A 57,482-nucleotide genomic window follows, 5' to 3' on the forward strand; every position below is an offset into this window, starting at 1 on the left:
GCTGCGTTCACTCTGGCGGTGCGCTTTCCGCCTAACTCGATTAATTGACCAATGCGTATGGTCGTGACCTGCTGTACAACCTCTTGCACTATCGAATCGGGTGCATTAATGTCACCGCGGATCTTCTGGATATTTCCAACATTCTCAACATTTACTGACAATTCCGGATTTCTTAGCAACCCAGCTTGTAGAGTCGCGCCTTCTAATGCGCGCATTTCTTTGGAAAAAGCCGCCAGCTCTGGATTACGAAGTAATGCAAGATTGACCGCATCGTGTAACGTAAGATTACTCGCCTCATTGATTGAAGATTCAGCTGAATGATCATTTATCCGATGTGCTGCGTCACTAAAGGTATCAGCACTGGCTTTTATCTGAGGTGAAAAAAACAGTAATAGAATACAACCCAGTAGCATGATCCATAATTCTGTTGCCACCCAACTGCAAGGCCTAGACAGACTGATTGGTTTCATAGTTCTCCCGGCATCTGCTCACGCATGTATAAAACTGATCATCATGAAATTTGAATTGATCTGCGCCACGGCTGTAGATTAATAAATGTAATCCACAAATACTAAATTTTTTTGATCTAGCTTAAAAAGTGCTTCGAGGAGGGCGCAGGGGTAAATCCGGAATTGTTTCAGGAATAAATGAGGAAATGAATACAGTTATAGTTTCTGTAACGATCAGATCGGGAAGGTGTGGAAAAGAATTATAGAAAAATGGTTGGTACTGTCCCACGGAGTGCAAACATAAATGAGTGGCTGCATCAAGATCAACACCATCCCAGGCTACATTATTTCGATGCAATTCCAGATGTGTTGCAGGATCCGCAGATAATGATTGACGAATATGATCCAGTTCATGGGCAAAAACTTCTCCTCGAAAAGACAAGCTCAATCCATTCGTCAGTATGCTGATAATCAGCACAAGAATAACTGGATAAACATGATATTTCCGCATCGGCGTGTCAATTTATAAATAATTTAAGTCCCGAACCGTCGCAGTCATTTTACATTATCCTGCTATTTTCGATTAGAAAATTTTATCAATAAATTCAAGTTCTGAGTACTTTAAATTATCTTGACTCCTTCAAGAGTCAGCATGTCGATTAAAGTGATGAGAGGCAATCCGATCAATCCGCTAGGATCATCTCCCGTCATTCGTTCAATAAGCGCAATGCCGAGTCCTTCAGATTTCGCGCTGCCGGCGCATTGATAAGGTAGCTCTTTTAACAAGTAATTCTCGATTTGTTGATCGCTCAACTGGCGGAATTTCACATGGTATGGAATAACACGTATTTGTAGTTTATCCGTGAAACTATTCAGGACGCATACGGCAGTATGAAAAACAATTTCCTTTCCTCGTGTCTGTCGTAATTGCTCCACGGCATTAGCATGATTCATCGGCTTGCCAAGACGAATATCCCCTAATGCTGCCACTTGATCTGAGCCAATGATAAGCGCTTGTGGATAAGTTTTGGCTACCGCGCGGGCTTTTGCCTCAGCTAAACGTGCAGCCGTTTGCTCGGGTAATTCATTGATTAGCGGCGCTTCGTTAATTTGGGGATTGCTCGTTTCAAAAGAAATTTGCAATCGTTGAAGCAATTCTTTGCGATAGACTGAACCGGATCCCAGTATAATTTGCTGCGTAAAGTCGTTTTGTGTTTTCAAAATTTCCTTCTTTATTTTTTGACACTTATGAGTAAAAAATATAACATGCGCGCCTTATGTTTGTTAGGTTAATGATAGACCCTCTAGATTTTGTTCAAAATGCGGGTATACGTCATGGTAGAATCCCGATGGCTGATCTTGTGCGTCTGCATGATTTGCTGTTTGACAAAACAGGAGAGCTAATCTATCAAATTAGTGGTCAGCTCGACAAGAATGCAAAGCCTGGCCTGCAGCTGGAAGTAAAAGGCAGAATTCATCTGAATTGTCAGCGCTGTCTTGAGAAACTGGCTTGCGAAATTGATCTAAAGACATTTTTGTTGCTGGCAAAAAATGAAACAGAGCTGCAACAGGTTGACGAAGACGATACTATTGATGCTATTTTAGCAACACCTGACTTGGATGTGGTCAATTTAATTGAAGATGAAGTAATTCTTAGTTTGTCGATTTCATCGCGACATGCAGAGGGTGAGTGTAGCCCGCTAACACTAAAGTCAATTGAAGATAATCTGATCGACAAAAAAAAACCAGCACATCCCTTTGCAGTATTGGCGGCATTAAAAAAGACAAATTAAGCTTAAGGAGTTATCGCAATGGCAGTTCAACAAAACAAAAAGTCACCATCGAAGCGCGGCATGCATCGCTCGCATGATTTCCTGACTAGCCCACCATTAGCCGTGGAACCAAGTACTGGAGAAATTCACTTGCGTCACCATATTAGTCCAAACGGATATTATCGTGGCAAAAAAGTCGTCAAAACAAAAAACGATTAATAATTTTTTTCTATTGCTACGACACACCTGAATATAAGTTTTTCGCAGCCACAAGAGCACTGAAAATTGGATATTACGGTAGCAATTGATTGTATGGGCGGTGATCATGGCCCACATGTCACAGTTCCGTCCGCGCTCGATTATTTACGCAGCGATCCTGATGCTAATATTATCCTTGTTGGCATTCCCGATGCTATTGAGGCTGAACTACGTGCCGCAAATTCTGAACTCGGAACTAGAATACGTTTACATCCAGCAAGTGAAGTGATCGGCATGGATGAGTCTCCGGCAGCAGCACTACGTGGCAAGAAGGACTCTTCCATGCGAGTTTCCATCAATCTGGTTAAAACAGGCGAAGCACAGGCTTGTATCAGTGCCGGAAACACAGGTGCGCTATTGGCAACTTCCCGTTTCGTGTTAAAAACCATTCCCGGTGTTGATCGTCCAGCACTGGCTGTAATCTTGCCCACTAGCATTGGTCATACTTATGTTTTAGACCTAGGTGCAAACGTCGACTGTACCGCAGTGCACTTATTTCAATTTGGAATCATGGGCGCATCCTTGGTGTCTTCGGTGGAAGACAAGGCATATCCAAGCGTTGGGTTACTCAACATTGGTGAAGAAGAAATTAAAGGAAACGAGATAGTCAAACAGGCAGCTGAATTATTGCGCGCTAGCGGGCTTAATTTTTATGGTAATGTCGAGGGCACCGATATTTATAAGGGAACGACTGATGTTGTGGTTTGCGATGGATTCGTTGGCAATATCACCTTAAAAGCATCGGAGGGTCTGGCACAAATGCTAGCAACTTATTTGCGCGAAGAATTTAAACGCAATTTGCTGACAAAACTGGCGGGCGTCATTGCGATGCCTGTCATTAATTCGTTCAAACGCCGCGTTGATCACCGTTGCTATAATGGCGCTAGTTTTTTGGGTTTGCGCGGGATAGTAATTAAAAGTCATGGTTCCGCAGATAAATATGCTTTTGGCTTTGCTATAAAGCGAGCTGCTGATGAAGTTCGTGGCGGAATGTTGCGGCGGATTAGCGAGCGGGTGGCTGAGTTTTCTCAGCATCCAAAAATATCTTCTAAAGATGTTACAAGATAATGTATTCAAGAATTACTGGAACAGGTAGCTATTTACCGGAAAAAATACTTACTAATCTCGATCTGGAGCGTATCGTCGATACCAGCGATGAATGGATACGAACACGAACCGGCATTACCCAGCGGCATATTGCCGCTGAGGATCAGGTTGCCAGCGATCTAGCATTGTATGCGTGCCAGAATGCCATGCTGGCTGCCGGCGTCACCGGAAAAGACATTGATCTCATCATTGTTGCTACTACCACACCCGACATGATTTTTCCAAGCACTGCCTGTATTCTGCAAAATAAATTGGGTATCGAAAATTGTCCGGCATTTGATGTACAAGCGGTTTGCAGTGGCTTCGTTTATGCGCTGGCAACAGCCGATATGTTTGTCAGTTCAGGAAAATACCGCAATGCCTTAGTCGTTGGTACTGAAATTTACTCAAAAATACTCGATTGGAGCGATCGTAATACCTGTGTTTTGTTTGGCGATGGTGCAGGGGCGGTGGTATTGTCGCGCAGTGATCGCCCCGGAATTTTATCAACACATCTGCATGCCAGCGGCAGCTATAGTAATATTCTGTCTGCCCCTGGATGCATCAGTGGCGGTAAAGTGCAAGGTACGCCTTACATCAGCATGGAAGGCAATGCCGTTTTTAAATTCGCGGTCAAAGTTCTGGAAGAGGTTGTGCACGAAGCAGTCGCAGAAAATAATCTGCAGTCTACCGATATTGATTGGTTGATTCCTCATCAGGCTAATATCCGGATTATTCAATCAACGGCAAAGAAGTTGGGGTTGCCCATGAAAAAAGTGGTGGTGGCAGTGGATAAACACGGCAATACTTCAGCAGCTTCCATTCCACTCGCGCTTGATATTGCCGTACGTGACGGACGCATTCAGCCTGATCAATTGATCCTGATGGAAGGTGTTGGCGGTGGTTTTACATGGGGAGCAGTTTTGCTGCGTTGGTGATCATGAAATTTGCATTTGTATTTCCAGGCCAAGGGTCGCAATCGGTTGGAATGATGCATGGGTACACAGATTTACCCATTATTCAAGAGACCTTTCAAGAAGCTTCCGATATCCTCAAACAGGATTTCTGGTCGATGGTGAATTCCGGGCCTGCGGAAGACCTCAATCTCACACTAAATACCCAACCACTCATGCTTGCCGCAGGAGTGGCTGTATATCGTGCTTGGATTAGTCTGGGTGGAAAAGAACCAGTATTTCTGGCTGGACATAGTCTGGGCGAGTATACCGCGCTGGTTGCGTCGGAAGCGCTGAGTTTTGCCGATGCACTATCATTAGTGCATTTTCGTGCACAAGTTATGCAGCAAGCTGTGCCGGAGGGTATTGGTGGAATGGCTGCGATTCTTGGGCTGGATGATGAAGCCATGAAAGCGATTTGTCGCGACATCACAAATCAGGGGAATGGAGAATCTCTTGAGCCAGCCAATTTCAACTCACCAGGTCAGATTGTTATCGCGGGACACAAAAATGCAATTTTGCAAGGAATAGAATTAGCCAAATCCAAAGGAGCAAAGCGTGCAATTATGCTGCCCATGAGCATTCCTTCACATTGTTCTCTAATGAAACCGGCAGCTGAAAGATTACAGTTGCAATTGCAACACGTTACGCTGCAAGCGCCCAACATCCCAATTCTACATAATACTGATGTGAAATCACATTCAGATCCAGCGACAATCAAAGAAATTCTTGCTCAACAGCTCATAAGACCGGTACATTGGGTAGACACTGTCCGGGCTTTTGCGGCCGCTGAAATCACGCATGTTATCGAATGTGGCCCTGGTAAGGTATTGGCTGGATTGAATAAACGAATCGATCAAAGTTTACAACAATTGCCACTGACTGATAGTGAAGCAATCAAGCGAGCGATTAACGATGTAAGGATTCTATGAACAATGTTTATTTGCAGCAAATCATCATGACTCTAAGTAAGGAGTATGATCTTGGAAAATAAGATTGCTTTAGTAACTGGCGCTAGCCGGGGAATCGGGCAAGCTATTGCATTAAAACTAGGACAGCTTGGTGCGGTAGTTATCGGTACAGCAACTAGCGAAAGTGGCATGACTGCCATTAATCAATATTTGGATAAGGCGGGCATTAAAGGCTCCAGTGTCGTTTTAAACGTGAATGATGCGGAGCAAATCAACCATGCTATTCAAACTATACGTGAAAAATTTGGTGAAGTGGATATATTAGTGAATAACGCCGGGATTACACGTGATAATTTGCTGGTTCGTATGAAAGATGAAGAATGGGATGAAATTATGGAAACTGATTTAAAATCAGTTTTTCGGTTAAGCCGCGCGGTTCTTCGCGCAATGATGAAGGCTCGATATGGTCGTATCATTAATATTTCTTCTGTTGTCGGTGCAATGGGGAATACGGGGCAAACGAACTATGCAGCTGCTAAAGCAGGAATATTTGGGTTTAGTAAATCATTGGCGCGTGAAGTAGGTAGTCGCAATATTACCGTCAACTGTGTTGCCCCAGGCTTCATCGATACGGATATGACGCGTTCCCTGCCGGATGAGTTTCAACAAAACTTGATTCAGCATGTTCCCTTGGGGCGATTGGGGCGGCCTGAAGAAGTTGCTTCAGCCGTTGCATTCCTCGCCTCGTTTGCAGCAGGCTATATTACGGGCACAACGCTACATGTTAATGGTGGAATGTATATGGATTAGCACATAGATAAATAGAAATTAATTCAATTAATTGTGGAAGTAAATTAATCTCAAAAAAATTTTATAATGTAACACCGAATAAAACTAAGCAATAGTTACATCCTGTACCATGTTTCGATTTTGTTGACATGTAAAATTTGTTAGAATAAATAAGTTTTTCTTACCTGAGAAGGAAATACCTAGATGGAAAATATTGAGCAGCGGATTAAAAAAATTGTAGCTGAGCAACTTGGCGTTAATGAAGCAGAAGTCAAGAATGAATCATCTTTTGTCAATGATTTGGGCGCAGATTCGCTTGACACAGTGGAATTGGTTATGGCATTAGAAGAAGAGTTCGAGTGCGAGATTCCGGATGAACAAGCTGAAAAAATAAATACCGTGCAGGAAGCGATTGACTACGTTACCGCCAACACGAGTGCTGGTTAAGTTCCTGGTTTTTTATATGTACATGGAAGTGGAGTAATTTTGTCCAAACGTAAGATAGTGGTGACCGGATTGGGTATCGTGTCGCCTGTTGGAAACACAATTTCAAGTGCATGGGAGAGCATTATTGCGGGAAAATCTGGTATTACCAGGATTTCCCGCTTTGATGCGTCTGGTTTTACTTCACAGATTGCTGGCGAAGTAAAAGATTTTGATATTCACCAATATCTCTCAGCAAAAGAAGCACGCCGCATGGATATTTTTATTCATTATGGTATGGCTGCAGCTATACAAGCAGTTAAAGATGCGGGTATCGATGAGATTTCTCAGTTAGATGCGGAAAGGATCGGTGTAAATATCGGTTCGGGTATTGGCGGATTGTCGATGATTGAGAGTACCGACATCGCATATCATGCGGGTGGGCCACGTAAAATATCCCCCTTTTTTATACCCAGCACTATCATTAACATGATTGCGGGAAATTTATCCATCATGTATGGCTATAAAGGCCCCAACCTAGCCATCGTGACAGCATGTACTACTGCTACGCACAGTATAGGTCACTCAGCGCGCATGATTGAATATGGTGATGCCGATATCATGGTGTGTGGTGGTGCCGAATCTTGTGTAACGCCCCTTGCTATTGGCGGGTTTGCCGCCGCTAAAGCTTTGTCAGTTCACAATGATGAACCAGAAATTGCAAGCCGCCCTTGGGACATCGATCGTGATGGTTTTGTCCTGGGTGAAGGTGCCGGAGTTTTAGTATTGGAAGAAATAGAACATGCCAAGCGCCGCGGCGCTAAAATTTATGCTGAATTAGCTGGTTTTGGCATGAGCGCAGATGCATTTCATATGACAGCACCTTGCGACGATGGTGAAGGTGCTGCACGTTGTATGTCTAACGCATTGAAAAATGCCGAAATCAATACCGCAGAAGTGGATTACGTTAATGCACACGGCACATCTACACCATTAGGTGACATTGCCGAGACCATTGCGGTCAAACGCTGTTTTGGTAACCATGCAAGTAAACTTGCTGTTAATTCTACAAAATCAATGACAGGGCATTTATTGGGTGCCGCTGGTGGTGTAGAAGCTATTTTTTCAGTACTGGCGACGTACCATCAAATTGCCCCGCCGACCATTAATCTTGTCAATCAAGATCCGCAATGTGATCTTGATTATATCCCTAACACTGCTAGAAATATGAGTATTAAAGTTGCATTGTCAAACTCCTTCGGGTTTGGAGGAACCAACGGAACGCTCGTTTTCCGCCGTATATAAATTTTATCCATTGGCGCATGCAAAAGCTAAAACGCCTACTTTTTTCTGGGATATTGATAGCCATTTTGCTTGTTTCATGGCTCTATCTTCATGTTCATTCAAGTGTTAGCCTACCTGCAATTCCTTATGATATGTCTATTCCGGCTGGTGCCAATCTGAAGCAAGTTTCTCAGCAACTAGAAGATGCCGGGGTTATCCTGAACAAATGGACATTTATACTATTGGCACGCTATCAGAATCAGGAATCTGCAATCAAAGCGGGTGATTATAGATTTAAGGAAAATCTTACTCAGGTTGCATTATTAAGGGCTCTGATCAAAGGTGATGTGATACAAAATGAAATAAGATTCATTGAAGGGTGGACATTTGCTCAAATCAGGCAAGTATTGAATGAGCATCCAACAATTAGGAATTTTACGACTGGATTGAGTGATCAGGAAATTCTACGCGTAATAGGTGCAGTTGAAACCTCCGCTGAAGGTTTGTTTTTCCCTGATACTTATTATTTTGTTAGAGATAGTAGTGATATAGAAATTTTGCAACGCGCCTACCAGAATATGCAAAATCACTTGGAGAGTAGTTGGATAGCTCGTGCAGAATCATTACCATTAACCACGCCTTATGAGGCGCTGATACTGGCTTCCATTATAGAAAAAGAAACCGGCTTGGAAAGTGATCGCGCTGAAATAGCTGGTGTGTTTATCAACCGGTTACGCAAAGGCATGCGTTTACAAACTGACCCAACCATTATTTATGGTTTGGGTGAACAGTTTGACGGTAATTTGCGCAAAAAGGACTTGTTAATCGACCAGGAATATAATACTTATACGCGTTCTGGCCTGCCGCCGACTCCCATTGCCATGCCAGGTCTTGCCTCGATCCGCGCAGCCCTTAATCCAAGCGAAACGGATGCGCTCTATTTCGTTGCAAAAGGTAATGGAGAATCTCAGTTTTCAACCAATTTGACAGATCATAATAAAGCAGTAAATAAATACCAGAAGCAACAAAAATAACATTATGCTGCCATTAATCAAGCGTCACTTTTGACCTGTGAGCTACATGATACAATTTTCCATCGTAGTGCCCACGCTGAATGAATCCGAGAATATTGATTTACTTTTAACCCGCATCTTTGCATTGGATTTTGTTCCAGATTCTTTTGAAGTAATTATTGTTGACGACGGCTCAACCGATGGTACTCCGAATAAAGTACTTAACTGGGCAAATCGATCAAATGTTCGATTGATCGAACGGCGAGAAACACCGGACTTAACTGCTTCGATACTATCAGGCGTTGCTGCGGCTAATAGTGATGTCATCGTTGTTATGGATGCCGATCTCAGTCATCCGCCTGAGCAATTACCAGCTATCGTTGCCCCGATATTAAATGATTCTCATGATGTGGTCGTTGGAAGTCGGTATATTGCGGGAGGCAGTACCGAAAATTGGCCATTGTATCGACAGTTCTTATCTCGCGTGGGTGGATGGATAGCGCGACCCATCTGTGATGTGAATGATGCCACATCCGGTTTTTTTTCATTTCGCAGGGATCTGGCCAAAAACATTTCAAGTCATGCACATGGTTACAAGATTTTGCTCGAACTACTCATGGCTAACCAAGGGAAAATTCGTGTAACAGAGATACCAATTTGTTTTCGCGATCGTACCTACGGCACTTCAAAGCTATCATTATTTCACCAGCAAGCTTATATACAACGTTTGATCACGTTAGCCGGAGGAACGGCCACGATCAATACGGCAGGACGTTTTGCAGCAGTTGGACTGTTAGGTGTATTAATAGATGCTTTTGTTTTTCATTGGATGATCAGCCGTGAAGCTGGGCTTGCTCTGTCCCACTTCATCAGTTTTTTTGTTGCAGCAACCTTCAACTATGCCCTTAACTCAAAGTGGTCATTTCGTGAACATCATGAAGGCTGTTTACGCTGGCACCAATTTGGTCGATTTTTAACCGTTGGCGCACTCGCGTTATTATTACGCGGAGGCGTGCTGGCTTTTCTGGTTTATGTTTGGCATGTCCCGCCTCTATTAGCCATTTTCCCGGCTATAGTTACTACAGCAGCGGTAAACTTCTTGGGTTCGGCTTTTTATGTGTTCCCCAATAAAAAAAACCTTCCCTCACTGGAAATACGCTGGCGTACAGCGGCAATTGGCATTGTATTGTTCGCCATATTGTTGCGGCTGGTTTATTTCGGTTTGGCGCAACTCATCCCAGATGAAGCTTATTATTGGCAATATGCGCAACACATGGATCTCAGTTTTTATGATCATCCCCCCGCAGTTGCTTGGTTAATCTGGCTTGGTACATCAATTCTAGGACACAATGAATTCGGTGTCCGCATTGGTGCACTTCTCTGTGGTTTTATCACAATGGGGTATCTGTATGCATTGGCCCAGAATTTGTACGATAAATCCACTGCAATGTGCACTTTGTTACTGCTAGTTATCTTGCCACTCGGATTTTCCACTGGCTTGTTAATGACACCCGATGCGCCACTTTTTGCAGCGTGGGCAGCAACCCTCTATTACATGGAACGCGCGCTAGTCGCTCACCAAAATACGGCTTGGCTAGGAATGGGAGTTGCGTTCGGTCTTGGGCTGCTATCGAAATACTCGCTGGGGTTACTGGGGTTAGCCGCATTGGTGTTTGTAATTATAGATCCGGCAGCACGCCGTTGGATGAAACGTCCACATCCTTATTTAGCAGCACTACTGGCATTGCTTCTCTTTTCGCCGGTAATTATCTGGAACTATCAAAATGATTGGGCGTCTTTTGCATTCCAGTCGAATCGGGTATTGGCAGATGACTATAAATTTGCAGTCCATTTATTCATTCTCCACATTATCATTTTATTAACCCCTATTGGTTTTCTTGCAGCAATATTCGCCTTATTTTTTATCAAGCGACCAGAATCTCAGCTTCTCGAACGCAGGCGCCATTTGTTTGTACAAGTTTTCGCCGGTATTCCAGTATTCGTTTGTTTCATGCTCAGTACTTTTGATGCACCCCGATTTCATTGGACCGCACCGATCTGGCTTGCCCTATTACCAACCATTGCATGGATGATTGTTCATGCCGACCATCTGAGCACTCTGTTCAAGCGCATTCAAATAACATGGCGACCGACCATTATTGCTTGCATCTTTGGTTACGCCTTTGTGCTGCATTTTGTGGTGCTGGGAATACCAGGTATACCCTATCATTTATTCACAGAACATTATTTCTGGCGTGAAACCGCCGCTGAGATCGAGAAAATTGCAGCTGAAGTCAGAAATCAAACGAACCAGGAACCCATCATTGTGGGCATGAGCAAATGGTCTGTTGCCAGTGCGCTATATTTTTATACGCACGGTAATGCCAAGTTGGATATCCGTTCACGTAATATGTTCGGCGATAGTGGGGCCATGTATGAATTCTGGTTTCCTCTCCAAAACCCCACTGATCGACCGATCATTCAGGTTGGCATGAAACGTCGCCATTTAGAAAAAATACGACCAGACATTGATGTTAAAGGAATGCTTAATCACCCCGGCGCGGTTGAATATCGTGTAATCGAACGCCATGGTGAGCCTGTGCGTCGGGTATATTACCGCATTTCCCAGGGATTTAAAGGAGTTAATTAGGGTTTCCTGGGATACAGGAAACTATTCAAAAAAAGTTGATAGTTCATTTTGTCTTCTTTAACTCGAATTGTAATGCTAAAGGTCTTATGCGCGAGCATGCAGGTGTGCTAATCAAAAATACAAGTAGCGAAAATAAGAATGTAGAAAGTGTGCGACTATTGATCTCATTTCCGGTTGGATTATCGAATGGCAAGAACAGCGAGATTTCACTATTTTAATAGAGAAGATCAAGTCACCGGAGCTTGTTTGCATTCACTTCATGTTTTTATGACGATTGACAAAAATTGACTACTTAACTTCCAAATAACCGAATGACATTTTGAGATTAGCGTGCTGGAAATGCAATTTAAGGCTTGCGGCCCGTTACAATGCTATAGTATCCGAAAGCTTGATGGACTTGAACTTCCTCAAATCCTATTTCCGTTAACATTGAATACAACTCTTGACCAGAATACTGTTTTCCTTCGGTCCAGCCCATCATCATCATACTAAATGCTGCAGGGGCAAAAGGGCCTGTTTTTTTATCATCATAGAGCATTTCATGGATCACGATCCGTCCGCCAACTTCAAGGCTGTTGAAACTCTTTGCCGTTAGAAAGTGGCATTTTTCTGGGGGCCAATCGTGATAAATATTTGAGAAAAAATGTAAATCTGCGGAAGGCCAATGATCGCTCCAAATGTTGGTTTCTTGTGTCTTAATTCGTTCCTGTAAACCATACTGATTGATATATTCTTGAGCTACTTCGCATACCTGAGCAAAATCCATAAAGATTACTTTCAAGTTGGGTAGCTTTGATGCTGCACCAATCGAGTGAGCCGCAGAACCTCCTGCAACGTCAAGCATCAGACGATTTTGAGAAAAATCCAAAACTTCGGGCCAAACGAACGCTGACGAAATACTAGTACTATGCATGCCGCGAGTAAAGCGACGCAGCAATTCGATTTGTTCTTCGTGAGTCTTGAAAATATCACCGCCTCCGTAAGCTTGTGGAGAATCTGTAAAAACTGCTTTTTCCAGACTTTCAAAGGAGGATACCTGGTAATTGTCAATCATCAGATCCCAGAAAAAACCGAAATAATTAGGACTATTCTCTAGCAGGTATTCCTCTGACACCGCAGTCAGAAAATAATGTCCTTCTTGCAAAGACAGGAAACCCAAGGCAGTAGCTGCCGTTAAAATTGCTTCTGCCGGGCGTTGCTTGATATTTAGTGCGTTGCAAATATCAGTTAAGGTACGCGGGCTCTCTGCCAGTAACGGAAATATTTTTAACCGATGCGCTAGTAATAATGCAGGATAACCATAAACTGCAAAGACTACATCCCATAGCGGACGATCATCAACTCTCGGTACTGGGTTGTTGGGAAAGGTATTTTGTACCATCAATCCTCCTTTTATTTGTTAGACGCTTGGAACTGCTATGCAGCGTGACTCAAGATATTTTTAGTTAAGAAGCTTGCTTGGATTTCTCCGCTTCGAGCAAGCGCTTAATATTCTGCACCGTGCGTTCGGCACCATCCTTGATCGCAACGCGAACCAGTCCTTCAAAAGGTCGCATAATCGGTAGAATTTCAAGCAGTTCAAAAGAAAACGTCAGTTTGGTCGAGCGCTCAGGATTGATCGCTTGTAATTCATACGTGCAGCGAAATGGATCAGATATTCCGAGAAGTGTTAGGCGTGCACCGGGTTCGTAAGCGGATATCTTGAATTTGGATTCTGTGCGGCGTCCTTGATCAATACGTACTTGTCGTCCTTCAGTTCCTAACTGCACCGGGCCGAGAGTGATTTTTTCTAGCTCTTTAACTTCGGGAGACCATTGGGGATAATTCTCAAATAGACCGTCTGCGAGATACTGGAATACTGCGGAGGCTGAATGCTCTACTATAGTATGCGCCTTACCTACGACCGGTTCAGTAGAGCCTAAGTTGAGCATGGAACCTAAATTAAACATATCGCTTAACCCTTACTGACTAATAAACATCCAATTACGTTATTGATCACGATGAATTCAAACGTTAAACGAATAAGGCATCAATTACAAGTGCTATATCGGTATAGTGGCTGATAAAGAAGAATTCTGATTTTAAGAAACTGATGGGGTGTTTGCAGAAGTGTGAGTTATATGACTTGTTGCTTAGTAAAATCTTTGATGCGGAATCCCAGCAACCACAAAGCGGCAAAATAGCTCGAAGCGCCCATGATTATTATCCAGCTTAATCGGCCGATGCGAGTCATGGTGGAATCGGTCAACCAGGAGGTGTCACTCCCTGTCGTGAACCATAAAACAATTCCCATGCTTGCCAAAGCGATCAGTATTTTGACAAAGAAATTAAGCCATCCAGGTTGCGGTTGATAGATTTTGTGGCTGCATAATTTATAGTACAACAGCCCCGCATTCAAGCAGGCGCCTAGCCCAATGGCTAACGCGAGCCCGGCGTGTTTGAATGGAATGATAAAGGCAAGATTCATAAGTTGTGTAGCGATCAGCGTGATCACGGCGATTTTGACGGGAGTTTTGATGTTCTGTCGTGCATAAAATCCCGGTGCAAGTACCTTAACCAGAATTAATCCGAGCAGTCCAATGCTGTATGCAATCAATGCTTCACGCGTCATCCATACATCGTGCTCAGTAAAGGCGCCATGGTAAAAAAGTGTTGTGATCAAAGGTGTTGCCAATAGTGCCAGTGCGAGTGCTGCGGGTAAGGTCAGCAACATCGTCATTCTTAGACCCCAATCCAGCAGGCGGGAATATTCTTCAGTGCTGTTATTATTGTAATGCCGCGCCAAGGACGGTAGTAGTATGGTACCTAATGCGACGCCTAGCAGGCCAGCAGGGAATTCCATTAAGCGATCGGCATAGTAGAGCCAGGATACACTGCCCGTAACCAGTAAAGAAGCGAATATGGTATTGATCAACAGACTGATTTGGCTGACCGATACACCGAAAACCGCTGGGCCCATTAGTTTGATTACTCGCCAGGCGCCCGTATCTCGATTGCGGAAACGAATGCGTGGCAATAATTTGAGGCGTAGTAGGAATGGTATCTGGAATACAAGTTGTAGTATGCCACCGATAAAAACTGCCCAAGCTAGTGCAAGAACCGGGGGGTCGATAAGTGGCGTGAGCCACAATGCACAACCGATAAATGACAAATTTAATAATGCAGGTGTGATTGCAGGCACATTAAACCTGCCATAGGTATTGAGTATGCCACCTGCTAATGCGACCAAGGAAATGAATAAAATGTAAGGAAATGTAATCTGCAGTAGTTCAACTGTCAGATTGAATTTTTCCGGGTCAGCAGAGAACCCCGGTGCGCTGGCATAGATGATGAATGGGGCTGTCACGATTCCCACCAGCGTGACAACAAACAGCGTGATGCCCAAAAGCATGGTGATATGATCAATCAACTCGCGCGTTTCTTCGGGTGTTCGGGTATTCTTGTATTCTGCGAGGATCGGAACGAATGCCTGGGAAAATGCGCCTTCGGCAAATAATCGCCGCAGTAGATTGGGAATCCGGAAGGCGACAAAAAAAGCATCTGTTGCCATTCCTGCCCCAAAAATACGAGCAATCATAATATCCCGCACAAAACCGAGAATGCGCGATACGAAAGTCATGCTGCTGATCGCAGCGAGCGCTTTAAGTAAATTCAATGGTATTTATCTTTTCCTGGCGGCGGGCAGAAGATTGAACAGCGCTGTTAAATTTATATTATCTAGACTCTATTAGTGAGTGTGTTTGCTAACGAAAAAATAATTATTTAAAAAGACCACCTAATTTTCCTAACAAGCCTGACTCGGACCAATTCCATTGCAGGCAGTATTCCGCACCCAATTTCGGGTTTTTGATATCAGCTGCAATGGTTGTTTGCCCAGTTACTATCGGCGGCAGTAAATCTTGTTCTTTACCACCATGCCTGCAGAAAAAACGAGCAGTAGAAACGGCGCGGCCTTCAGGCAATTGTACTGTCATATGCAGATGTTGTGTGTCATCATCGATCACGTGAGAAAGCGTGCCTTGGCTTTGTGTAAAAGCGCCTTGATATTCGTAGGTTAATGTCAGATCGGCGCCATCGATTAATTTTAATTCGGGCGGAATTCTCATGCAAACGTGATAGTTCCCATTTTCTTTTTGTTGATCATCTGGTTGTCCATGGTTGATTCTGAAATTGCTGATACTGCCAATCGCGCGAATATTTTTAAACCAGTATTCTGAATTATCGACATGGCATGCGGTTGTCATCTGCGTTTGTGTCAATGTTGCTTTATTGCCGCCATTATCATGAACGGTTAATAATTTTTTTAAATCTGAAATGGTGTAAGCAGATTTGTTTTGTCTGAATTGATCAAGAATCAGCAGCGCTGCACAAATCGTAAAAATTAATCCAACAACGAAAAATGGGGTAAGCAGTGCAACCAATGCACCAAAGACAATGATCAAGACATTGATGTAAAAAATCAGCTGGTTGGGTTTGTTAAACATTCAAAGCTCCTTAGATTATCAAGCATATTCTTATAGTATTTTTTGCAGCGCTGAGTTTAACAGAGAGCCGCAAGCAAAAAAAGCAACAAAGAAATCAACAATTGTTTAACAATTTGGGGTTATTATTATGATCCGATCTTATTCATCTTTTTTATGGAGAGAAAATCATGTCGAAAAAAATCATTAAACCTATTTCGATTGCTTTAGGCACAGCATTAGTTACCAGTTTAGCAGCAACCAACTTGAGTGCTGAGACACAGAGTAATCCGTTTGCAATGAGTGAGCTTTCCAGTGGTTACATGCTGGCGTATGGAGACAGTGCAAAAAAAGCCGGGCAAGAAGGGCAGGCTGACGGCAAGAGTGAAATGAAAAAGGATATGGAAGGCAAGTGTGGTGAAGGTAAATGTGGCAGCAAGAATAAAATGAAGCAAAATATGGAAGGCAAAGACGACGGTAAGAATGCTGAAGGTGAAGGTAAATCCGGTGAAGGTAAGTGAGATTCTAAAAAGTAATCTTTTTAATCTATGAGCAGAAATCATTATCCTGTTCATGGTGTGGGTCTTGGTCTGCGGCGATCGATGATAGGTTCGCTGGCAGATCAAATTCCGCAGCAGGTGAATTTCTGGGAAGTTGCGCCAGAAAACTGGCTAGGTGTCGGTGGACGCTACGGAAAGAGGTTGCGTGAACTGACCGAGCAATTTCCTTTTATTTGTCATGGATTATCACTTTCAATCGGTGGGCCGTCGCCATTGGATGAAGCTTTTCTGCACCGTTTGAAAAGATTTTTTAAAGAGCACCGCATCTGCTATTACAGCGAACATCTCAGCTATTGCAGTGACGATGGGCATCTGTATGATTTAATGCCGATACCTTTCGCTGAGGAAGCGGTGCATTATGTAGCGAACCGTATTCGTTATGTGCAAGACATTCTGGAGCGGCGTATCGCAGTGGAGAATGTATCCTACTATGCAACTCCCGGTCAGCAGATGGAAGAAATTGATTTTTTGAATGCTGTGTTGCAGGAAGCGGATTGCGATCTATTGCTTGATGTCAATAATATTTATGTCAATAGCATCAATCATCGCTACGATGCCGAAGCATTTTTGCGCGAATTGCCGGCTGAACGCATTCGTTACATTCATGTTGCCGGGCATTATCAGGAAGCGGAAGACCTCATTGTTGACACGCATGGCGCGGATGTCATAGATCCCGTTTGGCGGTTACTCGAGAAAGCCTATCAGCATTTTGGCGTCATTCCGACTTTGCTGGAGCGTGATTTCAATCTGCCGCCACTGATAGAAATGCTGCAAGAAGTGGATATTATTCATGCACTACAGTCAAAATGGTTGACGCAACCTGGTGATTACCTACAACACGGCTGATCGTCCCGAATTTGTACGGCAGCAATATTTTTTTGCGGCGCATATCCGCGATCCGGAAAACAATCCCTGCCCTGAAGCACTCGAAGAACGGCGCTTGAAAATATACCGCGAGCTGTTCTATAACAACGTGGAAGGTTATATCGCCAATAGCTTTCCGGTATTACGTCAAATTATGTTGGATAAACCCTGGCATGCAATGATTCGGGATTATTTTGCTAGGCACTTGTCACGTACGCCATTATTTCCGGAAATGCCGCGCGAGTTTCTGAAATATTTGGAACTTGAGCGCACAGCGCAACCAGATGATCCGCCATTTATTCTGGAACTGGCTCATTATGAGTGGGTTGAACTAGCGCTTTCAATATTGGATGAAAAAGTAGAAGAAGCGAGAATAAATCCAGAAGGTGGCTTGCTTGATGGGATCCCGGTGATTTCCCCGTTAGCCTGGCCATTGAGCTATCGTTTTCCGGTACACAAAATCAGCCCGGATTTTCAGCCAAGAGTACCCGGAGCGACGCAAACACATTTAATTGTTTATCGAGATGCCGATTTTGACGTGCATTTTATTGAGATTAATGCAGTAACCGCTCGGTTGCTGCAGTTGATTAGTCGCAATGATCACAAATCTGCACGGACATTATTGCAACAAATAGCTGTTGAGTTGAAACATGCGCAACCCGATATTGTCATCCGCGGCGGACTGGGAATATTGAATGATTTGCGGAAACGTCAGGTGATTTTAGGGATTTACATTTAATACACAAAAAGTGCAATATGAGTGATGGGGATAACTCCTCTGTAGCGGAGAAGTTATCCTGGGAGCTACTTTTAATTGTTTACTTTGATAAAATTGCCGTTCTGCTTGATCCAGACATCTCCGGTGTAAGCATCATTAATCGTCATGGCGTCCGTTGCAAAACAATCCGTTACACCCTCTGTTCTATAAGTTCCCTTGGTGAAATATTTAACCGGAGGAGTGAGCACAATGCCATCGACAGGCAGACCAGCCAATGTATTCGTGAGAGGAGTTGTAATATCGAGACAAAGATCAGAGTTTACGACCAAATTAGCTATTTCGGCAGGTGCATTGATAGTGCAATGCTTCACGTTCGCTGCAGCATCGACAATAGCTTGGAATGGGTTAGGTAATCCGGGAATGCTGGTTGACAAACCCTCAATACTTGATGAAGTAATGGTGTTGCTGCCCAGCAAAGAAATGCCACTGGCAGTTGTTTGTTGCGGCACTTTGCAAAGATTGGTATTCGTCAGATCTGGAGCTTGAACACACGCACCATTAGTGGTCATTGTGACTACATTGCCACTTTGACTATAACTGACGCCAGCCAGCGCATTGGTGATGTCGCAGGCGGCGATGCCACTATTACCGCCCGAATTGTTAATTTGAGTAATCAGGCTGGATAAAGTGTTGATCAATGTAGGACTATTCCCCCAAGGACCTCCCATCACATAAACGTTGTTGTCATTTTTGTTAACACCCGCGTAGACATTAGATTCCGGATAATAGCGGAATAACCAGGGCTCAATGTTTTGTGTTGCTTGGTGACTGGGAAAGGTTTCCCGATGTGTATTTTCAGCCCAGTTAAGCAGTTTCTCGGTGTCACTGGCAGTCGTAGCAAAAACGGAATAAATGTTCCCAAGTAAAGCGAAGGTGCAAGTAAATAAAATAATCTGTTTCATGTTAATAATCTCCGGTTGCTTTGATAATAAGATAACTATTCGGATGAATGGGTTAATTGATTAAAATGCAAGAAATGATGAAAGGCGATTTTATATGTAATGTTTCCCAGTCGAAGGCGAGATATAGCTATAAAAGAGGGGGTAATTCTTGCCAATAAAGTGTTTTTATTAATACACCTTGGTAGCTAGTTGGAGTAGTTTGGAACTGAAATCGAGTCCGGATTTCCGTGCAATCGCTAAATTAATTTCGAACACAATTTTTTCATTGACTAGGTTCATGTTGATGATGACGCCGTGGGATATGGCATTAGAACTATCAGCTAAGGTAAGAATAGGGTTATTCTGTAACGTGCTTAAAATACTGGATAGATTGTAGCTGCCCGAGTTAGAAAAAAATATGGCCTGACAATCTTCTAATCGCTCTGGATTGCTTATTCGCAACACCTTGATTGTACGTTTATCAACCGATCTATTTTGTAACTTATCGATTTCATTGCCGAAATAGTCTTCGCCATAAATACAGAGATGAATAATATTATTCGTGCTTTTGGGCCAATCTGTGAATGCAATAAAGTTATAAATAAAAGCTGCTTTGACTTGATATTCCAGGATGTTGTCAGCTTTGGCGACGGAGTGGGAAATAGGCAGGCCATAGCCTAACCATAAAGCTAAAATAATGTAGCAGACACATCGACTGATCAATGTGCATGGAAGCCTGAAGAGTCGGTAAAGAAATTGCATGTCGACGTTTTCTGTTAGAAGCGCCATTGCGCCCCTGCGTATACTCCACGTGGAATAACCACGGGCACTAAAGGAATGAAGTCAGATACATACTCCCTATGATTTTGACTAAATAGATTTTGGCCGACGACGAAAAGCTCCGTATTTTTTGTTGGCCGGTATACCAGTTTTGCATCCATGGTAGCGTAGCCAGGGATATTGTAAATCGAGACACCACTGGTATAACGTAACCAAAGATTGAATTGCAATTTTTCAGACAGATCGTAATTGGAACGCACCGACAATAGATGTTGGGGGTTTGCTTTTTTTAAACCGCCTGCGGTTGGGTTAGTACTACTTAGAAGGCTATTCGAAGAAAAATCTATATTGATGAAACTGTAGTTACCTTGCAGGCGCCAATTATCTCTTGGTTTCCAGTCAATAGATGTTTCATAACCATAAGTCAGTGCAGATCCCTGATTATTAATCATAAGAGGCTGTAACAGTTGTATTGGCAATCCTGTGCTGAGCGATAATGCACCAAAGCTTAGATCACGCAATTGACTGTAGTCGTTGATGAACCCCGTCATATCGATAGAAGCTTGTGGAGAGAACTGATACCGGTATCCTAGTTCATACGCGATCAGTTTTTCTGAATTGAGTTTATTATTGCCGAATAATGTCGCTGTGATCGGAAAAGGCAAGTTAGGTAAGTCCAATCCGGCAGCTGATAGAGAGGATGTTACATCAATCTTGCCATCGATTTCGCCACGAGAAGGCGTTCGTACGGCACGAGATACTGCCATCCAAATTGAATTCTCAGTATTAGGCATCCACATTAGCCGCGCATTGGGTTGTATTTCCATGCCGGTAAAATCGTTATGTTCGAATCGACTGCCTATTGTGAATAACAAGCGATCCGGTATCAGCGTGATATCATCGCGGATGAAAGTGCTGGGCAAATGATTCGTGCGCATACGAGGGGAAAATGTCACTAAATTGGTAGCGTCAAGTGTGTTGTGATACAGCCGGTAATTGGCTCCCCATGTTAGTTGATGCCGATCGAATAGCTGAAAACGATACTGAGTGTCGATGTCAAAGCTCTCGGCATCAAATTTTCCTATGGGCTGTAAATTTGCAGAAGTACGATCATAATAAACCTGCAGCATGAACGATGATTGTTCAGAAATGGCTCGGTCCCAGCGAAAGCGTACATTTCCACCTTCGCTACGTCCACGCACCTGACCTGTTGGGTTGGTCGAGAGGTAAGTAGCCTCTTTATCTAAAGTACTTCCGCTGAAATTGGAGAAATAATCACCCTGTAAGGTAAATTGATCCATGCCACGGTTATGGTCAAAGCGGAATCCACCTCTGGCCGAATGCCATTGATCGTTAGCATTTTCTCCGGATAACGTTTGGGTTTGGTCTCTGGTGAATCCTTTGGCATAGACACGGAAAGGCGTTTCTTCATTCACCATGCCGCCGTAGCGTGCACCTATAAAACCGTGTTCAAAACTTCCTCCGCCGGCAGTGATGAGCGTACCTTGTGTATCGGCGGCTCTTTTGGTGATAATGTTAATAACGCCATTGATTGCATTGGATCCCCAGGAAGTTGCCGCAGGGCCACGGATCACTTCGATACGTTCAATGTCTTCTATCAGCGTATCTTGCTGTTCCCAAATCACACCGGAAAATATCGGAGAATAAACGCTACGCCCGTCCATCAGAACTTGTAATTTGTTAGCATAAACACCATTAAAACCACGGATACTGACTGCCCATTTATCGGTGCCGACACGTTCCACTTGCACCCCAGGTGCCATCCGCAATGCGTCGGGAATACTCGTGGCGCCAGACCGGCGTATATCATCCTGTGTAATTACAAAAATAGCCGATGCTACCTGGGAAAGCTTCTGTGGGGTCCTGGAGACCGTGGTGACCTTGACATTCATCAGCTCGTCGATACTCAGGTTCAGGAATTGATTATCAGCAGATGGATTTCCCGCAATGGTAAGTTTTGCAAAACAACCCAGAAGGATGAAGGTTGATAAATTCAGAATCAGGGTTTTGGACATATTTTGATTCATCTAACGAGTTGATTACAGTAAATTGATTTGAGGGTGTTCTCATGGACGCTGTCAGCCAAGCCTGCTATTCAGAGCTATGAGATTTTTACATAATATATAGGCGGCCTAAAACGAGATCTGACTAATAAAAAGCATATATTTCTAGAAACTGTATGAATCTATACAGTGGTGGGAGGTGTCAGCTTAGGGCGCTGATATTTGACAAGAACACAGTCAGTTACTGATAGACCTTGGTGGCTAGCTGGACTAGCTTGGAACTGAAATCCAATCCGGATTTTCATGCGATCGCTAAATTAATTTCGAACACAATTTTCTCTGCTCAGCAGATTCATGTTAATTGCGACACCCTTGGTTGTGGCATTTGGAGTATCTGCCAGTGTCAGTATCGGTTCGTTGGGAAGGTTATCCAAAATGCTTGCTAAGTTGTGACCGGCAGATTTTTCTCGGTAGATGCAGGCGCAGCCAGAAGTTTATCTTTTAGCGATAGATAGATTCGATTTCGTCCTGCATTTTTGGCTGCATATAGTGCTTTGTCGGCCGCATTGACGAGATGATCTTCGTTTTTTATACCGGCTTCCTTGAAAGCAACGCCAATACTTATCGTGATTTGAATATGAACTTCGCCGATGTTGATTTGTTGCTGACTTATTTGATGACGAAGTCTTTCTGCAAAAAGGATAGATGATTTTACATCCGTATTTCCTAGCTGACATACAACTAGAAATTCTTCTCCTCCCATGCGACAAAAGGTATCACCTTTACGTGCGGTTTTTCGAATAATGGCAGATACTTCTTTAAGTACTTTATCGCCTATTGAGTGACCATAGTTGTCATTGATTTTTTTAAAATGATCAATGTCGATGAGCATGACCGCCATCAATTGACCGGTTCGGTTGGCGACACTCCATGTCTCAGACAGTGTTTCCATACCAGAGCGCCGGTTGGGTAATTCTGTCAGCATATCGGTCAGGGCATAGTATTCTAATTTACGATTGGTAACCGCTAATTCAGCGGCAAAGCGCTTGAGTTGCTCGCGGTCCTGTTCCCACGCTTCCTGTAATTGCCGGTAGTGCCAGGCTGCTCGCAATCTGGCCCGGAAAGCCCTAATATTGATGGGTTTGGTCACATAGTCGTCAACGCCCGCATTAAATGCTTTAATAACTTCTTCTTCATCTTCGATACTAGTGAGCATAATGACGTATAAGTTTTGTCCCCATTCAGTTGCTCGTAATGATTTGGTTAATTCAAGACCATTCATGATGGGCATCATCCAATCGGTGATGACTATGTGCGGCAATACCTCCATCGCAAGTGCTAATGCCTGTTGACCATCATTGGCGGTATACACAGTGTGACCCAGAACGTTGGAGAGTAATTCCTTGGAAAGAATAAGATTGGTTGGGTCATCTTCAACCAGGAGTATTCGTAGTGAAGCGGCGTTGGTTGCGTCTTCCGGCCGTGGCGCGGCTGCGCTCATCATTTTATGAAAGGATGGAAGTTGTTCCTGGGCTGTTATTTTAAGTATCTTCCCCCATGTATGCCATTCCCCTATGATTTGGTCGATAAAGTTGCCAAATGTTTCGGTATCCAGACCGATTTTACCACCCAGTAGTAACAGTCCTGAAATGCGCTGATTACGCTCCGATTCCTTGGTTAATGCAAAGTCAGCAATCTGTTTCGCCAAGTAAAGCTGATGCAGAATTTGGTAAGGTCGAGAACCTTCAGAAAAACCAGATTCGTCAGGCGCTTCATGATAGTAAATCGGTTCCACAAAAATCTTTGGGAAGCCAAAATTAATTAACATCGCAGCAGTCAACTCATTATGATCAGTCTTTAAGTACTGTTGCTCCAATTGGTTCAAAGGGATGTCTGGTGATTGTTTCTGTATGAGCTCGGAATATTGGTCGGGATAAATTGAAGCGAGTGCCAGGCAGCCGATGCGCATCATTAAGCCGCAGGAAAATAGATCCTCAGATGAAGAAACTTGAGTTGACTTACTCAATTCTTGCATTGCAATGGCCATCAATAGCGAATGAGACCAGAATTCCTGATAATTAAATCCTTTGCTTGAGCCTTTCGAATATTGATCGATGAGCGAGAAACTCATGGCCAATTGCTTGACGGTGTTTAGCCCGACACGAGAAACGGCTTCTGCTATGGATGAGATCGCGCGCGTGGTTTGTTTAGTCGCATTGGCGCGCTGAATCAAGCGACCTGCGAGTGCAGGATCAGTTTGAATGAGCTTAGTGATTTCGTTGATGGATACATCTTCTTGACGGCAAGCTTCCAGAAGTGCCAGCGCCACGCCTTTAGGGCTGGGCAATAATGTGCTAATTTTTAGTTGGTTAAGGTCAGCTATTTTCATGATCGATTGTGCTGGGATTGGATGCCTGAATTACCCACTTCTGCTCAATGATAGAACAAATTTTTTCTGCGGGGATTGGTTTGCTAAAGTAGTAGCCTTGCAGAGTATCACAACCGAAATATTTAAGAGTTTGAGCTTGTTCTAAGGTTTCTATACCTTCGGCAGTCACTGAAAAACCGAGATTCGCTGATAATGAAATCATTGCCAGGACGATTGCAAGATTGTTTTTATTCTCCAACATGTCACGAACGAAGCTTTGGTCTACCTTTATATAATTTATGGGTAAGCGCCTTAAATAATTCATAGAAGAATAGCCTGTGCCGAAATCATCCAGGGCAATCTGAATCTGATGGTTTCGTAGCTCGTGCAGCGTAGTCAACGTATTTTCATCATGCTCCATCAAAGCGCCTTCTGTAATTTCCAGGATCAGTTTGCTGGGAGGAAAGCCTGTTTCGGTAAGAATGCCGAGTACTTTATTCACCAGCTCAGGATCCTTGATCTGCAGAGGAGAGAGATTGACAGCAACTTGCAAACATTTTCCGTTCTTATGCCATTGAGCAGCCTCAGTGCATGCTGTGCGCAGTACCCACTCTCCGATTGGAAGGATTAAGCCATTTTCTTCTGCTAACGGGATGAAATCAATTGGAGAAATAAGTCCTTGTTTTGGATGCTGCCAACGTATCAGTGCTTCTACTGATTGGAAGTTGCCTTCTGCAATATCCAACTGTGGTTGGTAAACAAGATAAAATTCATTGAGCTGCAATGCATTGCGTAGATCGTTTTCCAAGTGCATGCGCTTTTCTGCCTGAAGTGTCAGCTCAGCATTGTAGAATTGGCAATTATCCCTACCTTCATTTTTGGCATGGTACATTGCTGTGTCTGCATGTTTCAGCAGGGTTTCGGCATCATTGCCATCACCCGGATAGAGAGCAATACCAATACTTGTAGTGAGTACAACATCACGGCTTTCGAGGTGAAAAGGCTGGCGCATAGTTTCACGAATTCGATGCGCTAAAATTAGCGCATCTTCCGTGCGCAATAGATTAGGAATGATAACGGTAAATTCATCGCCTCCGAGGCGAGCTAATTTGACTTCTAAATGATTCTTATCAGTACGTGACACAAAGTCAGAAAGACGTGTGCTATTTTGTAAGCGTTCTGCTGCGCACTTAAGAATGGTGTCTCCGGCATTATGTCCCATAGTGTCGTTGATACTTTTGAATCCATCCAGGTCCAGAAAAAGGATTGCTAATTTGTTATCAGTATAACGGGAGCGTTTAATTTCACCCTTTAAACGCTCCATAAAAGATTGACGGTTCGGCAGTCCAGTTAGAGTGTCATAATAGGCAAGGTGGAAAATTTTACTTTCAGAGTCCTTACGATCAGTAATATCGCGGACGAGGCAAAGTGTTTCCTCAGAATCAATCACAACAATACGATTTTCATAGTATCTAGTTTCATCGTTATCCAGCTTGAGCGGGTAATCGAAAAGCTCAACCGTGCCGTTGTGGCGAGCTTGTCCTGCGGCATCTAAATATAAGTTGGCGATATCTTGAGGCAAGCTTTGATGCAATGGATCTGCTGAATTTCGAATCAACCAGGGTGTAGTATCTGCATCACTGCAGATATTCAAAATTTTTCCTTGGTCATTTATAATGAACATTGTATCGGGAATGGCACTGAAAATTGCTGCATTGCGCGCGTTAGCGGCTTTGAGTGCGAGTAGATTCAAGTAAGCACGTTTTAAATACAATACGCGATAGCTAAGAAGATTCCAATTGATCGGTTTGGGGATAAAATCTGTCGCGCCAACCTCAAAGGCGCGAGTAATGGATTGCACATCATCCATTCCTGTGACCATGATAATAGGAAGTTCATTGCCAACTTTTTTTCGCACGTATGAACAGACCGTATAACCATCTATATCGGGCATTTCAACATCGAGCATAATCATATCGATGGGTGTTACTTCAAACAAACGGATGGCTTCGGTTCCATTGCAAGCCAGCACAACCTCGAAGCCGGCGTTCTCTAGTGCGGCTTGCATCAGGAGTCTGACCGTTGCATCATCATCGGCCAGTAAGATTTTAAAAGGTTTTGCTATCACGATGGTGTAAGTATTTTTCTTATCTCAGTGGTAACACATTGATAATGTAAGCGCATATTTTCTTGAAGCGCTTTTGCACGTGTCAATTCGCCGGCATGCCCATCAATTTCGAGTTGTTTGAAGATGGCGGATAGGCTTTCAGCACCTATATTTCCAGAGCTGGATTTCAAAGCATGCGCCGATTGGCGCAGGCCTTCAGCGTCATTATTCAGAATTGCCTGTTCAAGCTGCCGTAGACCGTTATCAGCAGACTCGAGAAAGGCCTGTAGAATTTTTTGTAGCAGGCTGCTTCCTCCCGTAGGGTCAAGTTCTCGAATCTCCTCAAGCCTAATCGGATTGAGTACTGAGGCAGTGTTATTTTCCGACTCTATTGCAACGGGTTCTGAATTTTCAGTATTCATAGGATTGCCTTTTTTTGTGGGTAACCATTGAAGGATTTTCTGTTGTAATTGATCAAGCGAATAAGGTTTAGATAGGAAGTCATCCATTCCCGCTTTTAAACACTGGATCCGATCGTTTTCAGTAGCATTGGCTGTCAGGGCAATGATTGGGATTTTGTTAAACTGTTGCCGAATCCGAGCAGTGGCTTCAAAACCATCCATCACCGGCATTTGACAATCCATTAAAATAATATCGTAGTGATTGTTGCGGATCAGGTCGACAGCTTGTTTGCCATCTTGTGCGATTACAGTATCCAGACCCAGTCGACTTAACATCGCCTTTGCTACTTCTTGATTGACCGGATTATCTTCAGCCAGTAAAACTGATCCCTGCAGGAGGAGGGGGATAGCAGGAGAGGGACTTTGTGCGGATGCAATTGCCTTGTCGAGATTACGTCCCATAACGTCCATGATAATATCAATTAATTCTTTCTGGCGGATTGGTTTATTAACGTAGCGAAGAATCCCGACATTTTCCCTTGCCAGTTGTGTGATATCACTATGGGTCGAAGTTAACATCATCATGCGGGTTTTGCTCCATTCAGGATCGGCATGAATTTTTTCTGCCAACTGCAACCCATTCATTTTCGGCATATGCATGTCTAGAATGGCTAGATGGTATGGTTCGTTGCGATCATGAGCATCCTTCATGGCAGCGAGAGCTTGTTCCGGGCCATCGGTACACACCGCTTGAATTTGCCAGTTTTGCAGTTGGAGTTTAAGAATCTCCCGGTTTGTCTGATTGTCATCCACAACCAGTACTTTGATGCCGGCTAAATTAGCTATATTAGGTTGGTATGCATGCTTCAGTGCGGATTTCTCCAACTGAAGATTAATCCAGAACTTGGAACCTTGATCGAGCTTACTTTCTACATGAATGTCTCCTCCCATCAATTCCAGTAATCTTTTACAGATCGTAAGTCCTAGCCCAGTCCCTCCGTATTGCCGTGTCGTCGAACCATCTGCCTGGGAGAAATGATGGAAAATCTTTTCATGATGTTTCAGAGGAATTCCAATGCCGGTATCTTCAACACAAATTTTGATGTTGACCAAGGATTCGGTTATATCGCTCAATTGAGTGCGAATCACAACCTCTCCATGTGAGGTGAATTTAATGGCATTATTAATCAGATTTGCAATGATTTGTCGTAGTCGGAACGAATCTCCCCGCACCATAAAAGCTATATTGGGAGGTGAAAATTGTGCCGCTAACTCCAACCCTTTTTTGTCAGCAGGATGAGCAAACATTGTCAGCGTATCTTCAACCAGCTGTACCAAGTCAAAATCAATGATCTCCAGTTCCATATGATCTGATTCAATTTTAGAGAAATCAAGGATGTCATTGATAATCCCTAACAGATGCTGCCCTGAACTTTGGACTGTTTCAGCAAATCTCTGCTGCTCCTGATTCAGTTGGCTGCCTATAAGTAATTCAGTCATTCCTAGAATTCCATTCATCGGGGTACGGATTTCGTGACTCATGGTCGCTATAAATTCGCTTTTAGCTTTGCTGGCAGCTTCCGCCGATTCTTTCGCAAGTACTAATTCCGCTGTTCTTTTTGTGACTTCTTCTTCAAGATGATCCAGGTGATTTGCAAGCTTTGCATCACGTTCTTGAATCATTTCCAGCATATTATTGAATCCTTTGGATAGTGTATTCAATTCAACGATAGCACCGGGTTCGGTTCGACTTGAGTAGTCTGCCTGATTAGTAACATGATCCATGGTGGTTGAGAGCTCGTTGAGCGGGTCCAGTACGGATCGGTTCAATCGGCGTAGCATCAGGTTGGCGATCAGTAAGGCAAGTGAAGCTGCTGCGATGGTAATGACAATGTGCCAAAGAATTTGCCAGTAAAGTGGTGCCAAAGAAATTTCCAGGTAAAGACCCCCCAAAAGCTGGTCATTGAAGCGGATAGGCTGGGTAATTGTTAAAGAATGAAGACTTGTCTTAAAATTTTCGTCTAATGACGATAAAGTTAGGGGAAGCGATTTACTGGTGACAGAGTATTCTACAAATTGTATTTTTGCCTCGTTGTAAATAGCTGCAGCTTGAATTTCATTGGTATTTTTTAGAGAATGTAATAGCGTTTGAGCTGTGTTTTTATCCTGAAACATTAAAGTGGCCACTGCATTCTCAGCCAATAACTTAGCTGTTGACTGGCTGGTTTGTGATAATGAATAAAAACTGATGAAAAAGCTGCTACAAATAACAAGGATTGCGAGCAGTAGCATGGCGGTGCCCTGTGTGGCCAGGCTGATTTGTTGCAATTTTGAGCGTAACGTGATAACTGTCGGTGATGAGTTTTTCATTATTGATATATCTCACTGGCAAAACGTAGTAATTGAGAGCTGAGTTTTAAACCACTTTTCTTTGCTTTGGCGATATTGGCCTCAAATGTAACTTTTCCCTCTTTTACCGTCATGTTAAGCACAATACCTCTCGAAGCGGTACCTGGGGTATCGGCAACGGTAAGAATTGGCTTTTCATTCAGTAGATTAATAACGTGATCGAGATCGCCAATGGCTGATCGGGTGATGAAAATCATTTGACAATTGGTGAGGTCACCGATATTTTTTACATGCCGGATCACTATTTCGTCATTGTTGATTTTCTTCTGTTGTATGTGTTGTAAATGTTCTCCAAACGGATCTTCATCATAAATACATAAATTCAAGTTTTGAATATGCTGATCAGGCCATTCAGTATAGGCAGCAAAATTGTATAAAAAGGCTACTTTCATCCGGTACTCCGTTGGTTGCTCTGCGTAGGTCAGTGGTGAATAACCTAATATTAAGAAGCAGGATAACGGCATTAGTATGAGATAAATTGAGCTTGGTTGTTTCTTGATCAGGTGGTTATTGCATAGAATTGCATATTCCCATTTTAGTAATACCCAAATCTTTTTGAACGAGCATCGGATGAACAGTAATTTCAGCTTTATGTAAAATAATGCCATAGTGAATTATCCTAGAATCGATAATCCAATCTGAGGCGCACCGTGCGGCCCGGCTGTAAGAGAGTGTTTTGCCAGTTGGTATCGGCGGCCGGATGCAGATAGTTTTCATTAAACAGGTTATAGAAACTGAGCGATGCTTCCAGTCCTTTTATCCGAGGGACATCGGTCACTAGATTGAGATTGGAGAGTACATAATTGTCAGTATTAGATCCGTCAAGCGTTTTGCGTTTGCCGTAATATTGCAATTCATATCCAGCCCGCAAGCCGGTTATCAGTGGTATCGGGATAGAAATGTTTATCTTGCCCAGATGATAGGGGGAATTAGGCAGATGCGAATTCTGTTGTTCTGCGTTTTGAAGGCCATAACTACTGCGCAGCCGCACTCCGGAATCCCAAGCTTTATCCAATGATATTTCCGCCCCTTTAGCTCGTATCTTGCTCGCTGTTTGTTGATACTGAGTGAGTTCGCTGACCGGATCTATCCCTAATGTAATGATGTTGTGCATATCCCACACATAAGCGGTAGCGCGCAGATTAAAATTGGGTTGTGCCATATAATCTGCCACGAATTCGGCGGCATCAATTGCTTCGCTGCGGAGCCCTGGATTGGCGACCTGTGATGAGATATCGTTGTAATCACGTTCGAATGCATTGGGAGAGCGGTGCGCGCGCCCATAGAGCGCTTTGAAGGTTGTTTTAGGTGTGGCCTGCCATATGAGTGCGCCGCGCGGACTTAGCCGGCTGTTAATCCAGGTGTTGTAGTCGTAGCGCAGGCCGACGGTTGCTGACAATGTTTCGGTAATGCGCCATTCATCCTGGATATACACACCGGCGCGAACCATAGAACTTCTGATAAATACATTATTATCTGGGTTATCGAAACTCTGATAGGTTTGATGGATGCGCGTATTATTTTGGTATTCGACGCCAAACATCAGTTTATGATTGTTGATTGCTGTTGAAAGCAGGCGCAATTCAGATCCGTGCCAGTCACTAGGCCCAGTGGAGTGCACATTCTGTCCCTCATACACGTTATAACCATCCCAGTTATATTTTCCGAGAAACATCCGACCCAGCACATTGAGCGTGTTGTTGGCAAAATTATCGCTATATTGGATTTGTGTGTGCAGGCGGCGGTCTCGTATAAATTGACCAGCTACTAGGGGATCGGAGAAATATCCACCGGTAGGATCTTCCTTCTTGCGATTACCATAAATGAAATCAAAAGAAAATGGACCATACGCTGCATTCGCAAATAATTGCTTGACGTTTTCTCCATCTAGACGGTGTGCTACTCCGGAAATGCCGGATTCACCAAAATCAAAGAAGCGGTCTACACCTCGAGCTTGAAGACCAGAAAAGGAAATTAATGCATCTAAACCATTATCAAATTTCTTACCCATGGTGACACGTTCTTGTGGCATGACTTCCGCAGTCTGATAAGAAGTTGAAAGCTCGACACCTTTTACGTCAGAGCCTTTGCGTGTAATGATATTGACAACACCGAGCATGGCGTTCGGGCCATAGACGGCGCTACCTGGACCTGGAATAAATTCAATCCGATCAATCAAATCAATATCGAGTGGAAAATCCCGCCCCGTCGGTCCTTGATCGTAGGTTGCATCATTGATGCGGTTGCCATTGATTGTAACCAATACGCGGGTATTGAAATCTCCGGGCAGACCAAGACCGCGTGTTCCCAGATATTCATATTGATAGTCATATGTAGTATGAATTCCCGGAAGGCTGGCCAGTGCTTCACCCAGTGTGCGCCAGCCGTAGGTTCTAATGTCCTTACGGGTAATGACGCTGACAGCGGCGGCGACTTGCTGTTGTTTTTGCTCATATTTTGACGCACCGACGACACTGATATTCATCAATTGTTCCAGACTCAATTGCTCTAAGTTTGCTGTAGCAAAGACCAGAGGTGTTTGTGTGAAAAGCAAAACGGATAGCAATCCTGCTCTGGTAGAAAAACGCAGAATAAGCGAGTGGGGTTTTTGTGGAATGAGCACGATGGGCTGCTTGAGTTCTAAATATTAATATTTAAACATGCCAAGCGACTTCTCAATATCTGAGAAATAAAAGCTTTATTACCTTAAATCATTAAATGATAAGGATAGAATTTGATTTGCTGCAAAATTGCAGAGTTGCAATTCTCTATAATGCGTTATGCAGATTGTATTTTTATATCGATTTAGCTAAGACAGATCATTTTCTAGCAACCCGAGGAATCCACCTGACTGATGATTCCATAATTGCGCATAAAGCTGATTGTTGGCAATGAGTTTGGCGTGGCTGCCCTGCTCAACGATGCGGCCTTTGTCAAATACAATAAGCCGGTCCATTGCAGCGATCGTTGAGAGCCGGTGCGCGATCGCGATCACCGTTTTTCCTTCCATCAGCCGGTAGAGGCTTTGCTGAATGCTGGCTTCGACTTCGGAATCCAATGCTGAAGTGGCTTCGTCGAGGACTAAAATGGGTGCATTTTTTAACAGCACACGGGCAATTGCAACGCGTTGCCGCTGACCGCCCGATAGAGTGACCCCACGCTCACCGACATGAGCGCCATAGCCTGTTCGACCTTTAATATCCCTCAATGATTGAATGAATTCATGCGCCTGAGCTTGTTTGGCAGCTGCAATCATTTGATCTTCGGTGGCATCCGGTCTGCCAAAAAGGATATTATCTCGCACCGATCGATGCAGCAGGGAAGTGTCCTGCGTTACCATGGCAATATTGGCGCGCAGGCTATCCTGAGTCACTGTGCGAATATCCTGTGTGTCGATGGTGATGCTGCCCTGCTGTATATCGTAGAAACGCAATAGCAGGCTGACGAAAGTTGATTTGCCAGAACCTGATCGACCCACTATGCCCACTTTCTCGCCGGCGGCAATGTGCAAATTGAGATCATCGAAAATGTTGAGGGACTCTCGATGCTCAGAGTGATAGGAAAAGTAAACATGGCTGAAGTGGATGGTACCTTGATGTACCTGTAATTCTTCGGCGCCGGGCAGGTCAGTGACAAGCTGCGGTTTAGAAATTGTGTTGATGCCATCTTGGACTGTACCCATGTTCTCGAATAGCGTGTTAACTTCCCACATGATCCAATGTGACATGCCGGTCAGCCGGATAGCGAGGCTCATGACAATTGCTATGGCACCTGGCCCGATATCACCTTGTTGCCAGATCGTCAGACTCAATGCGCCGGTTGCGAATACCATCATCATATTGATGACCCAAACACAAAAATTCAGACCGGTTGATAAGCGCATTTGTGGATGCACCGTTGCCATGAATTCTTCCATGCCCGCCTGAGCGTACGCCGACTCACGCTGACTGCGTGAAAACAGTTTCAATGTCAGGATGTTGGTGTAACTATCAACAATACGGCCGGTCATGAGCGCGCGTGCATCGGCTTGTAAGGTGGATATACGTTTTAAACGCGGGACAAAATATGACAGGATGGCAATATATAAAGCAAGCCAAACCAGCAAGGGCACACATAAAACCGGATCTGCATTGACGACCAGGAATAAGGTGGTGGTCAAGTAAACCGATACAAATAGCATAACATCGATCAGTTTGAGTACAGTTTCCCGGACCGATATTGCAGTTTGCATGACTTTGGTGGCGATGCGTCCGCTGAATTCGTGCTGAAAGAATGCATAGCTTTGGTTAAGCAGATAGCGGTGTGACATCCAGCGGACACGCATGGGAAAATTGCCCATCAGTGTTTGGTGAATTACTAATGAGTGCATTAATACTAATAGCGGTATTATTATCAGAATGAAAACTGACATGCCCAGTAAGGTTGGCCACTCCTCTTCTAGAAAGTGCTCGGTTTTCCTTTCTGCCAGCCAATCGACCATTTGTCCCAGAACGCTGTAGAGCATGGCTTCACTGACTGCAAGGCAAGTGGTCAGAATCGCTAACAACACAAGATAAGGTTCGATTCCCTGAGTGTAGTGGCGGCAAAACTGGTACAGCCCCTGCGGTGGTTCAATGGGGTGTTCCGGAGGGTAAGGGTTGATCAGGCGTTCGAAGAAGCCGAGCATAACCGTCTAACTTGAGCTAAGTTGCTCGAAAATTCTGAATCCAGCGACATAAGTGCCAATCGCGGAACCCAGTGTAGATAAAATGAAAATCAGCAAGATGCGAGTTACCCGATTGCTCCACCAGCCTTTCAATGTGGTCGTGTCAGTTCTGAGTCGGTTAAAATCTCCAACTTTCGGCTTGCGCAAGTAAGTTTCTACGGCGGCCACTACCATACCTGCGCCAATGGTTGGGTTGAGTGATGTTAACGGGGCTGCCAGAAAAGCGGTCAGAATCGAGAGCGGATGCGCAAAAGCTATCGCTGCACCCAGCGCCGAAAGTCCGCCATTGATCACGATCCAGCTAACGACCATGGCTGTTCCCAGTTCCGGGCTGCGCATAAAGCCAATAACAAATCCTGTGAGGATGAGTGCAACGATCAGCCACGGAATATATTTGAGCCATTGCGAGGAAGGGGGAATAGTGTCCAATTGTGCAATTCGTTCATCCGGATGGGTGATGCTTTGTGTCTCAAGTTGCTGTGCCATGCCATTCAGGTGGCCGGCGCCAATCACCGCGAGGATATGCTGGTAGTTGTTTTCTTTGCTTTCTTTGAGTAGGCGGGCGGACATGTATTCGTCACGCTCGCTGATGAGGGGATGAAATAAATCTTTTTCATTTTCGGCGAATTGTGAAAAAGAACTTTCCAGAACATCACCTTCTTTGAGTTTCTCAATTTCATCAGCACTGAATTTTTCTTTGCTGATGACACTGCCTATCAAACCAGCAAAAAGATTCATGCGTTTCCACCAGGGAACATTATGATAAATCCGTTTCATCGTTGTGCCGATTTCTCGATCTATCAATAAAACCGGTAATTTGGCATCCTGCGCATCTTTAATGGCGACACGCATTTCAGCACCCGGCTCAATACCGAACTGTTCCGCCATACGTTGTTGGAAGGCGCCTAATGCGAGGCTCGCAGCGACCATGCTGGCTTGGCCCTTTTTGATTACTTGGAATAGATCCATTTTAGCCATAGCGTCGGGGTTGACGATAGCTTTGTGTCGGCTTGGGCACAATTCAACCGCCACCGCATCATAATTTCCTGTCGCAATTAACTCCTGCACCTTATCTGCGCTTGCTTTTGAGACATGTGCAGTTCCCAGTAATGTGATGCTGCAGTTGTTGACTTTAACAGTTTTGATGGGCTCAGTATGAATGCTGGATATGCCAGGTTCTTCAGTAGGTTGTTCTTCAATATTGACCATGGGTTATTAGATGAAAATAAATCATAAAGGAATGGCGGATGATACCAGTATTGCATAACAGTACAGTAGTTATCACGATGATAGCTAGGGTGGATGAAATTTGGGTAAGGGTGAGTGATGGAGCAAAAACATTGGTAGATGTAAAGAGTTGTTGTATCGGTGTACAATTCATCATAATAGATAGTAGTGTAATAGTTATTTACACGCATAAATAAATACAAGGGAAAAGTAATTGTCATGAAGAAATTTTTTACTGCTGTTCTTTTTGCCGCAACTATTTTGTTGTCTGGTTGTGCGTCTTCATCAGAGAAACTTAATTCGCCTTATATATCACCCGCACAATTTCAGACTTATAGCTGCGCTGAATTATTGGCTGAGATTGAGCGAATTCAAGCTAGAGTCAGTCAGTTAACAGGTAAATCAAATGGCAATGCGTCGACCAGTGATAAGTTGGCGCTAGATGCAGATTTGTCACTTTCATGGACAGCGTTATTTGCGTTGGCGGCAACTAAAGAGCAAGAAGCTGAGTATGCGCAACTTAAAAGCGAGTATGATGCGATACAACAATGGGCGGCTATAAAACAGTGTTCGGGTGTGATTCCTCCTGCTGAAAAACCTCCTGAATTTGATCCCGATCTGGTGGAAACATTTATATCAAATCCGGTCACGAGTCAAAGGTAGTTGTGATGGAGCCGTGTGTTATTGATTGTGGTTTGTAAAAAATCGGCGATGCTGGGCAAGGTAGCGGGGCGTCCAGGCATGGGGACTTTTGTGCACAAAATGATAACGTGCAACGTGATAACTGGGGTCAAAGCCATAGAAATTAAGTTGCATATGCTTAAGTTCATGGTCACGGTAGCTCTGTAATGGCTTTTGCTGCTCGTCCGATTGGCGCTGATGTATTTTTTGTTGTAGGAGCGAAGGGAAATCTGGACGAGCTGCGAGTGTTTCCGCAATGCTCCTTATTTTTTTTCTGAAATCTTCCGGATTTAAATTGAAGTAGTCATCAATCAATCCAATATTTCTGGCTTCCATGGTACCGACAGGGAGGCGATTCTGTATCAATAATTTCGCATTCGATGAACTGACTCTTCGAGGTAATAAATAGGTCCAGTACTCCGAACCGTAAAGGTTGCCCATGCTTTTATAATGCGGGTTCAGGATGATACTTGCACGTGTATAAATATAATCAGCAGCCAGTGATAAGAAGACTCCTCCAGCACCAGCATTGCCTTGTAGAGCTGCAATCGTGAGCTGTCGATTGCTAGTGATGATGGTTTGTACCAGATTGTTCATGGCATTGATATTACGCCAGGATTCATCGGCAGGGCTGGTGGCATTTTCGATATGATTGAGATGAATGCCGTTGCACCAGAAATCAGATCCACCCATTAGCACGATAACGCGAACTTTGCGTTCAGTCGCCGCGAGATATGCATCTCGCAGGCGTTCACATTGCGTGGTATCCATAGCGCCATTATAAAATACAAAGTGCAGGTAACCGACATCATTCTTCTGCTCAAACCAAATATCACGATAGGTTTCACCCAACTTTACTGCAAAGGGGTCTGAGGGTATTTCGGGTACATCATCTAAGTGATTCTTTAAAACCATAGTAGCAGCCAGTTTAAAAGTCTGTTCAGTATCATTTTTATGTTTTAAATGACCGATCCATACCGCGCCATCGATGGTGGCGCGGCAAATCGCATTATTGCGCTTGGCTATGATGGTTCCTGGTTCACCAGTCAGTTTCTCTTCATGGTAGGCATCAAACAGATAATAAGATTCACCAAACAGCGTATCGAGTACCCCAGGAAATCCATCTGCAGCATGAATTTTTCTAATAACGATGCGTGTATTGTCTTGTCGCCAGTCGATGCTGCGATCGATTTGTCGCATCGGGCTATGTAAGCGGCCGCGTACATCCGAATGTGAGTAATCCAGTGGGGTGGGGCGGTATGATCCGGATAGAAAACGTTTTATTGCCGTCAGTACTGCGCCGGTTGCAGCTTCAACGACTTCATGGCGATATAAGCTGCTTTTGCTGGCGTAGCGCAGCGGAAAAAGTTCTGTTGCCCAGATATTACCGGCATCCATTTCCGCATTGGCTTGTAATACTGTTACTCCCCATTCTGACTGATTTTGCATGATGGCCCAGTCCAGTGCGGATGGGCCGCGATCTCCGACAATTCCCGGATGCGCGATAAAACAGGTTAGTTTGCGCCAGATTTTTTCAGGGATGGCACGCTTTAGAAAGGGTGCAATAATCAGATCAGGCTGAAACAGCTCGACTGCTTCGCAGGTGACAGCATCGCTGATATCAAATTCAATCGAAATGTCGTGTCCGAGTTGGGTTAACTCAACAAACAAGCGTTGTGTCAGGCAGTTGAAGCTGTGTGTTAGGAATAAAATTTTCAATTTGTAAGGATTAGCAGATGCGCGGTAATTGCTCACCGTTTAACCAGTCAACGACACGTTTGCCACCAAAACGGGTTTGCATTTGCACAAAGCAATGCGTGTCTTCGATGACCTCACCCACTATGGCGGCATTTTTACCCAGTGGATGGGTTTGCATCGCAGTTAGCAAACTTTCGGCATCCTCTGCTGCGCAGATTGCAATAAGCTTACCTTCATTGGCAATATACAATGGATCGAAGCCGAGAAATTCGCAGGCAGCTTGGACTTGTTCGCGAATAGGTAGTTTATTTTCATAGAGCATCATTCCTACCGATGATTGCTGTGCGATTTCGTTGAGTGCTGCGGCAACGCCGCCGCGCGTAGGGTCACGCAGTACGTGGATGTTTGGTGTTGCGCTGATCATTGTGGCGACCAGATCATGCAAAGCGGCGGTATCGGATTCAATGCTAGTTTGAAAAGATAAATTTTCGCGCCATGCCATGACGGCAATACCGTGATCTCCCAAAGTGCCGGACACTAAAATTTTGTCGCTAGGTCGTGCATTCTCGCTGGAGATATTTATACCTTCCGGTACCATGCCGATTCCGGTTGTGGTGATGAACACACCGTCACCACTGCCTTTCTCTACCACCTTGGTATCGCCGGTAACAATAGGCACTCTGGCTGCTTTTGTCGCTTGCGCCATGGAATCAACAATGCGCTTTAAATCAGCCAGCGGGAAGCCTTCCTCAAGAATAAAGCTGGCAGCCAGATAACAAGGTTTGGCACCGGACATGGCGACGTCATTGATGGTGCCATGAACCGATAGACTGCCAATATCTCCGCCGGGGAAAAATAAGGGCGTTATCACATGGCTGTCAGTAGACATGACCATGCGTCCGTTAAAACTTGGAAAGCAAGCTTGATCATTTACTTGTCTTAAGAATTCATTATCGAACGCTGCTACAAACATCTGTTGAATCAACTGCGCCATCGAGCGCCCGCCGCCGCCATGGACCATCTCGATACAGCCATGTTTCAAGTCAAGCGCCCGCGTGTAACCAAGTTTGACTTTTCCGTTGTTGGGCATTAGTTCTCCGATGTTGCAGGATGTGTATGATTTTTTTCTCGAAAACGACCATAACTGTAATGAGCGGCGCAAGCGCCCTCCGAGGACACCATGCAGGAGCCGATCGGATTTTCGGGAGTGCAGACTGTGCCAAAAATTTTGCAATCTTGCGGCCGCTTGACTCCGCGTAAAATGGCGCCGCATTCGCAAGCTTTGTTGTCGGCGATCGATAGCGCTGGAATTTGGAAACGACATTCTGCATCAAAGTCTGCATAGCCTGATTTGATTTTTAGTGCGCTGTAGGGCACTAATCCCAGGCCGCGCCATTCGAAGATCCGGCGCAATTCGAATACTTCAGCTACGAGCGCTTGCGCTTTGATATTTCCGGTTGGTAAAACTGCCCGAGTAAATTCGTTTTCAACTTCTGCACGGCCTGAATTGACTTGGCGTATTAGCATCAGTATGGCTTGCATTACATCGAGCGGTTCAAAGCCTGCAATGACAACAGGTTTCTGGAATTCCTCGGCAAAATATTCGTAGGGGTGACTGCCAATTACAACGGATACATGGGCTGGCCCGATAAAGCCATCCAACGGAACCAGACCAAATTCGCGGACTTCAGGTGATTGCAGGATATGGGAAATCGCTGAGGGTGTCAGGACGTGATTGCAAAATACCGTGAAATTATCCAGGCCAAGTGCTTGTGCTTGTTTGATTGCAACAGCCGTCGGCGGTGTAGTGGTTTCAAATCCAATGGCAAAAAATACCACCTGATGTTGCGGATTCTCTTGTGCAATTTTTATCGCATCTGCACTGGAGTAAATCATACGTACGTCTGCGCCCCGTGCTTTTGCTTTCTGTAAACTCATGCCGTTTGCAGTGGGTATGCGTAACATATCACCGTAACTGCATAATATCAGACCCGCTGTCCGAGCCATTTGGATTGCATTTTCCACGCGGCCCATGGGTAAAACGCATACTGGGCAACCAGGGCCATGAATCATATGTACATTGACTGGTAATAGGTCGACTAGACCGAAACGCGAGATGGCGTGTGTATGGCCGCCACAAAATTCCATGAAATGGTAGTGGCGTAGAGGATTTGCTTCAGCTGCGATATTGGTTGCGATGTTGTGTGCTAAAACGCCTTCACGGAATTCATTAATGTACTTCATGTCTGATTGTTCGCTTTATCGAATCAAGGGTTTTGGTTGATAAAGGAGATTTCAGCAAACATTGCTAGTGTCAGTTCTGCTTCTGCCGGATCTAGTTTTTGTAGTGCAAAACCTGCATGTAAAATAATATAATCTCCAGGAACAATATCTTCGACGAGTGCCAGAGAGATTTCTTTGCGAATGCCGCTTATATTTACGAGCGCATGATTGTTAGCTGTCAATTGCTCAACGTAGGCAGGAATAGCGAGACACATACGCGTTTAATGTGAGTTTCTAGAAGCTGAAATTATGACATAATTAATTATTCCAACTAATAGAATAGACTTGAAAAGTGATTTGGCTAAATGCTCTTAAATATTTTTTAAAAATTTTGATAATTGGATTGTTTGGCTTTTCAGTTATGCAAAATACTGCTCGAGCTGATAATGGAGTATGGATTGATGTAGATACGGCAGAACAAACATTATTAGTGATGCAAGGCGATAGTGTTAAAGCGGTTTTTGAGAATGTCGCCATTGGCCGTTATGGCACCACTTGGTCTAAGGTGACTAAAGATGACAAAACACCTTTGGGTAGATTCAGAGTCGGCTGGGTTAATGAAAAGAGCCGCTATTATCGTTTTTTTGGTCTTAATTATCCCAATCTTGACACGGCAAATCGTGCGTTGGAAGAAAATAGGATTGACGAAGAAACGTGGTTGTCAATCAAGCAAGCAAAAAGTAGAGGCAGAACACCGCCACAGGATACATTGCTTGGCGGGCATATCGGAATACATGGTATTGGAAGAGGCGATCAAGAAATTCATCATAAATACAACTGGACAAATGGTTGTGTTGCGTTGACAAATGAGCAAATAGATCGGCTGGGTAAATGGATTAAACCTGGTATATGGGTGAACATCCGTTAGCAGTAATACGCCCAATCCATATGATTTGTATGACTTTGTTGTTGACTGCTTAAGTTTAAGTGTGCAGAAAATATACAATTTTATTATACGCTTACTGCATAACTTGTTGTGTTTGTAGCTAGGCTGTTGGTGAATTTGTCATAAAATCCATTTATTTTGCGAAAGAAATCGGATAAGATTCCAATGCGTTGCTGGTATTTGCTATCAGTAGCTAGTAAAGTTGTGGATATTTGTGCATATTGAGTAGAATAAACAACTGAGGAGATCGGAATGAAAGGAAAAATTCAGCATCCAGTACGTATGTTAACACTGGCAGTAGTGGCAGGTGTTTTTATTGGATTGACGGGTTGTGCTACGACTGGTCAATTAGAAGAATTGCAAAATAAACATATCGCTGATATTGCTTCTGCGAAGGCTGATGCAGCAGCTGCCAAACAAGCTGCGGATGCTGCCAATGCAAAAGCAAATGATGCAGTGCGTATTGCAGACGAAGCAAACAGACGTTCATTGGATACAGAATCAAAAATAGATCGTATGTTTAAGAAAGCTATGCATAAATAATAAGTAGTTAATTATTATTGTATTCAAAAAACCCCTCTTTGGAGGGGTTTTTTTATCATATTTACTATGTGACAATTAACTGTTGATTTTTTCAGCGCCCTGATATTAAATGACTTTTTGATTGCACATAACCAATTAATTGTAAATAAACCATGATTGGTTGTGCATGGCTTTATAATTATTAAACTGTCGCTTTGTGTTGTTGGCGTAGAAAGCGTGGAAAACTAATTATTGAGATTTCGTGTATGAAGTTGAGCTTGAGAACGCGAAATTAAAACGGGCATGCCGCTTTTTTCAAGTATTGCCTGTTTTAGGGTTTCTTGATCGATTTCAAAATCTCCGGGAATATTTCTTTTGCTATTCTTTAGCAAAAGAAAGTCATTAATTGTGTTGATTACTATTTGTTGGTAGTTAGTATATTTTGATTCGTCTTCTTCCAGTGGTGGATGAAGTTCAATGAAAAGCGAATCTAATAACCAGCCAAGTTTAATGGGTTGATTGACTACTTGTACTTGTGTGCCGACCGGAACTTTGTCAAATAGCGCTTCAATGTCCTCCGGATACATGCGCACACATCCAGCTGAAACGCGCATTCCCACGCCAAATGGTTTGATAGTGCCATGTATTAGATAGCTACCGCTACCAATACTTAACCTCAGGGCATGTCGCCCCAGTGGATTAGTCGGGCCTGGCGGTACTATGCTGGGGTAGGGCTGCTCACCATTTGCAATTCTGTCCATTTGGATCGATTTTGGAGGTATCCAGGTTGGGTCCTTCTTTTTCTCAATTATTCTGGAGATGCCTAAAGGCGTTATCCAATCCATTCTACCGATCCCAACTGGGTGAGTAATGACGGTCGGTTTTTCCCCTTTTTTAGGCTCAGGAAAATAATAAATTCTCATTTCGGGCAGATTTAATACTAAACCCTTTCGTTCGGCCTGAGGAATAATGTAGCGGCTAGGTAGGATAACTGTGGTGCCATCTTCAGGTAACCAGCGGTCAACATTAGGATTGGCCAACAAAATCTCTATTTGACCAATATCATATAGTCGGGCTATATCGAGCAATGTTTCCGAACTACTTGCGTGCATAGTTCTTATTTGACCAAAAATATCAATGTCAGGTGGAGGAAGCGTCCATGTCTCGGCTCGAGCAATAGTGACCGCAAAAAGAAAGGTTATAGCAGAAACAAGTAGATGAATTTTCTTCATGATCATGTCATAACAGCATCATTAAAGTTAGTGAGGGAAGTGAAATGATAACTGAAACTTTCTTATTAGCAATATAAAAAACGAGCGTAACTATAGGGCATTTACGAAATTTGATAAATGACGGAAACACTCAAGGTGTTTCATGTGCTACCTGATTGATTTGATAGATAATAAAGTAGAAATTTTGCGACTCGATTTTGTTTGGTGTGTAAGTAATAGTGATATTCCACAAAAAACTTGTAAATTTTGTAGTGTTAAGCTGCAAATTCTGTGCCTTAAAGTGTGAGGATTGCAAATATTGATTCAAATATATCTTGCAGCTCCTATCGTACTTCAGGCTTGAGAATATATAGTCAAGTACGTTTCTTTAAGTTAATGTTATTGTTTGGGTTTATGCGTGGAATGAATACTAATTTAAGCCCGAGTAAGATGTATAAGAGCTAGAGTTATAGTCAGAAAAACAACAGCAGTGTTGCTTGAATGCAACATCGTGATGGCTAAATTTATAAAATATGCTCGTTTTTCTTGCAGAATACTTATGTGTTCGGCACAATCAAATCAAACCCTCCGAGTCGGGGGGTCCGGACAAGCGGGGTGCATTCCACTGGAGTGTAGTAGGGCAAAAAAGGACGGCCCCAATCGTTTTAACATTAAAGGAGAACTTCCGTATGAAGAAGAAACTTATATCACTGGCAGTAGCTGGTGCACTTGCAGCCCCGATGGTTGTGTTAGCGCAAGGAGTAGGAACGAATGTAACACTCTTCGGTAGCGTGCAAGCCGAGTATGCTACAGTCAACAAAGAAGGTCAAAGCAGTCAAGCTCTCATTGGCGATGATACAGGTCGTTCAAGAATGGGGATGCATGTAACTGAGAATTTAGGCGGCGGCTTGAAAGCAAAGGCGCATGTTGAATATGGTTTTAGTACAGGTAGTGGTGCATTGGGTGTTGCGCGGGAACGTTGGGTAGCGCTGGCAAACGATAGCTGGGGTGAAGTGAAATTTGGTCGTGTTCAATCACCATTTAAAGATTTCGCGGGCGGTATGACAATTGATCCATTTGCATACACAACTCTTCAAGCTGCGGGTAGCGGTGGTACCATGACTGCTTCTGCAAATGGCTTGGGTTCTGGTGCTCAAAGTTTTGTAAACAGCGCTGTTCGTTTTGATTCGCCACGGGTTGAAGGGTTTAGCTTTGCGGGTATATTAATGCCTGGCGATTCTAACCGATTAGATGCGGCAAATTTCATATCCCCGACAGATACTTATCAGGGCAGTCAATCCAATTCAGGTGGTGAAGATGGTGAATGGGACTTCCAAGTCGCAGGTAAATATGAAGCGCAAGTTGCAGGTCATAACCTAGGTTTGTTCGGCGGATATTCTCGCGATAACATGAGTACCCGACAAAGAACAACTCTACCTGTAACGAACAATGAGCATGTTTGGCGTGGTGGTGCACTGTGGAGTTTCCAAAACTTCAAAGTCAGCGGTCAATATGAAAGAGTCGACAATGCATTAGGTGCAGCAACATGTTCTAATGCTGCTCAGTTAGGTAACCCTGGTACTGGTACCGGAGATAGTCGTTCGCACTGTAACTCAGCGATGAATCTAGGCGGTGATGGTCATCTCTGGTTTGTCAGCACTCAATATGATTGGGGCAATACCAGCTTTATCGCTCAAGGTGGTAGATCGGAAGCTAACGCAACTGCTACTGCAATTAAACGTGATTTAAGCACATTTACCGTTGGTTTGATACACAACCTCAGCAAACGGTCAAGCCTCTTTGGTGGCTATCAGCGCGGCATGATGGACGACAAAGCAGTTAATGGACTTAAAGATCATAATACCTACACTGTAGGTATGCGTCATAACTTCTAAACCAAGTTAATCTCGTAAAAAAGGCACCAAATGGTGCCTTTTTTATTGTCAGAAAGAAATATAATGAATCTCTATTGTTTCTAAATATCGATTGATGATTATGGAGGATTCTCAAATATGAGTATGAAAAAATGGACTGATGAAGAGCTTGTTTCTACACGCGATAATCTTGAATCCTGGAACAAACGAAGCAATGGTTCTGGTTCTAAGATGTGGCTATTTACAGCCATATTAGGTGCATTTGCAGTTTCAACAGGCGTTGTATTTATTTTTTTTGATGGAATTGACGTATTGAGCATCTTGTTAATAATTATGGGTACTATTACGTGTGCATCATGGTATAAAAGTGAAAAGCAACGGAAAGATAATGTCGCATTCCTTGGTGAAATTAATAGAGAAATTAAGTCTCGCAAGATTAAAGATACGCCAAAATCAAAAAATAAAACAAATGTGCAGGAAAATGAAGCTGATCGTTTAGAATCAACAGATGTAGGGGGGGCAGAGTCAGTTGCTGAAGTAAAGAACTCAAAAAAAACAGAGGAAAAATCAGAAAAATAGCTTGTCGGTGAAGATGATCCAGCCATCAATGAAATCGATCGATTCATTATTTATGGAAGAGATCGTGCAAACAAAAGAGCGTTGCCGATGGATGATTTAAATGTGCAATTCGATTTAACGCAAAAAGATAAGCACATTTTTGTGGCGTTATGTCAATTTTTATGGGTGCAAGGCGAATCATTGCCGCTTATTTTTGACGTGGAGGATGAAGTTTATTCAAGGCAAGGAATTACTCTGTCAGTATTAAAACATCTCGAAAGCATCGGCTTAATTGCATTTGAAAGCGGAGGCTTTGTAAAAAAAGGATTTGGAAAGCATACGCGACTTTTTTATTGCGATAAGCCGACTAAAATAGGTTTTCAGAACAATGAGAATAATTTTTTGGACTTGGGGCAAGTATTATTCACAGCGCGCGGTAAAGAGTTAGCTTTAACCATTCCAGTGATCAGGAATCAGCAGTTTTATGAATACGTCATTCGCAGATGGTTTGAACAAGGATTGATTTTGTCATCAATTCAAATTGACCGCAATCGGAAACCTGATGTGGTTGGCCACGTGTGTGCGATTAGAGTACCAGGATAGCGCGATAATCATTAACATTGGTATGCGTGGGGCCAGTAATGACTAAATCATTTAATTGCTGAAAAAACGTATAGGCATCGTTATTCGATAAGAACGATACAGGATCCAAATTAAGTCTATTTGCACGAATCAGAGAATCCGGCGTGATGAGTGCTCCAGCATTGTTTTCAGTGCCATCTAATCCATCCGTATCGCATGCCAATGCATATACTTTATCAAGCGCAGAGAGTTCGATTAATAATGACAATAAGAACTCAGAATTGCGCCCCCCTCGGCCATTCCCTTTTAAGGTGACAGTTGTTTCACCGCCCGATAACAGAGCCAAAGGTGTTTTTAGCGCTTGCGGATATAGTTTTATTTCTCTGACCAATGCGGCATAACTTTTGGCAATTTCCCGAGATTCTCCGGTTACTGTATCACCAAGTATTAAAGTGTTGATCCCGTGTTCTTGGAAGTAATTTGCAGCTGCAGCCAGGGATTGATGAGCATTTGCAATAATTCTGTTTTCGACTTGGTTGAAGATGGGAGAACCAGGCTTGGGTGTCTCAGCGATAACGCGTTCTTTACCCGCCAATAGTAATTGTCGTACCGTTTCTGGCACATTCAAATGATGACGATCAAGTACAGCAAGCGCATCAGCAAACGTGGATGGGTCGGGGGAACAGGGACCGGAAGCGATATGGGTTACTTCATCTCCGGTAACATCGGAAATAATTAAAGCCAGTATGGGAGCTTGGCACGCGGCAGCAAGCCTACCACCCTGGATCGCGGATAAATGTTTGCGAACAGTGTTAATTTCCCGGATACTTGCTCCGCATCGCAATAGCTGCTGGGTGACTGCTTGGAGATCTTGCAATGAAATGCCCTCGATTGGAAAAGATAGCAGACTGGATCCACCGCCGCTGAACAAACAAAGTAATAAATCCTCGGATTCTAATGTTTGAACTGCTGCGAGAATTTCTTGCGCTGCTTGCTCACCATTTTCATCCGGTATCGGGTGGCCCGCTTCAACAACTTTGATTTTTTGCGTGGGTAATGTATGCCCATAGCGAGTGACAACTAAACCATTGATCTGAGCAGCAGCGGGCCAAGCATTCTCAACCGCCATTGTCATTGCAGCAGATGCTTTGCCAGCGCCAACAACGAGTGTGCGACCTCGAGGGGGATGAGGAAGATGCAGCGGAATGATGTGAGAAGGATCGGCAGTTTTGACAGTTACTGCGAAGCTTTCCAGTAAATGATTGCACGGATTCATTTTGCCAGCATGGATTGCAAATAGTGACCCGTAAAACTGTTTTTATTGCCCGCAATTGCTTCCGGCGTACCTTCTGCAATAATACATCCGCCACCATCTCCACCTTCCGGGCCTAAGTCAATAATCCAGTCGGCTGTTTTGATAACATCCAGATTATGTTCGATGACTACCACAGTATTACCATGATCACGCAGTCTGTGTAATACTTTCAGAAGTAGATCGATATCCTGAAAATGTAGGCCAGTCGTGGGTTCATCCAGAATATACAAGGTCCGGCCTGTGTCGCGCTTGGAAAGCTCCAGAGACAGTTTTACTCGCTGTGCCTCACCGCCGGAGAGTGTTGTGGCGGATTGTCCCAAGGTGATATAACCGAGGCCCACGTCCAGCAATGTATGTAATTTGCGCGCGACCACTGGTACTGCGCTGAAAAATTCAAATGCATTTTCCACCGTCATTTTCAGGATCTCGTTGATGTTCTTGCCTTTATACTGAATCTCCAGGGTCTCGCGGTTATATCGATGGCCATGGCATACATCGCAGGTAACGTAGATATCTGGAAGGAAATGCATCTCTACTTTAATTACACCATCACCTTGGCAAGCTTCGCATCGACCACCTTTGACATTGAATGAGAACCGACCGGGCGCATAGCCGCGTTCGCGTGCTTGAGGTACGCCAGCAAACAATTCCCGAATCGGAGTGAACAGCCCAGTATAAGTTGCGGGATTGGAGCGCGGCGTACGGCCAATCGGGCTTTGATCCATATTGATAACCTTATCGAAAAAGGCCAGGCCTTCGATGTGCTGATGGGGCGCCGGTTCAGCATTGCTGCCATAAAGATGGCGAGCTACCGCGCGATGTAGCGTTTCATTAATAAGCGTGGATTTGCCGGATCCCGAAACTCCAGTGACGCAGACAAAGAGACCTATCGGGAGAATCAGAGTAACGTTTTTGAGATTGTTTCCAGTGGCGCCATCAATTCGGAGCGTTCGATCATTGGCGGGAGAATGACGTTTTTCCGGTATCTTGATTGATAATTTGCCGGATAGAAATTTACCCGTCAGAGAAGCATTATTTTCCCGGATAGACTGTGGCGTGCCTTGAGCAACAACGAGCCCGCCGTGTTCACCGGCCCCTGGTCCCATATCCACAACATAGTCTGCAATCTGTATGGCATCTTGATCATGTTCAACCACGATGACACTGTTACCCAGATCACGTAGTTTCTTGAGTGTGTCGAGCAGGCGACCATTATCGCGTTGATGTAAACCGATGGAAGGTTCATCTAAAACGTACATGACGCCCGTTAGGCCGGAACCGATTTGACTGGCCAATCGGATACGTTGAGATTCACCGCCGGACAACGTATCCGCGGAGCGGTCCAAAGATAAGTAATCTAATCCTACGTTGTTGAGAAATTGTAAGCGGTTGGAAATTTCCTTGATAATACGCTCAGCAATTGATTGCTTGTGACCTGATAACTCGATGTGATCAAAAAATTGCTTGGCTTTTTTTAGTGGAAAAGCGCTGATCTGATAAATCGCCTGCCCTGCAACATGCACATGACGCGCAGCCTGGCACAAGCGTGTACCCTGGCACTCTGGGCAAGTTTGCGCATTAAGATATTTGGCTAGTTCTTCTCGCACAGCTTGAGATTCGGTTTCTTTATAGCGACGTGTCAGGTTGGGGATGATCCCTTCAAAAGGGTGAGTTTCCTGCCGCTTGCGACCGCCTTCTGTTAGATAGGAGAAATGTATTTTCTCTTTACCTGAACCATGAAGGATAATGTTGCGAATAGCTTCATCCAGTTTCTCAAATGGTGTTTCCAGATCAAAATGGTAATGTGTTGCGAGACTTTTTAGTAACTGAAAATAAAATTGATTGCGCTGGTCCCAGTTTTTCACCGCGCCGGCAGCCAGTGACAAGTGAGGGAATGCTACGACACGTGCTGGATCAAAGAAAGTAATTTGCCCCAAGCCATCGCATTTATTGCAGGCACCTAATGGATTGTTAAAAGAAAATAATCTGGGCTCCATTTCCGACAACGAGTAACTGCACACCGGGCAACTGAATTTGGCTGAAAACAGGTGTTCATGGCAGCTATCTATCTCAAGTGCCAAAGCGCGTCCATCGGAATGGCGTAACGCGACTTCGAATGATTCAGCAAGCCGTTGCTTAGAATCCGGGGAAACCTTCAAGCGATCAATTACCACTTCAATGGTATGTTTCTGAGTTTTCTGCAACTTTGGCAGTGCATCGATTTCATAAACTTCGCCATCGATTCGCAAACGAACAAAACCTTGCGCACGCAGCTCATCAAATAATTCTGCTTGTTCACCCTTACGTTCCACGATTAACGGGGAAAGAATCATCAAGCGTGTGTCGAGTGGTAGCTGTAATACATGATCCACCATTTGCGATACGCTTTGTGCGGTCAAAACAATATTATGTTCAGGACAAAAAGGATCGCCCACGCGAGCGAATAGCAAACGCAAATAATCATGAATTTCAGTGACCGTCCCTACCGTCGACCGTGGATTATGTGAGGTTGCCCTTTGTTCGATAGCGATCGCGGGAGAGAGTCCCTCAATCAAATCAACATCCGGTTTTTCCATCAATTGAAGAAATTGTCTTGCATAGGTCGAAAGAGATTCCACATATCGACGCTGGCCTTCCGCATAAAGCGTATCGAATGCAAGCGATGATTTGCCTGATCCTGATAGCCCGGTAATGACAATAAGCTTGTTACGCGGTAGATCAAGATGGATGTTTTTCAGATTGTGCGTACGTGCACCGCGTATTTTTATGAATTCCATAAACTATCTAAGTATGAGTCAACCTGCTAATATACCCAACTTTTTAGAAATATAACAACCTGATTCATGTCTGCTTCATCATCTGAAAAAATGTCTCCGGAGGAATTGCGCGCAACCATTGGTTTGGCCGGTGTGTATGGCTTGCGTATGTTTGGGCTGTTTATCATTTTGCCGGTGTTTGCTTTTTATGCTGAGGACTTGCCTGGCGGAGATAATTATACGTTAGTCGGTATTGCGCTAGGTGCATATGGTTTAACGCAGGCTATATTGCAAATTCCCTTTGGTTGGCTGTCTGATCGTATTGGACGTAAGCCCGTCATATATCTGGGGTTAATTCTATTTGCTATTGGTAGCGTGGTCGCAGCTATCGCAGTTGATATCTATTGGGTAATAGTGGGGCGTATTATTCAGGGTGCTGGCGCAATCTCGGCTGCAGTCATGGCTCTCGCAGCGGATCTTACGCGAGAAGAGCATCGTACTAAAGCGATGGCGACGATCGGTATGACCATTGGTACAGTTTTTGCCATTTCCCTGATTGCTGCTCCGATTTTGAATCAATGGATAGGCGTGCCGGGAATTTTTGCCATGACAGGTATACTGGCGTTACTTGCAATGCTTGTGGTGAAAAAAATCATTCCTGATCCGCATATCAGCAGATTTCACTCCGATACCGAAGTATCATCTACGAGCTTTGCAAGTGTATTGCAAAATACGCAGTTGTTGCGTTTAAATTACGGTATTTTTGCGTTACATGCCACGTTGATGGCGCTCTGGCTCGTTGTGCCGCTGACTCTGCGGCAAGCCGGAATGGCGGCGGGTGATCATTGGCAGATTTATTTGCCTGTTTTATTGCTGTCGATTGTTTTCATTATCCCCGCAATTATTTACTCTGAGAAGAAAGCCAAGTTAAAGCATGTATTTGTTGCAGCAATTGCTATTTTGCTAATGGGTCAGATATTGTTGGCTATGACCTTTGATTCACTATGGGGTACAGCGATTGCCTTATTGGTTTTTTTTACGGCATTTAACTTATTGGAAGCCAGCCTACCTTCGTTAATTTCCAAGATCGCACCCGTGGGTGCAAAGGGAACGGCGATCGGAGTTTACAGTAGTACCCAGTTTCTGGGGGCTTTTGCCGGTGCGGCGGCGGGTGGTTATTTATTCGGTACGTATGGAAGTTACGCGTTATATACGTTCTGCGGATCATTACTAATGGTGTGGCTGGTATTGGCTGCAACAATGAAAGCGCCTGCTGCCGTGCGTTCTAAGATGTATCCTGTGGATGAAATGGATATTGATCAATCACGAGAACTATCGCGTCGGCTCGCAGCAATACCCGGTGTCTATGAAGCATTAGTTATTGTTAATGAGAGAGTGGCCTATCTGAAAGTAGACATGAAAGGCTTTGATGAAAAAAAGGTAATTCAATTGCTTGGGGAGAAAACATAAATGGCTTCAGTCAATAAAGTTATACTCATTGGTAATTTGGGTAAAGACCCGGAGACTCGTTACATGTCGAATGGGGATGCGGTTACTAATATTACATTGGCCACCACAGACATTTGGAAAGACAAGAATGGTGAAAAGCAGGAAAAAACCGAATGGCATCGTGTAACTTTTTATCGCAAGCTCGCCGAAATTGCTGGAGAATACCTAAAGAAAGGCCGTTCGGTTTATATTGAAGGAAGATTAGAAACCAGAAAATGGACTGATAAGAATGGTGTGGAGCGCTATACGACTGATATTGTCGCCAGCGATATGAAGATGTTGGGTAGTCGACCAGGAAGCGATAGTTTTGAATCAGCTCCTGATCAAGAAGAAGGCAATTCGGTCCCTGGTCGATCTTCTTCAGCTAAAAGTTCAAGCGGATTTGATGATATGGATGATGATATTCCATTTTAATCGAATGGTTGAATATGCTCAATCGTTTCAGGTTTAATTCTTCATTTCGGAGTGTGCGAGCCGATTGAGAGTCGGTATTTTGGGTGCGTACTTAAACCTTGTTGTTTGCAACGAGGAGTTTGTTTTAATCTGTTAACGTTTATCAGGCAAGCGGGACACTCCATTCCGAAGTTCGACAGAAGTTATATTGGTTTGACGACTAGGAGGCAATGAGAATTCGATACTGGCGATATTGCCACCAATCTCCCTGGCCATATTTCTAAATTCGAGTGCTAGCATACATTTTGGAACAATAAATGTCTGCTTAAATCCAGATTTAAAATGAACAAGAATTTTCATGGCTTCATCCAGGTAAGTTTTATTTATTAAAGGGTTAGTCAGTTAGTTAACAGCAATGAGGCTGTTTCAACGACTTAAAGAAAGCAAACTTTAGCCTGGGGTTATGATTCTTTTATGTTCCTATTGATTAGAATGCGATTGATACAGCTTGTACCGATGATATCTCTGCGTATGATCATTTTAGATTGAAGCTTGTTATGAAGCTGCGATCGATATAGTTTTTCCAAAGCCAAACCCACTTTCCATGTGCAAAGAAAGCCCCACGAGAAGCAACCGCATAGCGCTCTCCTGTGGTTAATAAACTCAAGAAGTATCGCTGTGGTTTGTAAGGCTGAAGAGAGCCATGCCCCACTAATTGCGTCGAAATATTTTTGGCTAGAAATGGTCCCTGACGAACTGCATAGACACCGGCTTTAGGTAAGGGCATCGGTGTAAATGCAGCGCAATCGCCTGTTGCAAAAATATCTGGGTGTGAAATGCTGCGAAGATATTCATCAACCTGAATAAAGCCATTGTGATCGCATGCCAACCCGCTTTTTCCTAACCAAGGCTGCGCATTTGCGTGGATGGCCCAAGCAAGGAAATCATAGCCATATCGTGTATGGTCATCAAGCACTAATTGATATTCAAGTGCAGAAACTACATATTTTCCCTGGATAAGTCGGATTCCGAGCGTTTTAAAGTGCCGGTGAAAAAAATTCTGTACTTTCTTGTTGTGTGAATTAAGGATGCGTGAATCAGCGCAAATCAAGGTAAATTCGGCGCGGATAGCAGTTGTATTTGCCAATCTATAGTGCAAGGCGAGTAATATTTCTATCCCGGCGGCACCTCCACCAACGACGACAATGCGTTGCAGGTGATTTGATCGTTGCTGCGTTGTAAGCCAATGCTGCCACTGCTGCAGAAATTGTTTAATGGGTTTTACTGGGGAACCATAAATAATTGCACCGGGGATACTGTGTAGCGCAGGTTGCGAGCCTACATTGATCGACAAAACATCATAACGTAACGAGAGATTATCTTGGCAATCAATTTGTTTTTTTGATGGATCCATATGCATAACTTTGCGATGGATAAATTTTATACCAGCCCATTGGCAGAGTATTCGCAAATCGACATGACAATCCTCATGTGCATAATGTCCGGCAATGAGTCCGGGTAACATGCCAGAATAGGGTGTCAGCACATTGCTACTGATCAGCGTTATGCGAACATTGGTAAGTGGCTTCATGGCTAGTCGTTTAATTGCAATGATATGACTATGACCACCACCGATCAGCAGTAAATCCTTGATGTTTTGTGTTAAGCCTATCATTATTAACTTTTTTATGTTGCGTTCTTATTGGAAAAATGTGATAGTTCTCACCGCAACATTATAAGTTAATACAAAATGCGATAAGTAAAATCACAAGTATGTTGCTTGGCTTCGAAGGGGAATCGAGTATTGTATTGAAATTGAAAGAGTATTTTATTCAGTACGAGTGCCTAGAAGCAGCATAACGATTTGTTTAATATTTTTGGGGGATTAGTAATGAATTTTATCAAAACGAGTACATTAACATCATGCCTTGTTCTTTTTTTGTCTGCAATGCTGTTAATAGGTTGTAAGCCGATCTACGAAAAAAAACCAATACCAGCTAAAGAAGATAAGGCAGCAGCAGAAGCACCAGCACCTGAATCTGAATCTGAATATGAATCTGCGGCACTTGTACCCACTGAACCAGCCATGATTGAAGATGTGCAAAGTTTGCAAACCTTGGATTCAGCAGAAAGTGATGTCGATACTATAAGTACAGACGTTGAGGTTAACGAAGCGCCGGAGCCTGTTATTGATGACGGTGATGATGTCGTAAAACCTGATGCTGCAATGACACGTGATATTCAGCAGGCGCTTGTAGATGCTGGATTTAATCCTGGACCAGTTGATGGAAAGAGCGGCGGTAAAACTGTAGCGGCGATTGAAGCATTTCAGAAAGAAAATGGCATCACATCTGGGAAAATAGACAAACGGACATTACGTGCGCTAGGCGTTGAGTTTTAAGAGGCAGCAAATTTGTTAGTTCAGAAACACCAAGATCTTATAGCTCTTGGTGTTTTTTACTGGTGTATATCAATAATTAATCAGTGAGTTGAAAAATATTTGCTATAGTAAGCAATCATGTTCTATAGTTAAAAACTGACTTTCAGTGTACTTTCAGATTAAAATATAGAGGCATAGCGGTTGAGATTAAGAAAATTTGTGTTTTGAGGGTTTTTATCAAAAACATTTCAAATTTTATTGTCATGTATTAGTGCATTTAATGGATCATTGAAAACCTTTTCAGGTAGCCGATACAAGGAAAAATAAGCGAAACGCGCAGCTGATGCTTAATATACGAGCATCGTGAGCTTGCTTTTAACCGCAGCGCAGATAGTTTTGAATGGCTTGCTGATAAATAGGGAAGACGGACTGATTATCAGTTTTGTTTCATACTTAACTGTAAGTTAGATAGTTAATAAATTGTTTTTGAAGTACTTTTGGAGGTTATTCATGGGTGTTCCCTTACGTCAACAGATCGCGGTAGGTACGTACTTGATCAAGCAGAAATTAAAAGGAGCGAAAAAATATCCTTTGGTACTGATGTTGGAGCCGTTGTTTCGATGTAATCTGGCTTGTGCTGGTTGTGGAAAAATCGCACACCCCGAAGATGTGCTTGATCAACGCCTTTCCTATGAAGAATGCATGCAAGCTGTAGATGAGTGCGGCGCTCCAATGGTATCAATTCCTGGTGGCGAACCATTGCTTCATAAAGAGATGCCGCAAATTGTGGCAGGTATTATTAAGCGTAAGAAATATGTTTATCTATGCACCAATGCATTATTGTTAAAAAAACGTATTGATGATTATACGCCATCACCCTATTTGACTTTTTCGATTCATCTAGATGGCATGCAAGAACGCCATGACGCTTCAGTTTGTCAGGAGGGAGTTTTTGATCGTGCAGTTGAGGCGATTAAGCTGGCGTTAAGTAGGGGGTTTAGGGTCACGGTAAACTGCACGTTGTTTCAAGGCGAGACACCGAAAGATGTGGCTGAATTTTTGGATTATGCCATGGAGCTAGGTGTCGAGGCTGCAACGATTGCTCCCGGATTTAGTTACGAGAAGGCACCGCAGCAGGATGTTTTTATTAAAAGCCAGGATACAAAGATATTATTCCGCGGTATCTTTGAGTTGGGTAAGAAACTAAAACGCAAATGGCGCTTGAACCACTCAGCATTGTATTTGGATTATCTGGCTGGTAATCAGGATTACGAATGCACACCTTGGGGTAATCCGACGCGCAATGTTTTTGGATGGCAAAAGCCTTGCTACCTGTTGTCGGATGAAGGTTACGCAAAAACCTTTAAGGAGCTTCTTGATGATACGCCCTGGGAAAAGTATGGAACCGCTAATAATCCGAAATGTGCGCAATGCATGGCGCACTGTGGATATGAAGCGACAGCTGTAGAAGATACCTTGCGCCATCCCTGGAAGGCGCTGATTGCATCATTAAAGGGACCTAGAACATCAGGGCCTATGGTTGCCGAACCAACACCAAAATGGGCAACAGGAGAAAACAAAACGTCTAAAAAGCTCTCCGAGATACCCGTAACATTTATTAATAAGTAGATAGAGGCTGTACTGATTCTACATTTTAAAATTACAGTGTAAGTAAGAATGTTAATGGAGTTAGTACTCTATCTGTCTGTTTTTGGCACTTTTTGCTGGTGGATGTTGGCATTATTTCCATGGCGTCCTTGGAGTACTTGCGAGAAAATCGAAACACTAACACACGAAAAAGTTGTTTCCAGCGAAACGCTGAGTGAAGATATCACCGTTTTAATTCCAGCGCGAAATGAAGGTTCTTATATCGGGCATACATTGCGTGGAGTTAGAGCGCAAGGCGAGAAGATGCATGTCATTGTGATTGATGATCAGTCCGTCGATGATACAGCAGAGCAGGCTAGGCAATGCGGAGCACAAGTGTTGTCGGGCACTGCGCCGCCAGCGGGTTGGAGTGGTAAGCTGTGGGCGCTAGAACAAGGGTTACGAGAAGTTAGAACACATTATACATTGTTGCTGGATGCTGATATTGAACTGACCCCAGGAATTATTTTTGAATTACAGCAAAAAGCGTGTAATGAGAATCTGGCGCTGGTATCGCTTATGGCTAAGCCACCTATGAATAATTTTGTAGAGCGCTTACTGATGCCGGCATTTATTTTCTTCTTCAAACTGTTATACCCATTTGGGCTAGCAAATAAGCCGGAATCACGCATTGCCGCCGCCGCAGGCGGATGTATTTTGGTAAAAACACAAGCATTGCGCACCACGGGTGCTTTTGCCAATTTGCATGATGCGTTGATTGATGATTGTACTTTGGCTGCGCATATTAAGTGTGTTGGGTTACGTACTTTTATAGGGCTTAGCCATGGGGCGCGTAGTCATCGCGGCTATGACGAACTAAAGCCAATCTGGGAAATGGTCGCGCGCACTGCATATACACAATTAAAATATTCACCCATTTTGCTTATTATCTGCACATTGATCATGATTTCCATGTTTTTGGCAGCGCCCTTTGTTTTTATGTTCTCGTCTCACTTGGAAATTTATCTAGTGAGTATTCTGGCATGGGCTGCTATGTTTTTTACTTATTTACCTACTTTAATTTATTATCAGCGTTCCCCGCTTTGGGGGATTACCTTGCCGGTCATCGGTGTTTTGTATCTTGCCATGACTTGGACGTCAGCATTGCGGTATTGGCGGGGGGAACGCGCTTTGTGGAAAGATCGTCGCTATGAAAGTAAAACAAATACTTAAATTGGTAGGATGGTATCTGATTTTGGTGATGCTGCTACCAATTCCTACAGCATTGAGCTCATCCAATGCAGAAATAGGTAATCCGGAACAGGTAGTAGTGTATCTGCAATCATCTCTACTCGATGTTATGCGGGAAGGCGAAAAGTTGAGTTACGACGAGCGCTTCAAATACTTGCAGCCTGTCATTGATCAAACCCATGATATTGATCTGATTATTAAGACAATATTGGGCGCAACTTATTGGTCACAGCTGGATAATGCACAACAAGATCTAATCGTTGAAACTTTTCGTCAATTGAGTATAGCAACGTATGCGGGGCGTTTTGTTCAGCACGAGGGTGAGCAATTTCAGATTATCGAGCAACGTGCCTTGCCGCGAGATCAAGTGTTGGTGCGTAGTAAATTAACCAAGTCGGATGGCGGTACGGTAAATTTTGATTATGTGTTGCATCAAGTTGCAGGGGATTGGCGTATCGTTAACATTCTGTTTGACGGTGTGAGTGATCTAGCAATAAAACGCGGTGAATATCGAGCCATTCTGCAACGGGATGGCTTTCAGGCGCTGATCGAAATGCTCAAGGAAAAGATTGCGCTGACGCGACAGAACCCATAATGATTTTTATCTCTTTCTTCCAAGAGATTGATAAAACGTGACTAGTTCATTGAGTTCAAGTTATCGTTTTTTTGCTCGTTGGGCAGATATATCATATCGCTACGCTATCTGGATTATTCTGCTCATACTGGTAGTAGTTACACTGGGCGCGTTTTATATAGTTAACAATCTTGGTGTTCATACGGATACAACCGATATGCTTTCCGAAGATGTTCCTTTTCGCGCAAATCATATCCGGTATCTACAATC

At 43.7% G+C, this 57,482-nt stretch carries 52 protein-coding genes and 1 pseudogene; 26 read left to right on the forward strand and 27 right to left on the reverse strand.

Annotated elements, in window-relative coordinates:
* The 3 genes and pseudogenes from Q0C11_RS02395 to Q0C11_RS02405 form a co-directional block, all read right to left on the reverse strand.
* A pseudogene (locus Q0C11_RS02395) lies at positions 1-470 on the reverse strand (TolC family protein); the annotation flags it as partial.
* Positions 471-591: 121 nt separating this feature from the next.
* Positions 592-960: a hypothetical protein gene (locus tag Q0C11_RS02400; protein ID WP_293005406.1), complete on the reverse strand. Its 369-nt coding sequence runs from the start codon at positions 958-960 to the stop codon at positions 592-594.
* A 110-nt stretch (positions 961-1,070) separates the two neighbouring features.
* Positions 1,071-1,670 carry a Maf family nucleotide pyrophosphatase gene (locus tag Q0C11_RS02405; RefSeq protein WP_293005408.1) on the reverse strand — a complete coding sequence of 200 codons (600 nt, stop codon included), beginning with the start codon at positions 1,668-1,670 and terminating at the stop codon, positions 1,071-1,073.
* 71 nt (positions 1,671-1,741) lie between these two features.
* Between Q0C11_RS02405 and Q0C11_RS02410 the strand changes: the two genes are divergently transcribed.
* The 10 genes from Q0C11_RS02410 to Q0C11_RS02455 all read left to right on the forward strand — a co-directional run bounded on the left by Q0C11_RS02410 (position 1,742) and on the right by Q0C11_RS02455 (position 11,588).
* The gene (locus Q0C11_RS02410) at positions 1,742-2,242 is read left to right on the forward strand and encodes a YceD family protein (RefSeq protein WP_293005410.1); all 501 of its coding nucleotides are present in this window, start codon (positions 1,742-1,744) and stop codon (positions 2,240-2,242) included.
* 18 nt (positions 2,243-2,260) lie between these two features.
* Positions 2,261-2,440, forward strand: coding sequence for a 50S ribosomal protein L32 (gene rpmF / locus Q0C11_RS02415; protein ID WP_292919268.1), 180 nt, complete (start codon positions 2,261-2,263; stop codon positions 2,438-2,440).
* A 66-nt stretch (positions 2,441-2,506) separates the two neighbouring features.
* On the forward strand, positions 2,507-3,547 hold the full coding sequence (plsX, locus tag Q0C11_RS02420) for a phosphate acyltransferase PlsX (RefSeq protein WP_293005412.1): 1,041 nt from the start codon (positions 2,507-2,509) through the stop codon (positions 3,545-3,547).
* The gene (locus Q0C11_RS02425) at positions 3,547-4,503 is read left to right on the forward strand and encodes a beta-ketoacyl-ACP synthase III (protein ID WP_293005414.1); all 957 of its coding nucleotides are present in this window, start codon (positions 3,547-3,549) and stop codon (positions 4,501-4,503) included. Before plsX ends, Q0C11_RS02425 begins: the two co-directional genes overlap by 1 nt.
* Positions 4,504-4,505: 2 nt before the next feature.
* A complete protein-coding gene (fabD, locus tag Q0C11_RS02430; protein ID WP_293005415.1) occupies positions 4,506-5,450 on the forward strand; it encodes an ACP S-malonyltransferase in 945 nt (314 codons plus the stop codon).
* 45 nt (positions 5,451-5,495) lie between these two features.
* Positions 5,496-6,239, forward strand: a complete 744-nt coding sequence (gene fabG / locus Q0C11_RS02435; protein WP_293005417.1) for a 3-oxoacyl-ACP reductase FabG — start codon at positions 5,496-5,498, stop codon at positions 6,237-6,239.
* A 183-nt stretch (positions 6,240-6,422) separates the two neighbouring features.
* A complete protein-coding gene (gene acpP, locus Q0C11_RS02440) occupies positions 6,423-6,665 on the forward strand; it encodes an acyl carrier protein (protein WP_103965054.1) in 243 nt (80 codons plus the stop codon).
* Between the two features lie 39 nt (positions 6,666-6,704).
* Positions 6,705-7,946, forward strand: a complete 1,242-nt coding sequence (gene fabF / locus Q0C11_RS02445) for a beta-ketoacyl-ACP synthase II (RefSeq protein ID WP_293005420.1) — start codon at positions 6,705-6,707, stop codon at positions 7,944-7,946.
* 17 nt (positions 7,947-7,963) lie between these two features.
* A complete protein-coding gene (mltG, locus tag Q0C11_RS02450; protein ID WP_293005423.1) occupies positions 7,964-8,959 on the forward strand; it encodes an endolytic transglycosylase MltG in 996 nt (331 codons plus the stop codon).
* Between the two features lie 46 nt (positions 8,960-9,005).
* On the forward strand, positions 9,006-11,588 hold the full coding sequence (locus Q0C11_RS02455) for a glycosyltransferase family 39 protein (RefSeq protein WP_293005425.1): 2,583 nt from the start codon (positions 9,006-9,008) through the stop codon (positions 11,586-11,588).
* Between the two features lie 346 nt (positions 11,589-11,934).
* Here Q0C11_RS02455 and Q0C11_RS02460 read toward each other — a convergent pair whose 3' ends face one another.
* The 4 genes from Q0C11_RS02460 to Q0C11_RS02475 form a co-directional block, all read right to left on the reverse strand.
* Positions 11,935-12,969: a methyltransferase gene (locus Q0C11_RS02460; RefSeq protein WP_293005427.1), complete on the reverse strand. Its 1,035-nt coding sequence runs from the start codon at positions 12,967-12,969 to the stop codon at positions 11,935-11,937.
* A gap of 64 nt (positions 12,970-13,033) precedes the next feature.
* Complete coding sequence (locus Q0C11_RS02465; protein WP_293005429.1) at positions 13,034-13,537, reverse strand: SRPBCC family protein; 504 nt, start codon at positions 13,535-13,537, stop codon at positions 13,034-13,036.
* A gap of 167 nt (positions 13,538-13,704) precedes the next feature.
* A complete protein-coding gene (murJ, locus tag Q0C11_RS02470; protein ID WP_293005431.1) occupies positions 13,705-15,243 on the reverse strand; it encodes a murein biosynthesis integral membrane protein MurJ in 1,539 nt (512 codons plus the stop codon).
* A gap of 103 nt (positions 15,244-15,346) precedes the next feature.
* Positions 15,347-16,072 (reverse strand): hypothetical protein, encoded by a 726-nt coding sequence (locus tag Q0C11_RS02475; protein ID WP_293005433.1) that lies wholly within the window; start codon positions 16,070-16,072, stop codon positions 15,347-15,349.
* A 167-nt stretch (positions 16,073-16,239) separates the two neighbouring features.
* On the opposite strand from Q0C11_RS02475, the gene Q0C11_RS02480 reads away from it, so the two are divergent.
* The 3 genes from Q0C11_RS02480 to Q0C11_RS02490 are packed head-to-tail and all read left to right on the forward strand — an operon-like array spanning position 16,240 to position 18,211.
* Positions 16,240-16,569 (forward strand): hypothetical protein, encoded by a 330-nt coding sequence (locus Q0C11_RS02480; RefSeq protein WP_293005435.1) that lies wholly within the window; start codon positions 16,240-16,242, stop codon positions 16,567-16,569.
* 27 nt (positions 16,570-16,596) lie between these two features.
* Positions 16,597-17,454, forward strand: a complete 858-nt coding sequence (locus Q0C11_RS02485) for a DUF692 domain-containing protein (protein ID WP_293005437.1) — start codon at positions 16,597-16,599, stop codon at positions 17,452-17,454.
* Entirely contained in the window at positions 17,432-18,211 is a 780-nt protein-coding gene (locus tag Q0C11_RS02490) for a DUF2063 domain-containing protein (RefSeq protein WP_293005439.1), read from the forward strand. Before Q0C11_RS02485 ends, Q0C11_RS02490 begins: the two co-directional genes overlap by 23 nt.
* Positions 18,212-18,282: 71 nt before the next feature.
* On the opposite strand, the gene Q0C11_RS02495 is transcribed toward Q0C11_RS02490, so the two are convergent.
* The 11 genes from Q0C11_RS02495 to Q0C11_RS02545 form a co-directional block, all read right to left on the reverse strand.
* Entirely contained in the window at positions 18,283-19,152 is an 870-nt protein-coding gene (locus Q0C11_RS02495; protein WP_293005441.1) for a hypothetical protein, read from the reverse strand.
* Between the two features lie 168 nt (positions 19,153-19,320).
* Positions 19,321-19,920: a YfiR family protein gene (locus Q0C11_RS02500; protein ID WP_293005443.1), complete on the reverse strand. Its 600-nt coding sequence runs from the start codon at positions 19,918-19,920 to the stop codon at positions 19,321-19,323.
* Positions 19,908-21,947, reverse strand: coding sequence for a TonB-dependent siderophore receptor (locus Q0C11_RS02505; RefSeq protein WP_293005445.1), 2,040 nt, complete (start codon positions 21,945-21,947; stop codon positions 19,908-19,910). Before Q0C11_RS02505 ends, Q0C11_RS02500 begins: the two co-directional genes overlap by 13 nt.
* A gap of 305 nt (positions 21,948-22,252) precedes the next feature.
* On the reverse strand, positions 22,253-22,369 hold the full coding sequence (locus Q0C11_RS02510) for a hypothetical protein (protein WP_293005447.1): 117 nt from the start codon (positions 22,367-22,369) through the stop codon (positions 22,253-22,255).
* Between the two features lie 8 nt (positions 22,370-22,377).
* The gene (locus Q0C11_RS02515) at positions 22,378-24,324 is read right to left on the reverse strand and encodes a diguanylate cyclase (RefSeq protein WP_293005449.1); all 1,947 of its coding nucleotides are present in this window, start codon (positions 24,322-24,324) and stop codon (positions 22,378-22,380) included.
* Complete coding sequence (locus Q0C11_RS02520; protein ID WP_293005451.1) at positions 24,311-26,431, reverse strand: EAL domain-containing protein; 2,121 nt, start codon at positions 26,429-26,431, stop codon at positions 24,311-24,313. Before Q0C11_RS02520 ends, Q0C11_RS02515 begins: the two co-directional genes overlap by 14 nt.
* Positions 26,428-29,181 (reverse strand): response regulator, encoded by a 2,754-nt coding sequence (locus Q0C11_RS02525; protein ID WP_293005453.1) that lies wholly within the window; start codon positions 29,179-29,181, stop codon positions 26,428-26,430. Before Q0C11_RS02525 ends, Q0C11_RS02520 begins: the two co-directional genes overlap by 4 nt.
* Positions 29,181-29,612 (reverse strand): YfiR family protein, encoded by a 432-nt coding sequence (locus tag Q0C11_RS02530; RefSeq protein ID WP_293005455.1) that lies wholly within the window; start codon positions 29,610-29,612, stop codon positions 29,181-29,183. Before Q0C11_RS02530 ends, Q0C11_RS02525 begins: the two co-directional genes overlap by 1 nt.
* Before the next feature lie 227 nt (positions 29,613-29,839).
* A complete protein-coding gene (locus Q0C11_RS02535; protein ID WP_293005457.1) occupies positions 29,840-31,843 on the reverse strand; it encodes a TonB-dependent siderophore receptor in 2,004 nt (667 codons plus the stop codon).
* A 186-nt stretch (positions 31,844-32,029) separates the two neighbouring features.
* The gene (locus Q0C11_RS02540) at positions 32,030-33,886 is read right to left on the reverse strand and encodes an ABC transporter ATP-binding protein (RefSeq protein ID WP_293005459.1); all 1,857 of its coding nucleotides are present in this window, start codon (positions 33,884-33,886) and stop codon (positions 32,030-32,032) included.
* Positions 33,887-33,892: 6 nt separating this feature from the next.
* Positions 33,893-35,134 carry a TraB/GumN family protein gene (locus tag Q0C11_RS02545; protein WP_293005461.1) on the reverse strand — a complete coding sequence of 414 codons (1,242 nt, stop codon included), beginning with the start codon at positions 35,132-35,134 and terminating at the stop codon, positions 33,893-33,895.
* Between the two features lie 237 nt (positions 35,135-35,371).
* Here Q0C11_RS02545 and Q0C11_RS02550 point away from each other — a divergent pair, with 237 nt between their 5' ends.
* The gene (locus Q0C11_RS02550; protein WP_293005463.1) at positions 35,372-35,815 is read left to right on the forward strand and encodes a hypothetical protein; all 444 of its coding nucleotides are present in this window, start codon (positions 35,372-35,374) and stop codon (positions 35,813-35,815) included.
* An 18-nt stretch (positions 35,816-35,833) separates the two neighbouring features.
* Here the strand turns inward: Q0C11_RS02550 and Q0C11_RS02555 are convergent, their stop codons facing one another.
* Genes Q0C11_RS02555 through Q0C11_RS02570 form a run of 4 tightly spaced genes read right to left on the reverse strand, consistent with a single transcriptional unit; the run spans position 35,834 to position 40,029 of the window.
* The gene (locus tag Q0C11_RS02555) at positions 35,834-37,588 is read right to left on the reverse strand and encodes a hydrogenase maturation protein (protein ID WP_293005464.1); all 1,755 of its coding nucleotides are present in this window, start codon (positions 37,586-37,588) and stop codon (positions 35,834-35,836) included.
* On the reverse strand, positions 37,563-38,621 hold the full coding sequence (gene hypE / locus Q0C11_RS02560; protein WP_293005466.1) for a hydrogenase expression/formation protein HypE: 1,059 nt from the start codon (positions 38,619-38,621) through the stop codon (positions 37,563-37,565). The genes Q0C11_RS02555 and hypE overlap by 26 nt, the downstream gene beginning before the upstream one ends.
* Entirely contained in the window at positions 38,621-39,775 is a 1,155-nt protein-coding gene (gene hypD / locus Q0C11_RS02565) for a hydrogenase formation protein HypD (RefSeq protein WP_293005467.1), read from the reverse strand. Before hypD ends, hypE begins: the two co-directional genes overlap by 1 nt.
* 23 nt (positions 39,776-39,798) lie before the next feature.
* Entirely contained in the window at positions 39,799-40,029 is a 231-nt protein-coding gene (locus Q0C11_RS02570; protein ID WP_293005469.1) for a HypC/HybG/HupF family hydrogenase formation chaperone, read from the reverse strand.
* A 146-nt stretch (positions 40,030-40,175) separates the two neighbouring features.
* Here Q0C11_RS02570 and Q0C11_RS02575 point away from each other — a divergent pair, with 146 nt between their 5' ends.
* Together Q0C11_RS02575 and Q0C11_RS02580 are read left to right on the forward strand one after the other, a co-directional pair.
* The gene (locus tag Q0C11_RS02575) at positions 40,176-40,682 is read left to right on the forward strand and encodes a L,D-transpeptidase (protein WP_293005471.1); all 507 of its coding nucleotides are present in this window, start codon (positions 40,176-40,178) and stop codon (positions 40,680-40,682) included.
* 270 nt (positions 40,683-40,952) lie between these two features.
* Positions 40,953-41,243 (forward strand): Lpp/OprI family alanine-zipper lipoprotein, encoded by a 291-nt coding sequence (locus Q0C11_RS02580; protein WP_293005473.1) that lies wholly within the window; start codon positions 40,953-40,955, stop codon positions 41,241-41,243.
* Between the two features lie 224 nt (positions 41,244-41,467).
* Here Q0C11_RS02580 and Q0C11_RS02585 read toward each other — a convergent pair whose 3' ends face one another.
* The gene (locus Q0C11_RS02585; protein ID WP_293005475.1) at positions 41,468-42,454 is read right to left on the reverse strand and encodes a L,D-transpeptidase family protein; all 987 of its coding nucleotides are present in this window, start codon (positions 42,452-42,454) and stop codon (positions 41,468-41,470) included.
* Between the two features lie 668 nt (positions 42,455-43,122).
* On the opposite strand from Q0C11_RS02585, the gene Q0C11_RS02590 reads away from it, so the two are divergent.
* The 3 genes from Q0C11_RS02590 (at position 43,123) to Q0C11_RS02600 (ending at position 45,468) form a co-directional block, all read left to right on the forward strand.
* Positions 43,123-44,328 carry a porin gene (locus tag Q0C11_RS02590; RefSeq protein ID WP_293005477.1) on the forward strand — a complete coding sequence of 402 codons (1,206 nt, stop codon included), beginning with the start codon at positions 43,123-43,125 and terminating at the stop codon, positions 44,326-44,328.
* A 117-nt stretch (positions 44,329-44,445) separates the two neighbouring features.
* Positions 44,446-44,886, forward strand: a complete 441-nt coding sequence (locus Q0C11_RS02595) for a hypothetical protein (protein ID WP_293005479.1) — start codon at positions 44,446-44,448, stop codon at positions 44,884-44,886.
* Between the two features lie 87 nt (positions 44,887-44,973).
* Positions 44,974-45,468: a DUF2806 domain-containing protein gene (locus Q0C11_RS02600; protein ID WP_293005481.1), complete on the forward strand. Its 495-nt coding sequence runs from the start codon at positions 44,974-44,976 to the stop codon at positions 45,466-45,468.
* Here the strand turns inward: Q0C11_RS02600 and Q0C11_RS02605 are convergent.
* Together Q0C11_RS02605 and uvrA are read right to left on the reverse strand one after the other, a co-directional pair.
* Positions 45,452-46,723, reverse strand: coding sequence for a glycerate kinase (locus Q0C11_RS02605; protein ID WP_293005482.1), 1,272 nt, complete (start codon positions 46,721-46,723; stop codon positions 45,452-45,454). The genes Q0C11_RS02600 and Q0C11_RS02605 overlap by 17 nt on opposite strands.
* Positions 46,720-49,539: an excinuclease ABC subunit UvrA gene (gene uvrA, locus Q0C11_RS02610; protein WP_293005483.1), complete on the reverse strand. Its 2,820-nt coding sequence runs from the start codon at positions 49,537-49,539 to the stop codon at positions 46,720-46,722. The genes Q0C11_RS02605 and uvrA overlap by 4 nt, the downstream gene beginning before the upstream one ends.
* A gap of 66 nt (positions 49,540-49,605) precedes the next feature.
* Between uvrA and Q0C11_RS02615 the strand changes: the two genes are divergently transcribed.
* Both Q0C11_RS02615 and ssb read left to right on the forward strand, forming a co-directional pair.
* A complete protein-coding gene (locus tag Q0C11_RS02615; RefSeq protein ID WP_293005484.1) occupies positions 49,606-50,988 on the forward strand; it encodes an MFS transporter in 1,383 nt (460 codons plus the stop codon).
* Positions 50,989-51,441 (forward strand): single-stranded DNA-binding protein, encoded by a 453-nt coding sequence (gene ssb / locus Q0C11_RS02620; RefSeq protein ID WP_293005486.1) that lies wholly within the window; start codon positions 50,989-50,991, stop codon positions 51,439-51,441.
* Positions 51,442-51,573: 132 nt separating this feature from the next.
* Here ssb and Q0C11_RS02625 read toward each other — a convergent pair whose 3' ends face one another.
* Together Q0C11_RS02625 and Q0C11_RS02630 are read right to left on the reverse strand one after the other, a co-directional pair.
* The gene (locus Q0C11_RS02625; protein ID WP_293005488.1) at positions 51,574-51,780 is read right to left on the reverse strand and encodes a hypothetical protein; all 207 of its coding nucleotides are present in this window, start codon (positions 51,778-51,780) and stop codon (positions 51,574-51,576) included.
* Between the two features lie 175 nt (positions 51,781-51,955).
* A complete protein-coding gene (locus Q0C11_RS02630; protein WP_293005490.1) occupies positions 51,956-53,095 on the reverse strand; it encodes an FAD-dependent oxidoreductase in 1,140 nt (379 codons plus the stop codon).
* A gap of 189 nt (positions 53,096-53,284) precedes the next feature.
* Between Q0C11_RS02630 and Q0C11_RS02635 the strand changes: the two genes are divergently transcribed.
* The 5 genes from Q0C11_RS02635 to Q0C11_RS02655 all read left to right on the forward strand — a co-directional run.
* Entirely contained in the window at positions 53,285-53,821 is a 537-nt protein-coding gene (locus tag Q0C11_RS02635) for a peptidoglycan-binding domain-containing protein (RefSeq protein WP_293005492.1), read from the forward strand.
* Between the two features lie 489 nt (positions 53,822-54,310).
* Complete coding sequence (gene hpnH / locus Q0C11_RS02640) at positions 54,311-55,429, forward strand: adenosyl-hopene transferase HpnH (RefSeq protein ID WP_293005494.1); 1,119 nt, start codon at positions 54,311-54,313, stop codon at positions 55,427-55,429.
* 54 nt (positions 55,430-55,483) lie between these two features.
* Positions 55,484-56,620, forward strand: coding sequence for a glycosyltransferase (locus tag Q0C11_RS02645; RefSeq protein ID WP_293005495.1), 1,137 nt, complete (start codon positions 55,484-55,486; stop codon positions 56,618-56,620).
* Positions 56,598-57,233, forward strand: coding sequence for an ABC transporter substrate-binding protein (locus Q0C11_RS02650; protein ID WP_293005497.1), 636 nt, complete (start codon positions 56,598-56,600; stop codon positions 57,231-57,233). The genes Q0C11_RS02645 and Q0C11_RS02650 overlap by 23 nt, the downstream gene beginning before the upstream one ends.
* 37 nt (positions 57,234-57,270) lie before the next feature.
* A partial coding sequence (locus Q0C11_RS02655) for a hypothetical protein (RefSeq protein WP_293005499.1) occupies positions 57,271-57,482 on the forward strand: 212 nt, incomplete at its 3' end.

This window comes from Nitrosomonas sp., from assembly GCF_022842015.1.
Lineage (GTDB): Bacteria > Pseudomonadota > Gammaproteobacteria > Burkholderiales > Nitrosomonadaceae > Nitrosomonas.

Excerpts from the sequence above, each read along its gene's own strand:
- Q0C11_RS02400 (WP_293005406.1), bottom strand. The coding sequence starts at position 960 with ATGCGGAAATATCATGTTTATCCAGTTATTCTTGTGCTGATTATCAGC.
- Q0C11_RS02410 (WP_293005410.1), top strand. The coding sequence starts at position 1,742 with ATGATAGACCCTCTAGATTTTGTTCAAAATGCGGGTATACGTCATGGT.
- rpmF (WP_292919268.1), top strand. The coding sequence starts at position 2,261 with ATGGCAGTTCAACAAAACAAAAAGTCACCATCGAAGCGCGGCATGCAT.
- Q0C11_RS02425 (WP_293005414.1), top strand. The coding sequence starts at position 3,547 with ATGTATTCAAGAATTACTGGAACAGGTAGCTATTTACCGGAAAAAATA.
- fabD (WP_293005415.1), top strand. The coding sequence starts at position 4,506 with ATGAAATTTGCATTTGTATTTCCAGGCCAAGGGTCGCAATCGGTTGGA.
- fabG (WP_293005417.1), top strand. The coding sequence starts at position 5,496 with ATGATCTTGGAAAATAAGATTGCTTTAGTAACTGGCGCTAGCCGGGGA.
- acpP (WP_103965054.1), top strand. The coding sequence starts at position 6,423 with ATGGAAAATATTGAGCAGCGGATTAAAAAAATTGTAGCTGAGCAACTT.
- mltG (WP_293005423.1), top strand. The coding sequence starts at position 7,964 with ATGCAAAAGCTAAAACGCCTACTTTTTTCTGGGATATTGATAGCCATT.
- Q0C11_RS02455 (WP_293005425.1), top strand. The coding sequence starts at position 9,006 with ATGATACAATTTTCCATCGTAGTGCCCACGCTGAATGAATCCGAGAAT.
- Q0C11_RS02460 (WP_293005427.1), bottom strand. The coding sequence starts at position 12,969 with ATGGTACAAAATACCTTTCCCAACAACCCAGTACCGAGAGTTGATGAT.
- Q0C11_RS02465 (WP_293005429.1), bottom strand. The coding sequence starts at position 13,537 with ATGTTTAATTTAGGTTCCATGCTCAACTTAGGCTCTACTGAACCGGTC.
- Q0C11_RS02475 (WP_293005433.1), bottom strand. The coding sequence starts at position 16,072 with ATGTTTAACAAACCCAACCAGCTGATTTTTTACATCAATGTCTTGATC.
- Q0C11_RS02480 (WP_293005435.1), top strand. The coding sequence starts at position 16,240 with ATGTCGAAAAAAATCATTAAACCTATTTCGATTGCTTTAGGCACAGCA.
- Q0C11_RS02485 (WP_293005437.1), top strand. The coding sequence starts at position 16,597 with ATGAGCAGAAATCATTATCCTGTTCATGGTGTGGGTCTTGGTCTGCGG.
- Q0C11_RS02495 (WP_293005441.1), bottom strand. The coding sequence starts at position 19,152 with ATGAAACAGATTATTTTATTTACTTGCACCTTCGCTTTACTTGGGAAC.
- Q0C11_RS02500 (WP_293005443.1), bottom strand. The coding sequence starts at position 19,920 with ATGGCGCTTCTAACAGAAAACGTCGACATGCAATTTCTTTACCGACTC.
- Q0C11_RS02505 (WP_293005445.1), bottom strand. The coding sequence starts at position 21,947 with ATGTCCAAAACCCTGATTCTGAATTTATCAACCTTCATCCTTCTGGGT.
- Q0C11_RS02515 (WP_293005449.1), bottom strand. The coding sequence starts at position 24,324 with ATGAAAATAGCTGACCTTAACCAACTAAAAATTAGCACATTATTGCCC.
- Q0C11_RS02525 (WP_293005453.1), bottom strand. The coding sequence starts at position 29,181 with ATGAAAAACTCATCACCGACAGTTATCACGTTACGCTCAAAATTGCAA.
- Q0C11_RS02530 (WP_293005455.1), bottom strand. The coding sequence starts at position 29,612 with ATGAAAGTAGCCTTTTTATACAATTTTGCTGCCTATACTGAATGGCCT.
- Q0C11_RS02540 (WP_293005459.1), bottom strand. The coding sequence starts at position 33,886 with ATGCTCGGCTTCTTCGAACGCCTGATCAACCCTTACCCTCCGGAACAC.
- Q0C11_RS02545 (WP_293005461.1), bottom strand. The coding sequence starts at position 35,134 with ATGGTCAATATTGAAGAACAACCTACTGAAGAACCTGGCATATCCAGC.
- Q0C11_RS02550 (WP_293005463.1), top strand. The coding sequence starts at position 35,372 with ATGAAGAAATTTTTTACTGCTGTTCTTTTTGCCGCAACTATTTTGTTG.
- hypE (WP_293005466.1), bottom strand. The coding sequence starts at position 38,621 with ATGCCCAACAACGGAAAAGTCAAACTTGGTTACACGCGGGCGCTTGAC.
- hypD (WP_293005467.1), bottom strand. The coding sequence starts at position 39,775 with ATGAAGTACATTAATGAATTCCGTGAAGGCGTTTTAGCACACAACATC.
- Q0C11_RS02570 (WP_293005469.1), bottom strand. The coding sequence starts at position 40,029 with ATGTGTCTCGCTATTCCTGCCTACGTTGAGCAATTGACAGCTAACAAT.
- Q0C11_RS02575 (WP_293005471.1), top strand. The coding sequence starts at position 40,176 with ATGCAAAATACTGCTCGAGCTGATAATGGAGTATGGATTGATGTAGAT.
- Q0C11_RS02580 (WP_293005473.1), top strand. The coding sequence starts at position 40,953 with ATGAAAGGAAAAATTCAGCATCCAGTACGTATGTTAACACTGGCAGTA.
- Q0C11_RS02585 (WP_293005475.1), bottom strand. The coding sequence starts at position 42,454 with ATGAAGAAAATTCATCTACTTGTTTCTGCTATAACCTTTCTTTTTGCG.
- Q0C11_RS02590 (WP_293005477.1), top strand. The coding sequence starts at position 43,123 with ATGAAGAAGAAACTTATATCACTGGCAGTAGCTGGTGCACTTGCAGCC.
- Q0C11_RS02595 (WP_293005479.1), top strand. The coding sequence starts at position 44,446 with ATGAGTATGAAAAAATGGACTGATGAAGAGCTTGTTTCTACACGCGAT.
- Q0C11_RS02600 (WP_293005481.1), top strand. The coding sequence starts at position 44,974 with ATGGATGATTTAAATGTGCAATTCGATTTAACGCAAAAAGATAAGCAC.
- Q0C11_RS02605 (WP_293005482.1), bottom strand. The coding sequence starts at position 46,723 with ATGAATCCGTGCAATCATTTACTGGAAAGCTTCGCAGTAACTGTCAAA.
- uvrA (WP_293005483.1), bottom strand. The coding sequence starts at position 49,539 with ATGGAATTCATAAAAATACGCGGTGCACGTACGCACAATCTGAAAAAC.
- Q0C11_RS02615 (WP_293005484.1), top strand. The coding sequence starts at position 49,606 with ATGTCTGCTTCATCATCTGAAAAAATGTCTCCGGAGGAATTGCGCGCA.
- ssb (WP_293005486.1), top strand. The coding sequence starts at position 50,989 with ATGGCTTCAGTCAATAAAGTTATACTCATTGGTAATTTGGGTAAAGAC.
- Q0C11_RS02625 (WP_293005488.1), bottom strand. The coding sequence starts at position 51,780 with ATGAAAATTCTTGTTCATTTTAAATCTGGATTTAAGCAGACATTTATT.
- Q0C11_RS02630 (WP_293005490.1), bottom strand. The coding sequence starts at position 53,095 with ATGATAGGCTTAACACAAAACATCAAGGATTTACTGCTGATCGGTGGT.
- hpnH (WP_293005494.1), top strand. The coding sequence starts at position 54,311 with ATGGGTGTTCCCTTACGTCAACAGATCGCGGTAGGTACGTACTTGATC.
- Q0C11_RS02645 (WP_293005495.1), top strand. The coding sequence starts at position 55,484 with ATGGAGTTAGTACTCTATCTGTCTGTTTTTGGCACTTTTTGCTGGTGG.
- Q0C11_RS02650 (WP_293005497.1), top strand. The coding sequence starts at position 56,598 with ATGAAAGTAAAACAAATACTTAAATTGGTAGGATGGTATCTGATTTTG.